Below are 57,671 nucleotides of genomic sequence, written 5' to 3' on the forward strand. Positions count from 1 at the left end.
TAAGGCCCGTTGGTCAAGCGGTTAAGACACCTCCCTTTCACGGAGGTAACAGGGGTTCGATTCCCCTACGGGTCATAGTATGGAGGCTTAGCTCAGCTGGGAGAGCATCTGCCTTACAAGCAGAGGGTCGGGGGTTCGAACCCCTCAGCCTCCACCATTTATGTTATACAAGTATTCCCTTTTAATGTCGCGGGGTGGAGCAGTTCGGTAGCTCGTCGGGCTCATAACCCGAAGGTCACAGGTTCAAATCCTGTCCCCGCAATTGATTTTCCTTAGGATTATCTATGGAACTGTGGTGTAGAGGCCTAACATGCCTGCCTGTCACGCAGGAGATCGCGGGTTCGAATCCCGTCAGTTCCGCCATTTTATAAAATATATAACTGGCATTTTTGTGTATTCTACATATAATGTGGGTTTGTATATTACAGATATAAAACAATATATGGCTCGGTAGCTCAGTCGGTAGAGCAGAGGACTGAAAATCCTCGTGTCGGCGGTTCGATTCCGTCCCGAGCCACCTTTCAAGTGGGAATGAGTAATGTGCCGGTGTAGCTCAACTGGTAGAGCAACTGACTTGTAATCAGTAGGTTGGGGGTTCAAGTCCTCTCGCCGGCACCATTTTTGGAGGATTAGCGAAGTGGCCAAACGCATCAGACTGTAAATCTGCTCCCTTACGGGTTCGGTGGTTCGAATCCATCATCCTCCACCAGTCTTTTCATAATCATTATGGCGGTCGTGGCGAAGTGGTTAACGCACCGGACTGTGACTCCGGCATTCGTGGGTTCAAGCCCCATCGGCCGCCCTTTATTTTCATTTAATGGGGATTAGCCAAGCGGTAAGGCAACGGACTTTGACTCCGTCATGCATAGGTTCAAATCCTATATCCCCAGCCATTAAGAGCCATTAGCTCAGCTGGTAGAGCACCTGACTTTTAATCAGGGTGTCGAAGGTTCGAATCCTTCATGGCTCACCATTTATATTTATTTTGCGGTCGTGGCGGAATTGGCAGACGCGCACGGTTCAGGTCCGTGTGGGCTAACCCCCGTGGAGGTTCGAGTCCTCTCGACCGCACCATATTTTGCGGACGTGGCTCAGCGGTAGAGCATCGCCTTGCCAAGGCGAGGGTCGCGGGTTCGATTCCCGTCGTCCGCTCCATTATCCATTCGGCGCCATAGCCAAGTGGTAAGGTAAAGCTCTGCAAAAGCTTCACTCCCCAGTTCAAATCTGGGTGGCGCCTTTACTGCTTATTATGGATTACATTTTGCGCCCTTAGCTCAGCTGGATAGAGCGTTTGACTACGAATCAAAAGGCCGGGAGTTCGAATCTCTCAGGGCGCGCCATTTTCTTGAAAATGTATAATATCGGGATGTAGCTCAGCTTGGTAGAGCACCTGGTTTGGGACCAGGGGGTCGCATGTTCAAATCGTGTCATCCCGATACTGATTTGCGGGTGTAGTTCAATGGTAGAACTTCAGCCTTCCAAGCTGATAGCGTGGGTTCGATTCCCATCACCCGCTTTTTGCTATAGCGGATTCTTGTTGCCTCAGTGGTGACACCTTATAAATAAAGAGAGCCTGTCTGGGGACAGCGCTCTCTCTTTTTTTTGTTTATTTATGCGGCTATATCTTTACACAGGAAGGGACAGTTGGATGGAGGTCCCATGTTCCGGTGCAGAGGTTACGCTGATCCATCCTCCTACGCCCCTGGCTCGTTCCTCCATGCTGAACAGTCCCACGCCTTTCCCTTGAGATTGCTCAGAGAATCCGATACCCTCATCCCAAATGGTCACTTGTATGACCTCACCCTGATCCTCTACGTCGACATGTGCCTCTGCTACGTCTGCATATTTGGCTACATTCGTTAATGCCTCCTGTACAATCCGATAAATTGCTATTTCCTTGCGAATATCAAGGCGTTTACGTAGAGTGCATTGAAAATGCACCTCAATCCCGTAATGAGAACAGAAGTTTTCAATATAGGTCCGTATGGCTGGTACGATGCCCAAATCATCCAGAACTGAGGGGCGAAGTTCCCATGCCAGTCCGCGGACATCCTTAATAATGTCAGTCACCTGTGAACGCAGCTTTTCCAGAGCAGGGCTAGGCTGTTCGGCAAGCTGACTATCCAGTTGAATAATCAGCGCAAACAAGCTTTGCCCAATTCCATCATGCAGCTCTCTTGAGAAACGCTTGCGCTCTTCCTCCTGTATTTGCATCACTTGCGTCATCATCGTCTGCAGCTCAGCTTCTACTTTTTTAAGTTTGGTTACCTCATTACGGATCGCCAAATACTGATAGGGCTTACCTTCTTCGTCCATGAACGGAACGATGGTGGTATTCACCCAATAGTAGGTGTTGTCTTTGGCTCGATTACGTATTTCTCCCTGCCATACCTCGCCTGAGCGAATTATGGTCCACAGGTTTTTCATAAAGGCAGAAGTATGATAGCCCGAATTAATGAGGCGATGATCCCGACCGATCAGTTCTTCCCGACTGTATTGCGAAATCTCGCAGAACTTGTCGTTAACGTACTGAATAATGCCGCGGTGATCGGTCAAAGCAACGATAGAAGACGTATCCAACGCGAATTTCAGATTGGATAACTGGTGGAGTGAGTTACGCAGTGCATGGAGAAAAGGGGATTCCGGTATATGCGCTTCCAAATCATCCAGCAGCTTATCGGCTGACTCGCCAAAAGCATGCTGGAGCAAAGGATTAGAAGGTTCATTCATAATGCAGCAGCCCCTTTTTTAGTGCAAATTTGACCAGCTCGGGCCGTGTTTTCAGGTTAAGCTTCTCCATCAGATTACTTTTGTGGGACTCCACGGTTTTAACGCTGATCACCAGGCGCTCGGCAATTTCCTTGTTCGCGTATCCCTTGGCTACCCACGAGAGAATTTCCTTTTCCCGTTCAGAAAGGGACTCATACGGGCCGGCTATGCCTTCCTTCTTGATCTTATCCAGATATTCACTCATCAGCCGTTTGGTTGCATTCGGGTACAGATAGGCGCTACCTTCGGCGACAGACTGAATGGCAGCAAGTAATTCCTCGTGAGGTGCGCTTTTTAAAATATATCCGGAGGCTCCGGCCTGAATGGCCCGAAACAGATATTCTTCATCGTCATGCATCGTTAAAATAAGCACTTCTGTATCAGGCAACTGTTTTTTCAATTCAGTGGTTGCCGTAAGACCATCTTTGCCAGGTGGCATACTAAAATCCATGAGTACGACATGGGGCTGTAGCTCGATCGCCTTGCGAATCGCTTCATCCCCATCCGCTGCATCTCCTACCACCTTAATACCGTGTTTGCCGTCCAATAGGGCCATGAGGCCGGAACGTACGACAACATGGTCATCCACTACAAGTATACGAATCAATTTGTCATCCCCTCGAACGGTAGAACCGTACGTTTTGTTATCATCATATCAAATTTAAGGGATTCCAATCAACATAGACAGTTAGGTACAGTTATATGATCTCATAGAATAAGAGTGTGGGCACATAGCTGACCAAGCTGCTCGGCCACTTTTGTGGCCCCTGCGACGTCGGAATCGGTGAACACTTTCACATCACGATTACCGAGAAGCAATACACCGTTCGGCAGATCCCCTGTGCTGGAAAAGGGAATAGCCACAGCAGAGTGAAGCTGTTCCGCCAGCATCAGCGCACATTCCTGACGTAAACGGATGCTGCCGGAGAGCATAGCGCTTACGGTCACGGTACGCCCCAGACGAACAGCCATCCCGGCAATACCATGCCCTACCTTAAAAGAAATACGCCGATAGCGTTCGCTGCGGCTGCCAGAGGCATAATACCATTGCAACACACCGCCCGGCTTGGACATGAGCGCAAGTGCTGTGAGATCACCATAGATACGATCTCTCAACTGATCCAGTGTTTTGCGCATTTCATCCGTTATTTCTAGCATAGAAGACACATCCTTTTTCGTAACAAAACTGTAGCTCTAACTTATTGTAGTTCCAGCAGTTACAAAAGTAAGTCAGGGAACCCCCTGATCTATAGGTACAGGAAACACTGACTTTTGAACAGGCGGGGCAAGGAGTTGGAGGGAAGCCGATAAATTAGGCTCTGCTTGATGGCGGGAGTGATATTTATCACAGCGAATCAGGGAGTAGGGAGGTATAAAATCAGGTGTTCTCCTGATAACAACTGATGCGTCAAAACATTATGATATAGATATCAGGTAAACACGAGGAGGACGCTAACATGCAAGCCACTTGTACGGAACGGTTTGGGGATAAGGTGGAACGCACGGGAATTCAGCTTTTTTTGACGGAGGAACATTTTGGGCTGCTGAAGGATATCATGTCCTGGAAAAAGGTAAAGGCGGGTATTAAGCTTTTTAGAGAGGGAGAAGAATCGGAGCAGCTTTATTATATACATTCGGGCCATGTTAAGCTTCGCAAGTCGACAGAAGACGGAAAAGAATTGATTTTGACCATTCAGCATCAAGGCGACTTAATCGGGGAGTTCAGCGGGATAGATGGAGAAGAGTATAGCTGCACCGCAGAAACAGCCGATGCCTGTGAGCTGGGCGTGGTGCGTGTTCAGGATCTGGAATCGCTTCTGTCCAAAAATGGAGCAATGGGGCTCCAATTCATTCAGTGGATGGCTATGAAGCAACGGATTATGCAATCGCGGTTTCGGGATTTGCTGCTGTATGGTAAAGCAGGAGCATTGGCCTCTACGCTGATCCGGGCGAGCAATACATGCGGTGTAGCGGTGAAGGATGGCATTTTACTGAATATGAAGCTGAGTCACTCCGAGTTGGGTGAAATGATTGGAGCGACACGGGAGAGTGTGAATCGGATGCTAAGCTCGTTGAAGGAGCAGGGGACGCTTGATACGCGGGATGGAAAAATAGTCATTCACGATCTTAAGGTGCTGCGTATGATGTGCTGCTGCCCTTCGTACGGCCAATGTGCGCATGAAATCTGCCGACTCTAAAAAATATGAACATAAATAAGGCGGAGTCCCTGAGGACCCGCCTTGATTTACGTCTTCTGACGCACCTGTACTTATACATCAGCATTTTGCATAATTCGATTCCGAACGCTTAAAAGTACAATATATAGACGAACTAAACCATTTCGATCTTTATATTGCTGATTTGAAGAGACGATTATTGATCTATTTCAACCTGTTCTGTCTGGAGGACACTTAAGGCTTGAAGTTTACGTGTAATTTCCTTTTGCCACTTTATATCTCCGACTTGTACCGCAAGATTGAGAAGATCCAAATAATCATCAATATGCAGGGATGTTCTACTAAAAGCTTCTTTCACTGCGGTTCTGCCTCCTTTGGGGTACATGTATATTTGTTTTTTTAATAATGAGAATCATTATCAAAGAATGAGCTTATTCATATTATGCCTGTGTTCGAGATAAATTGCAAGTTATGATATGAATGAATTTTGAAGTGCACGAATGAGGGCTTGAAAAAGCAAACCCTTCTCCTTAAGTTCACACATTGTTCACTTCTTTTCTATAGAACATAATGAAAAGAACAAGCGGGCATTGAGTGTTCACCGACAGGGACAATTCGCGCAATGCTTCAACAAGAGGAGGAAAAGGATAATGGGCAGAACAAAAATGAAAGCGTTCTCTATTTTGGTGGCGAGCGCCTTGGCATTGACGCTGACAGCTTGTAATAACGGACAGAGCGAAAGTCCGGGAAACTCAGGAAGCAAGGGTGGAGACGCTGCAAGTAAAGAAGTGACGATCACCTTCCAGAACATTAATCCTGATCCTAGCACTCCTTCATACAAAATGATAAAGCAAATTGTAAGTCAATATGAGCAGAATCATCCGAATGTCAAAATTGAGCTGGATTCGCTGAATACAGATCAACAAAAGCTAAAGCTCAAAACACAGGCGGCGGCGAAGGAAGTTCCGGATATTACGATTGTAAACCCGGCCGCACAAATGAAGCCCTTCGTGGATGCCGGGTTACTGGCTCCCCTGAACGATGTGGCAGATAAAGATGGCTTAAAAGATACATTTCAGGATGGACTGCTCGATTATTATAGCTTCGATGATAAGTTGTACGCTTTTCCGGACGGTAACAATATAGAAGTGGTGTTTTACAATAAGGAGCTGTTCGAGCAGGCGGGAATTCAAAAGCTGCCGACCACCTTTGATGAGCTGATTACGGCGGTCAAGGCGCTGAAGGCAAAGGGGATTACCCCGATTGCGATTGGGGAAAAGGATTCGTGGACCGGATCACTCCTTTTCATGAATATTTTGCTGCGTACGAATGAAGGGCCGAATTTCCTCAAAGATGTGCTGGACGGCAAAAAGACGTTTAATGATCCAGCCTTTGTGGAAGCAGTTGATGCATTTCAGGAACTGGTGCAGGCAGGGGCTTTCCCTGATGGAGCTACATCCATTGACTATAATGCGGGCGGTAATATTTTTAAAACAGGAAAAGCTGCGATGTATATCATGGGCACATGGGAAACAGGGTCTATTGATGCTTCTTCGGTAGCAGGCAAGGTGGGTGCGTTCCAATTCCCTACGGTGAATGGCAAGGGAGATGTGAATGAGTATGTGATTGCGCCGGGCAGTGCGTTTGCAGTATCGGCGAACAGTGAGCATTTGCAGGAGACGAAGGATTTTCTGCACTATTTTATTACAGAGATGCCCAAGATCCAGTTTGATCTGAAAAATGCGATTGGCAGCGGTCAGAAAATGAAAGGCGATCTGAAGGAGGCGGGCTACTCCGAGCTGGCCATTAACCTTAATGAGCTATTCAAAAATGTGAAGGGCGGCGACCTCGCTTTTGATAATACGATGAATCCGGCTATTGCGCAGGCGCATCTGAGCAGTATTCAAAATCTATTCGTGCAGAAAGAAGACTCTGCACAAGTTGCCAAGGAGCACCAGAGCGCTTTTGAAGCGAACAAATAGTTGCAGCTCAACAGGAGAGGGGCGCATTAGTTCCTTCCCTGATTTGAGATAAACATGAGCTGCGCATCCTTAGAAGAAGTTCAGAAAAAACACAAAGGAGATTGGAGCATGAATGTACTGAAGGTGCCGGCACGCACCATTGCCGTTTTCGTGCTGCCCTGCCTGCTGCTGTACACCTGTATGGTGTTTGTTCCGATTCTGGTGTCGGTGTACTGTGGACTGCTGGATTGGAACGGGATATCTGAGGCGAAGTTTGTGGGGCTGGCGAATTTCGAGCGAATTTTTACAGCCGATCCGGTGTTCTGGCCGTCTGTGAAGCGGACGATGATGTTCGCTGTGTTTTCCATGCTGGAAATTCCGTTCTGTCTGCTGCTGGCTATTTTGCTCAATCGCTATGTGCGTAAGGCGAATACGCTGGTTACGATGTATTTTCTGCCGGTCATTTTGTCAGTAGTTATTATCGGGCAACTGTGGAAAACGATCTATAATCCGGCCTCAATGGGTGGGATGCTGAACGGTATTTTGATGTCGGTCGGGCTGGAAAGCTGGACACGCTCATGGCTGACAGAACCGCAGATTGCCATGTACGCGCTCTATTTTGTGTCGTTGTGGCAGTATTTTGGCTATCATTTGCTGATTCAGTTTACCGGGGTGCAAAATATTCCGAATGAGTTGTACGAGGCAGCCAAAATGGATGGAGCTGAGGGTTTTAAAGCAGACCGTTATATTACGCTGCCGCTCATTGTGCCTATTTTCAAAATATCAATGGTATTGGCCTTTATTGGTTCTCTGCAATCGTTTGATCTGATCTGGGTGATGACGGGTGGAGGGCCTGCTCATGCAACGGATACGGTATCCACATATATGTACAACATGTCCTTTTTGTCTATGAAATATGGATATGGCAGCGCATTGGCTTCGTTTCTCGTCATTATCTGTTTGTCATTTACAATTGTGATAAATTTTGTTTTCAAACGAATCGAAAATAAGGTAAGCTAAAGGGGATGAAGCTGTGAACACCATGAAGAAAACAATGGTCTTTTCCTTGCTGGCGGTTTTGATCGTCACGCAGCTGTATCCACTCTTCTGGCTGCTGACCTATTCGTTGAAGACGAATGAAGAGATTTTGAGCGCAAGCTTCTTTGCACTCCCTCAAGTGCCCCAGTGGCACAACTATCAGGAAGCTTATGAATCAGGGAGCTACTTGCGTTATTTAGGAAACAGTGTGCTGGTGACCGGGGTTACGATGATTTTCGTCATTTTATTAAGCTCGATGACTGCTTATGCGATTACACGTTTTCGTTGGCGCTTCGGGGCTGTTGTGCTGACCTTGTTTCTGATTGGGATGATGATCCCGATGCAAGCTACACTGTTGCCGCTGATGGTGATGTTCAAAAACATCAACATTCTCAATACGTATTTCTCGCTAATTTTACCCTACATTGCTTTTCAGACACCGATTGCGGTTTTCATCCTGTCCGGCTTTATGCGGTCCATTCCCCACGAGATTGAAGAATCCGCTTACATTGATGGAGCGAGCATTTATCGTATTTTCCGCAGTGTGATCTTACCCATCTCGATTCCGCCGATGATGACGGTGTGTATTTTGACCTTTATTAATATCTGGAATGAATACATTATGGCTGCCACCTTTATCTCGTCAGAGAAGCTCAAAACACTCCCTTTCGGCGTCTATACATTCGTCAGTCAGTATTCTGTGAACTACGGCAATATTGGCGCTTTTCTGGTCATGGGGGCCTTACCGGTCATTATTATTTATTTTGTCCTGTCCGAAAAGATTACCAAGGGCATGGTAGCGGGGGCGGTTAAAGGGTAGGCGAGCGATTCGAAAGGAGCGCACGGAGGTATGATGCGCCGTTTTCAGTCTATTCACCACCGCTTGTTTATTCTATTCCTGTTGAGCATGTCTGGTATTGTGCTGGCGATCAGTTTGTTATTTTATAACCGTACTACAGTGCAGTTCCATGATAAGGTCAGTGAGCTGGCTCGTAAAAATGTTTCCCAAACGGCAGGACTGTTCGAATTGCTGCTCAGCAGCTATAACAGTCTGTCCAAATCGATCAGCAACAATATGGATTTGGTTCGTCTGCTAACGACGGATACCAGTGATTTACCCGCCGTCAATTACATCAATGAACGTACAATTACCAATATTCTGGGAGCTATCTATTATTCGCGGGAGGACCTGATTGGCATTCATGTCATCACAGACACAGGCAAGGTATACAACTACGGTAATTATATGAATGTTATTGATACCGATTACGAACACACTGAATGGTATAAGGAAATTCGAAAGTCAGCGGGCAAAATTGCATGGCTGGGCGTTTATCCTCACTCTGTCATTGACCAGGTGGAAACCAGACCGGTGTTTGCGTTCGGGCGCCAGCTCTATGATCTGGATGAGCATAAGCCGATTGGTATCGTCCTGTTTGAAGCTGAACCGCGCTCGGTTCTGTCCGCCCTCCACAATTTGCGGCTGGGTACCAATAGTCAGGTATATCTGGTAGGCAATGAAAATCGGATTGTGTCGGCTACTTCCTCTGAACCGCCACCAGATCTGCAAAGTCTGGAGCAGCAGGTACCGGAGGATGATGTCATTGTAAATCGGAGTAATGAGAAGGTTGTAATCGCTTCCAAGTTGCCGTTTGCCGATTGGTCGGTCATTAGTGTGACACCCAGCGGGGATTTGAACGTGGAACTGGTGCAAAATCAAAGGTATTTGCTCATCGTGGTGCCTGTGCTCATTATTTTATCCGCGCTGATTGCGTCCATCGTCTCCAGACGTATTTCGCTTCCGCTGAAGCGGGTCATTCGGGAAATGAAACGGGTAGAGACGGGGAATTTCCGCCATACGTTGGAGATTGAATCGTATGAGGAAATCAACCAATTGGCGACATCCTTCAACCATATGGTAAGACGGATTGCCGAACTGATCGAACTGGTTCGCATATCATCGGTCAGTGAAAAAAATGCCGAGCTGCACGCGCTCCAGACGCAGGTCAATCCGCATTTTCTGTATAATACGCTGGATATGATCTATTGGATGCTGGATGAAAAGGGGCAGGATCAGCTCGGGGAAGTGGTGCTTTCCTTATCCCATATGTTCCGCTACAGCAGTCATTGGGAGGAAGGGACCGATGTCAGCCTGCGCGAAGAAGTGGAGCAGATCGGGCATTACCTTACGATTATTCAGGCACGACTGGAAGGCAGGGTATCCGTAGACATCAGTATTGATGAGCGCTGGATGGATATCCGCTTGCCGAAAATGACCTTACAGCCGTTAATTGAAAATGCAGTGAAGCACGGATTGGAGCCTCTTCATGCGGATACAGGTGGCAAGCTGTTCGTCAGAGCGGAGGAATATGAGGGTGTATTGAGCCTGCACATCATCGACAACGGTGCAGGGATGGAGTACGAACGATGGGAGGTGGTTCAGGTTGCTTTGGCAGAACCCGGCAAGCAGGCGGGCAGCGGGCAGGCGGGAGGCATCGGCCTGCAAAACCTAAATTTACGGCTACGGCACATGTTCGGAGAAGAGTACGGCCTACGGATTTCCAGCGCACCTGGGGCCGGAACGACAGCCACTGTAAGTGTGCCTCTGCCACTGAAGGAGGAGAAACATGAATATTCTGATAGCTGACGATGAAAGTATGATTCGGCAGGGGATTCGGCGCACCATTGGCCAGGCACTGCCAACCTGCGGCATTCATCTCGCTGCTTCCACCGAGGAAGCAGCAGGCATTCTGGCGGAGCATCCCGTGGATATTGTATTAACTGATATCCTAATGCCCGGTATGGATGGTCTGGAATTCATGCGCATTTCCAAGCGAAAGCATCCTCATCTACAGTGGGTCGTCATCTCGGCCCATTCCGACTTCCAATACGCGCAAAGAGCAGTGAAGCTGGGTGCCAAAGACTATTTGTTAAAGCCAATCGGCAAAAGAAAGCTGCTGGAATGCATTGAAGTGCTGGCAGCCGAAGCGCTTGTCGCTTCGCAGCAGGCCAACGAGGGCAGGCTTCTCAAATCCAATATGGTCTATTTGCGTGAGGCTGTTTTTCAACGCTATGCACTTGGACTGGACACGGGAAAACTGGATATACAGCCTTTTATCGAAAATTACCCGGAGTTTTACCTCTTCATGGTTCGCATGGAACCTGATCATAAGCAGACGCATCTGGAGCATTTTATGATTGAAAACGTACTGTCCGAGCTTGTTGAGGCGGGGGGCAGCGGTTTTGTCGTCAGTCTCGACCGCCACAGCCTGCTGGGCATTGCACGACTGCGGGATGAAGCAGAGGCCGCACGGCTGGAGACGTTACTCGAATCCCACTTGAAGCGTTATGTGAGGGTACCGTTACAAATTACGCGTTCGGGGGTTCACCACAATTTTGCATCCATTCCCGAAGAAGTGGCACGGCTAAGACGAACGCCCGAGGAGATTGCGGCGGCGGCAGTGGACGCGGGAGAATGTCTGCGAAAAGGCATGCATACGGTGGATGTGGCGCTGCAATATATCCGGGCCCATTTTACCGAGGAATTGTCGCTGGAGAAGGTAGCTTCGGTTGTCTTTTTGAATCCGGTGTATTTCAGCCAGTTGTTCAAGCAAAAAACCGGACAAGGCTATAAGGATTACGTTATTTGCTTACGAATGGAGGAAGCGAAGCGGCTGCTCGGTGATCCTCATCTTCGGCTGGCTGATATATCCGAGCGGATTGGTTATCAGGACATGCGGCATTTTACACAGGTATTCCGGCGCAAATGCGGTATGACTCCAACCGAGTATCGGCATCAGGGAGTCAAATAAGGCGGTATCAACGAAGGAATGATGGAAGTTCCTCCAGCATAAGGCTGCTTCATGAGTAGAGCCGTAGAGCATCTACTCGGGAGCAGTCTTTTTCGTGTCTCCAGCCTGTAGCTGTTCAACCAATTTGCGAGCCGCATTGGATAAATAACGATCCTTGCGCCATACGACGGCAGGCCGGGTAAAGGGAAACGGCTCCTTAATGGAGAGCGTGCGAAATCTGTCCCCATATTCTTGTCCCAAGCCAGCGTCTGGAATGATGGTAATCCCCATGCCTGTGGATACGAGCGAGAGAATAGTCGATATTTCAGGACAGTCCAGTACGACGCGCGGAGTAAGATGGTGCTCCTGAAATTTGCGGATGACGGTTTCGTATAATCCGTGACCTTCTGTTCGACGTGCCAACAGGAGGTCATAGCTGGCTGCTTCCTGTAGCGTAATTTCTCCACTCGAATGACGATCTGCCCATTCACATGGAAGTACCGCAACAAAAGAAACGCCCTCCAGTTCAATCGTATGGTACGAGTTGTCGTCTACCGGAAGCAGCAGCAGAGCCAGATCGACTTTATTTTGATGCAGCAGTTCTTCCAGATGATGTGTGTCCCCGTGTCCTATCTTAACGTATACCTCCGGGTAATCCCGATGAAAGCGGCTGAGTTGTTCGGTAATTAGAGACATGCAGGCGGATGAAGTGCCTATGGACAGGGTGCCGGTTACGTTGTTTTCAAACTCCCCAATTTCTCTACAGGTATCCTCCATTTCAGCCAGTAATCGTTTGGCGCGGGTGTACAGTGCATATCCGGCCTCGGTGACCTCCCACTTCTTTCCTTCCCGGTAAATCAGCTTTACCCCAAGCTCGTCCTCCATATTTTTGAGCTGCTGACTCAGCGGAGGCTGGGCCATGTTGAGCGTGCGTGCGGCTTTGGTGATTTGCCCTTCCTCCACGATGACGCAAAAGTAATGCAGATGCTTCATATCCATTGGGGGTTTCCTCCTCATTTCTGAACAACGCTTCGATTTGAATACTTTTAAAGTATGCATTACATATATTATATATATTTTTCGTGTGCAAGGAACAGGCGTATAATTTTTGACAGTGATGCATTGGTGAACATACAACGATGGGGTGGAAGGAGGGGACATATGAAGAAAATCATTGTAGGAATATCGGGAGCGACAGGGTCGATCTTCGGTATCCGTATATTGCAACAATTACGGGAGGCTGGAGTGGAGAGCCATCTGGTGCTATCCCCGTGGGCTATTGCGAACATTCCCTATGAGACAGGCTACACGGTGAAGGAAGTGGAGGCCATGGCGGATGCAGTTTATTCGTATAAGGATCAGGCTGCGCGTATTTCCAGCGGCTCCTTCCGGGTAGATGGCATGATCGTTGCTCCTTGCAGTATGAAGACGCTCGCCTCTATTCGTATCGGTATGGCGGACAACCTGCTCACCCGATCAGCGGATGTGATGCTGAAGGAGCGAAAGAAGCTGCTGCTCATGACCAGGGAAACACCATTAAGCAGTATTCATCTGGAAAATATGCTGGAGCTGTCACGTATGGGCGTGATGATCCTGCCGCCGATGCCTGCCTTTTATAATCATCCTACAAGTATTGAGGAATTGGTGGACCATATTGTTTTTCGCGCATTGGATCAGTTCGGTATTGTCACAACCGCAGCCAAACGCTGGGATGGAATGAAGCAGACTGACTCCAGACTGCACCAGAATTGAGAAAACGGAAGACAAAGGAGAATGAATGATGGCTTATAAAGACTTTCGCGATTTTCTGCATACTTTGGAGAAGGAGGGGCAATTGCTTACGATCAGCGATGAGGTAAAGCCGGAGCCGGACCTCGCAGCAGCTAACAGAGCATTAAACAATCTTGGAGACAAGACGCCTGCTCTCCTTTTCAACAATATCTATGGATATACGGATGCTCGTATTGCAATGAATGTGATGGGCTCCTGGCCCAATCATGCCCTCATGATGGGAATGCCAAAAAACACGCCGCTCAAGGAGCAGTTTTTTGAATTTGCCAGACGCTATGAACAATTTCCGGTGCCCGTGAAGCGGGAAGAAACCGCTCCTTTTCATGAAGTCGAGATTACAGAGGATATTAATTTGTTTGATATTTTGCCGTTGTTTCGTTTGAACCAGGGAGACGGAGGATTTTATCTGGATAAAGCGATTTTAGTTTCACGCGATCTGGATGACCCGGACACCTATGGCAAGCAAAACGTCGGCTTGTACCGGATGCAGGTCAAGGGCAAAAACCGTTTGGGTATCCAACCTGTACCGCAGCATGATATTGCGATCCATATCCGTCAGGCTGAGGAACGCGGTGAAAATCTGAAGGTCGCTATTGCTCTCGGATGTGAGCCTGTGATTACCACGGCTGCTTCTACGCCGCTGCTGTACGATCAATCGGAATATGAGATGGCGGGCGCCATTCAGGGTGAGCCTTACCGTGTGGTCAAAGCCAAGGATGCGGATCTCGATCTGCCTTGGGGAGCCGAGGTTATTCTGGAAGGTGAAGTGTTAGCGGGTGAGCGTGAGTATGAAGGTCCTTTCGGTGAATTTACAGGTCACTATTCCGGCGGCCGCGCAATGCCAGTCATTCAGATTAATCGTATATATCACCGCAAACAGCCTATCTTTGAGCATTTGTACATCGGGATGCCTTGGACGGAAACGGATTATATGATCGGTGTGAATACAAGTGTACCGTTGTTTCAACAGCTCAAGGATGCATTTCCTAATGAAATTGTAGCCGTTAATGCTATGTATACGCATGGGCTGGTCGCTATTATTTCCACAAAAACCCGTTATGGCGGCTTTGCGAAGGCTGTGGGGATGCGTGCGCTAACGACTCCGCATGGATTGGGGTATTGCAAGCTGGTGATTGTGGTGAATGAGGATGTCGATCCGTTCAATCTGCCGCAGGTCATGTGGGCCTTATCCACCAAGCTGCATCCGAAGCATGATGCTGTCATTGTGCCGGGCCTGTCAATTTTACCGCTTGACCCCGGCTCTGATCCGGCAGGCATGACGCACAAAATGATATTGGATGCGACGACACCCATAGCACCGGATATTAGAGGCCATTATTCGCAGCCGCTCGATTCTCCGCTGGGTGTAGCGGAATGGGAAAAAAAGCTGAGCCAAATGCTTCGTTAAATATTTTTAAAAATAAAGAAAGATTAAAGGAGTGCTGACAGATGCATATTTGTCCCCGTTGTGAATCTAATCGTTCGGAGGTTGTTACCCGTTCGCCAGTGAAAGGCGCCTGGGAGGTCTTGCTGTGTCCTGTATGTATGTTCACATGGCGCACCTCGGAACCGGATAGCATTACTGATCCGGCAAAGTATAAATCGGCGTTCAAGGTGAACCCCCAAGATATTCCGAATGCCGCCCATGTCCCTCCTATTCCGGAGCGGGTACAGGGTCGTTCGTAAGCAGCCGTAAATTATGGTATTTTGAAGATATAGGCCAAATGTAAAGGGGATTATACTTCATGCAGACACCAAGGATTGGTAAGGAGCTGTTCTCGCTGCTGGATGGCAAGGGGCTGGAAAACAAGCAGCATGAAGCAATGATGCTGCTGACGGTCACGGAGGACCAGTGGCCGCATATTGCAATGGTTAGCGTGGGCGAGGTTGTAGCGCTGGACGAGGGAAATTTACGTCTGGCACTATGGCCGGGTACGACCACGACGGGCAACATGATCCGTACTGGGAAGGCGACGCTTGCGGTGTTCACCGGGGGGAAGGCACATTATGTGCGGTTGTCGCTGGAACATCTGCCTGCTTTGCCCGGGGCCAAGCATGTACGCGAGCGTTTTACGGCACGGGTTTTCGCAGCCAGAGAGGATTCTGCTCAATATGCGGATATCTTGACAGGTGTCACGGTTCGCCTCAAGGAGCCGGAATCGGTGATCAAACGCTGGAAAGAAACGGTGGCCGAGCTGTTAATGTAAAATTTAGTAGTTAATAAGGACCAAATTTTCTTTAAAGCCTAAACTATTCTTTTCCACATGTCGACATAAAACGTAGGTATAAGGATTTTGCGAAATCCTTAATTTTAAAGTTTCGAAATGGGAGGGAATTAGATTTTGAAGAATAGATGGTCCGGTTTCTTGGCGTTGGTCATCCTGATCTCAAGTTTTACATCATACGCAGGGTTTGCATCCGCAGCTGATCCGGTGCTTTCCAAGATTGTCCTTTCCTCTAACGAGGTAACTGTGCAGCAGGGAGATACGGCTGCGTTGACGGCTACGGCTATTTATGCCGATGGGACGACTTCAAATGTAACTGTAAGCACGGATTGGAAAAGTGATAATACTGCTATTGCTACGGTATATAACGGTACGGTTTCAGGTAAGGGCGAAGGGGAAGCAACTGTGGTTGCGACCTATAAAGATAAGATACAATCGGTTCAGGTACATGTAACGAAAAAGGTTAAGGCGCTCACATCCAGTGTGCAAAGCCTGAGCTTGCGTTCAAGCGGCACAGGACAGATCAATCTGACAGCGACTTACAGTGATAACACAACAGCTCAGGTATCGGGTGATGCTACCTGGACCTCGGATAACCAGAAGGTAGCAACCGTAGTTAACGGATTGGTGACCGCTCAGGGAGCAGGTACAGCCAACATTAAGGCCGTATACGGTCAACAGACGGTAACGATTGCTGTACAGGTAGAACAGGTTAAACGTCTGGATGTCAGTTCATCAGAAGTTTCCCTTTTGTTGAAGGATACCGAGAAGGTTAAACTGACGGCGACCTTCCCCGATGGAACGGTGCAGGATGTTACAGAGTCCGCCGATTGGAGCTCAAGCAATGCAGCCGTGGCGGATGTACTGAAAGGCACGATTACGGGCTATAGCGCGGGTAAGGCGACGATTACCGGTAAATACGGTACGATGTCTGCTACCATTTCGGTGGATGTGGATCAAACGAATAAGCTGAAAGCCAGCGAATCCAATATTTTTCTCCGTTTGGATGAATCCAAAAAAGTACAGGTTTCTGCGGTGTACCCGGATGGAACGGTAACGGATGTCACGGATAAAGCCACATGGTCCACAAGCGACGAAAAAATTGCGACGGTGACCAAAGGAACGATTATGGCGATTGGAGCGGGTTCGGCTACGGTGACCGCGAAGTATGGCGATAAGACGGTTTCGATTAAGGCAGACGTGGAAACGTCCAGATATCTGAATTTGAGCGAGGACAAGCTGAGCCTGAATGCCAAGGAATCCAAGAAGCTCAAGCTAACCGCGACGTACGTAACAGGTACGGAAGAAGATATCACGGATACGGCAGAATGGAAATCCAGCAATGAAGATATTGCTTTTGTCAGCAAGGGTGAAGTGACGGGCTATAAAACAGGTGAGGCTACGATCACTGCTTCTTATGGCGGCAAAACAGTCACAGCGACGGTATCTGTGAATGTGCCTGGTGATCTGGCATTGTCCTCCAAAACGGCAACGATTGATATTAATGAGGACTATGTTGCGACTCTGACTGCTACCTATGCAGATGGTCGTAAGGAAGATGTTACACAGGATGCAGAATGGACTTCAAGTGCGGAAGATGTTGCTTCGGTATCCAAAGGTACAATTACAGGTAAAGCAGCGGGTAAGGCGGTTGTTACAGCCACTTATAATGGCAAAAAGCTGACCATTAATGTACAAGTCGGTCTCGTAGACCGTTTGGAAACAGACACACGCGTGATTGCGCTTGGTGCCCAGGAAACGAAGCAGTTGAAAGTAACAGGCGTCAAGAGTGGCGGTACAAAAACAGATGTAACCAAGGATGCCACCTGGACTACCAGCAATGTGAAAGTGGTCGAGGTTAGCGAGGGCTTGATCAAAGCGAATGGCAGTGGTAAGGCTACTGTTACAGCTTCTTATGGCAAGCAAAGCATTACATTTACAGTAGAAGTGGATGTGGCGCAACATATTGAGGCGGATGCTATCGCGTTATCGCTTAAATCCGGAGATCAAAAAACCATCGCAATTGTGGTCAAATCCAGTGACGGCAAAGAAAAAGACGTTACGGCCCAAGCCGAATGGAAAACGTTAAATTATAAGGTAGCTACAGTCAAAAAGGGCCAGGTTACCGCAGTAAGCTACGGTAAAACCAATATTCAGGCGAAGTTCGGCGGGAAATATATCACCGTACCGGTGGATGTCGATACGCTTAAATATTTGCAAACTGACGAAGTCTCGCTGAATTTGAAAGTAGGACAGGTAGCTAAAGTTACGGCTACAGCTACGTATAAGGATGAGTCGGAGAAGGATGTATCCAAGCCGGCTGTCTGGTCCTCTTCCCGAATTATTGTTGCCACGGTCAAAGACGGCAGCATTAAGGCACAGGGTAAAGGTAAAGCTGTCATTACGGTGAAATATGCAGGTAAAACGACGAAGGTACAGGTGAACGTTCAGTAAGAAAAAAGGGGTGTCCCAAAAGCCATGGAAATGGCAATGGGGCGCCCCTTTGCTTTAGAGAAGGATATTCGTTGGCACTCAGATGGACGCTTCGCGAACGGACCGTTGTTCCAATCGCTGTTGTGACCAGCGAAAAAAGCTTCTGCAATCCTTCTAAAATCAAAAAAAACCGTTCTTTGATAAAATGGAAGTGTCGAGCAACCTTTTCACCTTTATGTGGCTGGACAGACGGCAGCTTCTCTCCCGATTTACATGCGGGAGGAGGTTTACCGCTTAGAAGCTACGACTTATCCTTCTTGGCTGGTATGTTGCGCGTAAGCGATTCCGTCAGACGCTTGCCGGTCGGCGTTTGGGCCAGGCCGCCTTTGGCGGTCTCGCGGTGCTTGGACGGCATCGCGCTGCCTACTTCGAGCATCACGTCGATGACTTCGTCAGACGGGATGGCGCTGCGCACACCCGCCAGAGCCATATCCGCAGCGGCAAGCGCGGTCACGGCTCCCAGCCCGTTGCGTACGATGCACGGAATCTCCACGAGCCCGGCGACGGGGTCGCAAATCAGGCCGAGCGTGTTCTTGAGCGCGAGGCCCACTGCATGAATGGCCTGTTCTGGCGTACCGCCGCGCAGTTCGACCATAGCGCCTGCGGCCATCCCGATGGCTGAGCCAATCTCGGCCTGACAGCCTCCCTCCGCACCGGAGATAAAGGAATTGTTGGCGATAACGTAGCCAATCGCTCCAGCGGCGAACAGTCCGCGCACCATATGCTCGTCATCCCAGCCAAACCGCTCCTGCGCGCTGATGAACACGCCGGGAATGACCCCGCATGAACCCGCGGTAGGCGTGGCAACAATGCGACCCATGGACGCATTGACCTCCGACACGGAAAGGGCGTACGCCATGGCGAGTGCCGAGGCATCGCCGGAGCAGGTTTCCCCTGCGCGCAAATATTCTGCCAGGCGCTTGCCGTCGCCGCCCGTCAATCCGCTGCGGGATACGGTGTCCTGTGTTTGCCCGCGATGAACGGCTTCCTTCATGACTTCATAATAATCAGCCATTTGTCGGAAGATTTCTTCCTCCGATGTGTTCGTTTCTTGTACCTGTTCCTTGATCATCAGGCGCCCAATCGTAGTGGATTCCTCGGCGCACAAGGCACCTAATTCATGCAGATGGCTAAACCGCATCGGATTCAGCTCCTTTTTTCAAATTAATCATTTTGATTTCATACATATGAGGCAAAGCCCGCAGCTCGGCAATTAATTTAGCCGGAGCGGGGCTATCGGTTTCAATAGCAGTGAGCGCTTCGCCATCCCGGCCTTTGCGATCCACGTGCATGTAGGCAATGTTAATGTCAGCTGCACCCAGCGCCGAAGTCACCGCGCCCAATGTTCCGGGCTTATCCGAGTGAAGAAGCACCAGCGTAGGCAGATCTCCGGTCAGATTGACCCGGAACTCGTTAAGCTGCTGGACATGAATGTTTCCGCCGCCGATGGAGGAGCCTAGCAGCGTGCGCTGGTCTTCACCTTTCCATAGCTCGAAGCGGACTGTGTTCGGATGGGGGGCGGGCAGTCCGCTGACAGCGAACTCTACTTCCATCCCGGCTTGCTCTGCACATTGCTCCGCATCCGGAATCCGGTGGTCGTCTGTATCGTAATTCAGCAATCCGGCGATGAGTGCTAGGTCTGTGCCGTGTCCCTTGTACGTATCGGCAAATGAGCCGTACAGCGTCAGGCGGGCACGGTCAGGTTGCGCACCGAGCCAGTGCCGGGCAACGCGTGCGAGCCGCACTGCGCCTGCGGTATGCGAGCTGGAGGGTCCGGTCATAGCCGGACCAATAATGGAAAATACGTCTTTGAAACGCATGGTGTGGCCCCCTGTATGTTTGAATACCATAGTATATGGTGCTGCCGCGCCTTGCGCGGGTGCGACGGTTTCTAATGCTGACGCAGCATGTAAGCACAAAAAAAGGACAGGATAAGGAAATTTCCCTTATCTCTGTCCTCGTTACCTGAGAGTTTCGTGCGGGTGTATACCGCCTTACCCCTTGGGTGGCTTGCGCTCTCTCCAGAGTTGCGTCAGATGGCGATTCATGGACCTGAGAGATTATCCGCCAGCCGGGTGCTGGCGTCTTGCTCCTTCGGTGCCGCCGGGATGTGCTTCCCGGACAGACTCTCCCGTCATCTTCATTCGCGTATACCGTTCAACATTTCCTCCTAAGCGTAATGTATGCCATGCCCGGTGTCAATCACAGGTTGAGATTTTACAGAATCAGGAATCTTCTCAATAAAAAGATTAAATTTTACATAATTATGGATGAAAACAGGAAGGAATTAGAAGGTTGATAGCTAATCTGATAGAGGACAAGCTAATTTATGGAATATGGGAGGGACATTTACGTATGGTAAAAGGTTTCCGGTTCACAGGTTCACGCTTAAAAAGAATGCTGCATCTGGCGGCAATCGTATCACTGCTGGTAGGACTCTTCGTTCCATTCGGCCAGGTCAAGGCAGAGGGCTCGTTGACGGTAGCGGAAGCGCTTCAGCGTCAAAGCAGCGGAGGTACGGTGACGGTAGAAGGCTACGTCGTCGGACATGCCACCGGATCGAAAACGGCTAATTTCTCTGCCCCGTTTGCAAACGATTTTAACGTACTGATTGCGGATCAGGCGAGTGAACGCAATACGTCTAATCTGTTAAATGTACAACTGACATCCGCGTATAGAGGAGCATTTGGGCTGTCAGGCCATCCTGAGCTGATCGGCAGTAAAATTCGCGTGACGGGTGCGCTCGGTGCCTATAACAATTTTGGTGGAGTGAAAAGCCCAAGCGCTCTGGAACTGGTAAGCGGAAGCGAGCCTGGAAATCCTGGTGATCCGGGCGAACCTGATCCTGGTACACCGGGTCAACCCGGTACGACATTACCGGATGGAAAAGGCAAAAAAGTACTGTTTGATAATACGCACGCACAGACAGCCGGAGCAGCAGATTGGGTTATTGATGGAGCCTTTTCCGATTTTGCGGGCGGACTGCGTAATGCAGGTTTTACCGTGGACCCGTTGAACCGTTCCATTCCTTTTACCTATGGAGAGCAGGCTATAACGTACGACAAGCTGCGTCCATACGATGTGTTCATCATTGGTGAAGCCAATGTTGCCTTTAAGGCATCCGAGCAGGCCGCACTGGTGCAATATGTGAAGAATGGAGGCAGCATTTTCTTCATTTCTGACCACTATAACGCTGACCGGAACAAAAACCGTTGGGATTCCTCCGAGGTTATGAACGGCTACCGCCGTGGAGCCTATTCCAATCCGGCCAAAGGCATGACTACAGAAGAAGCTGCATCACCAGCTATGCAGGGATTAACCAGTTCCGACTGGCTGGCGACGAACTTTGGCGTTCGTTTCCGCTACAATGCACTTGGTGACGTGAACGCTACGGATATCGTAGCGGCAGATCAATCCTTTGGCATTACGAAGGGTGTACGTTCGATAGCAATGCATGCTGGTTCTACACTGGCGATTATTGACCCGACCAAGGCGAAAGGAATCGCTTATATTCCTACAGGCACGAAAAAATGGGGCAATGCCGTGGACCAGGGTGTCTATAACGGCGGGGGTCGTGCTGAAGGACCTTATGCTGCTGTAGCCAAGGTAGGTCAGGGCAAGGCAGCGTTTATCGGTGATTCTTCGCCAGTTGAGGATGCCACGCCGAAATATGTACGTGAGGAAAACGGACAGTCGAAGAAGACGTACGATGGATTCAAGGAAGTGGACGATTCCACCTTCCTGGTACAGATGGTCCAATGGCTCGCATGGAAGCAGGATTATACGAAGCTGTCCGATGTGGCGGGCCTGACGCTGGACCAGCCAACACAGTTGCTACCGTTCGAGGAGCCTGCGGCTTCCACGGAACCGCAGCCTGAGCCTTGGGCTGCTCCGGCAGCGGGCTACAAATGGTACGATCCAAGAACGTTCAAATCCGGCTCCTATGGAGCGGCTTCGTAACTAACGAAGAGAGCACAATTTGAGATGGACCAGCCAGTCGCTTGATCCCTTTAAGGGGGTCAGGCGGCTTTTTTTGCGCTGAAAATTAACCTGTGGTTGGTTATTTCATTACATTTTGTGCCAGAAAGGTCGTGCTGCTGCTGAATCATTGGTTTTATCAATGATGATGATAGTCTAATCTTAATTGATATATCCATATACTGGTGGTAGGATGAATTCAAATTATTCCGACTAAATCGGTATGTAATGTTTATGAGAGGTTTAACATCAAGCGTGGCGTGCATAAGCAGGACAAGGCCATGGAGAACGGAGGAAGCACACACATTGAGTATCGAGCCGGTGTTGGAGATCAAAGGGTTAACGGTATCTTTTCGCATTAAGGATGAATATTACCCCGCAGTCGACCATCTGGATCTGACGGTCAATCCCAATGAAGTGCTGGCTGTGGTCGGGGAATCCGGCTGCGGCAAAAGCGCGCTGGCGCTTTCGATAGCACAGCTGCACGATCTGGAGCGTACCCGCGTGGAGGGACAGATTCTTTTTAAAGGCACGGATCTGAATCGTCTCTCCACAGGGCAAATAAACAAAATCCGTGGAGCAGGCATCGGCATGATTTTTCAGGACCCGCTGACCGCGCTGAATCCGCTAATGAGCATTGGTAAGCAAATTGAGGAAAATCTTGATTATCATACGACCCTCTCTACGAAGCAGAAAAAGGCACGTGTGCTGGAATTGCTGGAGAGTGTGGATATTCCGAATCCCGTACGTGTATACGACCAGTATCCGCATGAGCTGTCAGGGGGGATGCGGCAGCGTGTGATGATCGCGATTGCCATCGCTTGTCGTCCTGCCCTCATTATTGCAGACGAGCCGACTACAGCGCTCGATGTAACCATTCAATCTCAAATTCTCGACTTGCTCAAGCAGCTTCAACAGGAGACTGGAAGCGGCATTATCCTGATTACGCACGATCTTGGCGTTGTGGCAGAGGTGGCGGACCGCGTGGTGGTCATGTATGCCGGAGAAATCGTGGAAAGCGCCAATGTTTTTGAATTATTCCGACATCCGCAGCATCCGTATACGCGCTCTTTGCTTGCATCCATGCCGGGATCGCATACCAAGGGAGAACCGTTGCACGTCATCGGAGGAATCGTCCCTTCCTTGCAGGATATTCCCCGCAATAGCTGCCGCTTTGCTCCACGTATCCCCTGGATTCAGCATGAGGTGCATGAGAATCATCCCCATTTAAGTGAGGTTTCTCCCGGGCATTGGGTCCGCTGTACATGTTATCAGCATTTTCATTTTGAAGACGAGGCAAAGGGGGAAGCTGCTCATGGCACTGCTGGAGCTAAATGATCTGAGAGTCCATTATCCGGTGCGCGGTGGTTTCTTCCAGCGTGTGGTCGATCAGGTAAAAGCGGTGGATGGTGTGTCCATCAGCATTGAGGCGGGTCAGACGTATGGGCTGGTAGGAGAATCCGGCTGTGGCAAAACGACAACGGGCAGAACGATTATCGGGCTGAACAAGCTGACGAGCGGGCAAATTCTTTTTAACGGAAATGACCTAACGGCCTTGAGCCGTAACAACCGCCATCCGCTGCGGAGAGACATTCAGATGATCTTTCAGGACCCGTATTCCTCGCTTAATCCGCGTAAGCGTGTGCTGGATGTCATCGCTGAGCCGTTGCGGAATTTTGAAAGGCTGAGTAGTGAGGAAGAACGACGAAAAGTTCAGACGCTGCTGGAAAAGGTCGGCTTGAACGCTGATGCGGCCTACAAATATCCGCATGAATTTTCCGGGGGACAGCGACAGCGGATCGGCATTGCGCGTGCGCTCACATTGAATCCAAAGCTGATCATTGCCGATGAGCCGGTATCAGCGCTGGATGTGTCCGTTCAGGCACAGGTGCTTAATTTTATGAAGGATGTGCAGCGGGAATTTAATTTGACGTATTTGTTCATCAGCCACGATCTCGGTATCATCCGCCATATGTGCGACCAAATCGGGATTATGTACCGGGGGCGTCTGGTGGAGCAGGGAAGCGAGCAGGATATTTATGAGCATCCACAGCACTTGTATACCCAAAGGCTCATTGCGACCATTCCGAATATAGATCCTGCCAAACGACTGGAAAATGCTCAAAAAAGGCGAACGCTGTTGTCCTCCTACAAAACAGAGCTGCCCAAACATCTGGACGAGAACGGCAAGCCGTTTGTGCTAAAAGCGGTAAGCCCGTCCCATCAAGTCGCTTTACCATAAAGGGGGGACAAAATATGTGGAAATTTACACTGCGTCGGCTGCTGATTATGATCCCTCAGCTGTTTGCTTTGAGCATACTTATCTTTTTTCTGGCGAAGGCCATGCCGGGGGATGCCCTGACAGGACTCATAACCTCGACACCCAATTTGAATCCGGCGGCGTTGGAGGAGCAACGGCAAAAATTAGGGCTGAATGATCCGGTGTGGATACAATATGGCAACTGGCTTGCCCGATTGGTTCACGGGGATTTGGGAAAATCTTATGTACATAAAATCGGCGTCACCGATCTGATCGGTAGCCGTCTGGGGAACACGTTCTTTTTGGGCGTAGTGATCCTGATCTTGACGTATCTAATCGCGATTCCGCTCGGTGTACTTAGCGGTCGTTATCAGCATAGCCCGCTGGACAAAACCGTGGTGGGTTATACCTATCTCAGCTTTGCGACCCCCTTATTCATACTCGCGTTGCTGCTGCTGTACGTGTTCGGATTCAGGCTTGGCTGGTTTCCGACCAGCGGCAGTGTGGATGTGGGCGTGGAGCCGGGAACCTCGGCATATTACATCAACAAGGCTTACCATCTCATATTGCCAGCGGCTACAGGAGCATTGCTCAGTACGACAGCCACGATTCAGTATTTGCGCAATGAGGTCATTGACACACGGTTAAAGGATTTTGTGAAAACGGCGCGTTCCAAAGGGGTACCCGAGGGGAAAATCTATTCCCGCCATATTTTCAAAAATTCGCTGCTACCGATTGCCGCCTTTTTGGGCTATGACCTGACGGGAGTGATTGCGGGCAACATTTTCCTTGAATCCATCTTTGGGTATCCGGGGCTGGGTCAGCTATTTCTCCAGTCCATCACCCAACGTGATTTTTCAGTCGTGACCGCGCTGGTGATGATTTCCGGTTTTCTGGCATTATTGGGAACCCTTTTGTCTGATGTCATCCTGAGCAAGGTCGATCCCCGCATTCGGATCGAATAACGAACAACTTCAGAGGAAGGGGAGGGGTGTAAGGTGTCCATACAGGTGGAGGAGGTTTTCACGCCGGAGATCATTCGTAAATCACCATCGAGCTGGTCTGTACTGCGCCGCGAGTTGGTGCGTGACAAAACGGCGCTGGTGTCCATCGCGTTTGTGGTCTTGTTTTTGATCTTTATTTATTCATCTGTTCTGTTTGTGAATCAGGATGTTGTCACGACGGTGGATTTGGGCGCGATCCGTGAGGCTCCAAGCTCGGCGCATTGGCTGGGCACGGACCGGGCGGGCAGAGATATTTTCGGTCAGCTGGTCATTGGAGCCCGCAATTCCTTCACCATCGGCTTTACGATTACATTGCTATCCGCCGCTATCGGCTTAACGTTAGGTTTGCTGGCTGGTTTTTATGGGGGACTGGTCGATAACATCATCATGCGGATCATTGATTTTATTCTGGTACTTCCGTTTTTGATGCTGGTCATCGTATTCGTCAGTATTGTGCCCAAGAGCGGCATAGGGTCTTTTATTTTCATCATGACCGCTTTTTTGTGGATTGGAAAAGCACGCCTGATTCGAGCCAAGGTACTGTCGGAGCGGGAGCTGGACTATGTGCAGGCCTCCAAAACGCTCGGCACACCCAATTGGAAAATCATCTGGTTTGGCGTGCTGCCCAATCTCAGCTCGGTCGTGATCGTCAATCTGACGCTCAGCCTCGCGGGAAATATCGGGATTGAAACCGGACTTTCCTATCTCGGCTTTGGGTTGCCAGAATCCACGCCAAGCTTGGGTACACTGGTGAGTTATGCGAATGATCCCGATGTATTGCAGAACAGCTGGTGGATGTGGTTGCCTGCATCTTTACTTATTTTGGTGCTAATGCTGGCGATCAACTTTATCGGCCAGGCGCTCAAACGCGCCACGGATGCCAGACAACGATTGGGTTAACCGAAGTTCCATAATAAGGACAATGACAAGGAGGGGCTTACAATGGTTAAACGCTGGAAAAAAGGAATTCTGCCTGTTCTATCTGCAATTTTGGTGCTTTCTCTGGCCGCATGCAGCGGCGCGCCATCCGCTTCAAATGGAGGAAAATCGTCTGATGGTACAGGCGGCTCAGGATCAGACAGCAAGCAGGTGAATGCGACAGCGCTGGCGAAGGCGGTCAAGAATGATAAGGCACCGATTAAGGGCGGTGTCATCAATTATGCACTTGTGTCCGATACCCCTTTTGAAGGAATTTTGAATCCTGTATTTTATGATGGCAACCCGGATTTTGAAGTCTTCCAATTTTTCTATCCTTCTTTGTTTTCGATTGACTCCAATCTGAATATTGACGATAAAGGGGCGGCGACGATTTCCTTTTCCGCAGATAATAAGGCCGTGACTGTCAAAATTGATCCCAAGCTAAACTGGACGGATGGTAATCCGGTAACGGCGGAGGACTATGCCTTTTCCTATGAAGTGATCGGTCATAAAGACTACGAAGGTCCGCGTTATGATAGCTTTATGACCAACATTGTAGGTATGGAGGAATATCACGCGGGCAAGGCCAAAACGATTTCCGGCATCAAGATACTGAATGAGAAAGAGGTTACCATTCAGTTCAAGGAGCCTAATCCTTCGGTGAAATCGGGACTTTGGTCTACGCCACTGGAGAAAAAGGTGTTTCAAAACATCCCGGTGAAGGATATGGCTGGATCTGATCCTGTCCGCAAAAATCCGATTGGCTACGGACCGTTCAAAATTAAATCGATGGTCACAGGTGAATCTGTGGAATTTGTCAAAAACAAGGATTATTTTCACGGTGAGCCCAAGCTGGATGGCATTCATTTGAAGGTTGTGAACCCGAATGTCATTACAGAAGCGCTGAAAAGCGGAGAAATTGACTGGGCCAGCTATCCAACCACCCGTTACAATGAGGCCAGCAATCCGAAAAATGTACAGTTTCTCGGTCAGGAGGAATTGTCTTATAGCTATGTAGGCTTTAAACTGGGCAAATTCGATCAGGCCAAGAGTCTAAATATCATGGACCCGAACGCCAAGCTGGCGAACAAGTCATTGCGTCAGGCCCTTGGCTATGCGCTGAATAATGAGCAGGTCGGCAAGCAGCTCTTTCACGGGCTTCGGGTTCCGGCAACGTCTCTGATTCCGCCTGCCTTTAAGGGATATCATGACGTGAACGCGAAGGGCATCACCCATGACCCGGACAAGGCAAAAAAGCTGCTGGACGAGGCAGGATATGTGGACACCAATGGAGATGGCTACCGTGAGGACCCTAAGGGTAAGGAACTGGTGCTTCATTATGCAGCGATGAGCGGGGATGCGACAGCCGAATCGCTGGCGAAGTTCTATTTGCAAAACTGGAAGGATGTCGGGCTACATGTCGAGCTGGTGGATGGTCGTCTGCTTGAGTTCAATTCTTTCTATGATCGTGTGCAAAAGGATGACGCCGGCATTGATATTTTTGGCGGCGCATGGGGAACAGGTTCAGATGTAAACCCTGGTGGGCTGTATGGACGCGGAGCCAGCTTTAACTATTCCCGTTTTACGAGTGAAGAGAATGATAAGCTGCTGCAGGAAGGGGTGTCTGTGAAAGCCTTTGACGACAATTATCGTAAAGATATATACAATCAGTGGCAGGCGTATATGAGCGAGGAGGCACCCATCGTACCGACGTTATTCCGTTACTCGTTGGAGGCAGTGAATAATCGGGTAGCCAATTATGATATTACCCGTGGCAAGGAGTATGATGCAGACACGTTTGCGAATATTAGGTTGACTGCGGAAAAAGCCGAAGTAGCCCAATAATCTAAAAAAGCGCAATAACCTGAAGAAGAAGCGCGAACCGGATTGATCCGATCTTGCGCTTCTTTTGACCTTTTAATGCAATCATTCTGGGGATTCTCGAAAGGAGAGAAAGAAGACGGAGATACGCCAGCTTCAATACTTCATAGCCGTATGCGAGGAACTGCATTTTACGAAAGCTTCTGAAAAGATCGGAATCTCCCAGCCTACGCTCAGTTTGCAAATTAAGGCGTTGGAGGAAGAACTGGGGATGACTCTCTTTAATCGTGCAGGCAAAAAGATCAAAATGACAGAGGCTGGAAAACTGTTGCTACAGCACAGCGCTCATGCGCTCAAGGATCTACAGCAGGCGAAAGCTTCCATTGAGGAGCTTCGCACCGAGCAACGGGGAAGCTTACGGATCGGTATCGCTTTGCCGGAGCTGGAGGAACCATTGCAAGAGATGTTTATGGATTTTCATCGTTTGTTTCCTAAAATCAGTCTGCACATCCACCCATCATTTGAATTGCTGGAGCAGGTGTTGGATAACCGGATGGACCTTGGCATTACGCTGCACTCAGGTATAGATGAAAGGCTCGTCCAGCTACCGCTTCGGACGGAGAGCTACTGTCTTATTGTCCCCGCAGGACATGCGTTTGCCAACCGTTCTTCGATTGCACTGGACGAATTGAGGCACATGCCTTGGGCTATGCAGCCAGGGGATCATCCGGGTAGAAGGCACATTGAAAAATACTTCTGTGATCGCGGGTATTCTTTTACCACGGTTATGGAGACCCATTCCATTCCTGCGATCCTGCGCTGGGTACAGGAGGGACTTGCAGTGACTATCCAGACCAAATCCCTCGCAGTATCCCTGGACCGTTCATCCCTTTGTGCAGTACCTATTTCACGGGGAGTACCCGAGGTTCGGCTGGAGCTGATTCATCGGTCAGACCGTTACACGGGAGAAGCCATTAAACGGCTGATTGAAAAAATACATGCTGTGCTGACAGAACGTTCAGGCTAGCGGCAGCCCTGATCAAGCTATGTGTAATGAATGCTAATGAGTACGAACTTCCAGCCTGCGTGCAAGCAGCGACATGCTGTAATTGACAGCGAAGTACAGGAAAGCGGCGAACAGCAGAGCCGGAATGACGAACGACTGATTTTGACCACCGACAATCTGAATGTTATGCGTCAGCTCCGGCAGACTGATAATGACCGCGAGAGAAGTATCCTTGAGCAGGGAAATGAACTGACTGACGATAGGTGGCACCATGCGGCGGAGCGCTTGCGGCAGAATGATATGCCATAACGTTCTGGAATAGCTCAGCCCGGAGGACCGTGCGGCTTCAATCTGTCCTTTATGAACGGAGTTCAAACCGCTACGGACAATCTCGGCGATCATGGCCCCCTCAAAGATCGACAGGCCCGTAATGGCTGCCCATTTAAGTGAAATGGAAAGACCAATGGACGGTAAGACCATACCGATGAAGAAAATAATGAGCAATAACGGAAGATTGCGGATCAGATCAATCAAAAAGGCCGCTACTTGCGAAATGACAGGTAAGCGCGTATAGCGCAGGATGCCGAACACGATACCGAGCGCGAAGCTGAACACGATGGAGTACACGGCCACCTCCAGCGTCAGCAGGAAGCCCTCCAGTATAAAACGCACATTAGGCCATACAAACAAGCCACTGAAATCCATACGGGCTTCCCTCCTTAGGATGTTTTGGACAGACGACGCTCCATGTACAGAACAAGAAAGCTGAGCGGAACCGTCAATGTAAGGTATAACAACGCTGTAATGGCATAGACGGTGATGGGCATAAAGGTATCCGAGTTAATCAGATCCGAATAATACATCAGGTCCAGTCCGGCTACTATGGCCAGTACGGAAGAGTTTTTGACCAGATTGATGAATTGGTTGCCAATCGCAGGCAGTACAATTTTAATCGCTTGCGGCAAAATAATGCTGATCATCGTCTGGTTGTAACTCAGCCCGGAGGAGCGCGCGGCTTCAAATTGCCCCTTCGGTACGGACTGGATGCCGGCACGTATCGCTTCTGCAATAAAGGAGGCGGTGTACACGGTCAAGCCAAGCGTTCCAGACACAAAACCATCCAAAGGAACACCCAAAGTAGGAAGTCCCAGATAAAAGAACAATACAACGATCAGTAACGGGATATTACGAATGACCTCTACATAGACAGTCCCAATCCAGTTAAGCCATTGAAAGGGCGCAATTCGGAGGATAGCGATGATCGCGCCCAGAATAAAGCTTCCGATCAAGGCAATGACACTGGCTTGAACGGTATGAAGCAAGCCTTCTCTAAAGCGGTCACCGTGGTCGAAAAGTACGTTGATATCAAAAGTAAGCATCTGCGGATTTACCTCCTTATCCAGAGTGATGGGCTTTTCTAAAGAAAGGAAGGAGCACGCAACTGCGGCTCCTTCACAAGAATATTATTCGGGTTTAACCCCAAGCCATTGCTCGTGGAGCTTATCGTATTGACCGTTGCTTTTCAGTTCCTTGAGCGTATCGTTAATGGCTTGCAGCAATTCGGTTTGTCCCTTCTTCACCGCAATGCCGTAAGGTTCCTCAGTGAAGTTTCCGCCTACGATGGTGTAATTCGGATCTTGCTGTTGCATGCCGAGCAAAATAGAGTTATCGGTGGTCAACGCTTGCCCTTGACCTGCCTTGAGTGCATTAAATGCATCCTGGTAGTTCTCAAACTCCAGTACAGTCGCTTTGGGTGCTTTTTCGCGGATATTTTTGGCGGAGGTGGAGCCTTTAACTGCGAGTACCTTGGTATCAGGAGTCAGGGACTCCAGACCGGTAATCGGGCTTCCTTTTTTCACGAGCAGGGATTGCCCGGCGTTAAAGTAGACGTCGCTGAAATCGACCTGCTTTTTACGTTCGTCCGAAATGGTCATGGTCGCGATAATGGCGTCGATGTCCCCGTTTTGCAGCAAGGTGATTCGTGTCTTGGACGTGACTTCCTTCAATTCAAGCTTGGTTTCGTCTCCAAAAATATGTTTGGCTACCGCCTTGGCAATGTCGATATCAAAGCCTTCTACTTTCCCGCTAGCCGGGTCTTTCAGACCGAACAGCTTGGTGTCGTATTTCACACCAACAACCAGCTTGCCACGCTGCTTGATGGCTTCCAGCCCATTGGCTACCGCCGCCTCATTCCCCGACGTTGCCGTTCCTTGCTTGCCTCCACAGCCAGCCAAAACGAGTAGACAGGACAGCATAAGCAGCATAAGGGCACTCCATGAATATCTTTTTCTCATTTGAACAATCCCCTTTCGATTTACATTCTGAATTTACACTCCAGAGGAGTTTGCAAAAATCCTGAATCCATTCAAGGTCTGTTTAATGATGAATCAGACGGCTTAGGAACAGGCGCGCCCGCTCTTCACCCGGATTCTGAAAAAACTCGGCAGGCTGACTGTCTTCTAAAATCTGTCCTTTGTCCATGAAAATGACGCGATCCGCTACTTCACGGGCAAAGCCCATTTCATGAGTCACAATGACCATGGTGATGCCCTGATGGGCGAGCGAACGCATAACATCCAGTACCTCCCCGATGGTTTCAGGATCAAGAGCGGAGGTAGGTTCGTCAAACAGCATAATTTTCGGATTCATCGCGAGGCCACGGGCGATAGCAACCCGTTGCTGCTGTCCGCCCGACAATTGAGCGGGGTAGCTCTGTGCCTTTTCCTCGATTCCAACACGCTTCAAATAGGTGAAGGCTGTTTGGGTAGCCTCTTCCTTCGAGATGCCCAGCACCTTCATGGGTGCGAGTACAATATTCTCGATTACCTTTTTATGGGGATACAAATTGAAGTGCTGGAATACCATACCGATATTGCGCCGGAAGGCGTTAATATCAATCTTTTTGTCATGTACAGGTATCTCGTTGACGATCAGTTCCCCGTCCGATATGGTTTCCAGACGATTGATGCAGCGTAGCAGGGTGCTTTTACCCGAGCCGGAGGGTCCAATGATCACGACGACCTCGCCCTCCTTAATCTGAAGATTGATGTCTTTAAGTACATGGAAGTGACCAAAATGCTTGTTAACGTTACGAAACTGGATCAGAAGGCTCACCCCTTTCAGGCTTGGATACATAGCTTGGTAGATTGGCTGACATGATCAAGCTCTATCAAAATTTCAAAATTTCTCTCATGATACTATAAGCTTACAATAAAAAACAAGATTTTATGTCACAAAACTTAACTTGCAATATATTTTTATGTAATTATTCATGAGTAAATCGCTATTTTTATATGGAAATGAGTAAATACACACAATTCAATGTTACTAAATATGACACAAAATAACGACCTTCGACATTCCAAGGGAGAAACGTGACAAAAGCAACGGTATGTTTTACAGTAGGGGAGAAGGAATTTAGGGTAAAGGAAGGTTAGTGCAATGACGAAAGCTATTTCACCGCTGGTAACCGCATTGGGCATGGAGCCCCATCCGGAAGGCGGCTGGTACAAAGAAATGTGGAAGTCCCATTTTCAAATTCCGAAGCCTGTACTGCCGGATGTGTATTCCGGTCCGCGCTTTGCAGCTTCATCGACGTATTTTTTGCTGCATCCGGGCGAGTTCTCCGAGTGGCATGTCGTGCATTCGGATGAGCTGTGGCTGTATCATAGCGGCAGCCCAGTGGAGTTGAAATTGGGTGGAAGCGGAGAACAACCGGGTGAAGAAACCGTGATTATCGTCGGTGCTGATGTGGAGGCAGGACAGCATCCACAAGCGCTGGTGCCGGGCACAGTATGGCAAACGGCACGTCCGCTTGGGGATGAGCCTGTGCTGGTAACCTGTGTCGTTGCTCCGGGATTCCACTTTGACGATTTCAAGCTGATTGCAAAGGGTAAAACTGAATAAGGAAGTTTTTATTGGCGGGCGTGTTCCTTAAATCAACAGGAATGGCCCGCCTGATTTATATTCTCAACTGGGTTTGGATTGTTTCCTAGCTTATAGAGGTGCAGGTTGTTTTTTGGCATGGACATTATGGCGCTTTCGAATATCTTTTGCGAGGTTTTTGATCCGTGTAGTGTTGTATGAACTGCTCTGTTTCCGGTTAATCTTGGAATACACGGCATAACGATTTCTTCCCATTCGTTTGGCATGGTACATGGCGATATCCGCCTCTTTGAGCAATGTCTGCAGATTCTCCTTCTGGGATGAGTTCAAACTAATGCCAATACTTCCCGTGACAGATAGTCTGTGTCCATGAATGCTGTAGGCGCTACTGATTTTTCTTAGGAGGAGCTCCGCCAAAATTTTTACCTGGTCGGAATCAAAATTTTTTATTATGAGTAAAAATTCATCCCCTCCAATTCGAAAAGCCTTTTGGTTCGCATTCATGACTTGTAGCAGATGAAGGCTGACTTCATGTAGCAGCATATCGCCCACCTTGTGCCCATAAGCATCATTAATGGCTTTGAAGCCGTCCAGGTCAATGTATAAAATAGCGGTGCTTTCTTTGCCTTTATATTGCTGCCAAAAGTGGTTGAGCGCATTCCGATTGAACAAACCTGTTACAGGGTCTTGGTAAGCGAGTTTCCTTAGCGTAGTTCTTTCCACAAATACGGACCTTAAAAAAATCCCAAGGCATGTCCATACGATCAGGTTTAAGATCAATAAGCATAAGAGCATATAGGAGTTTTGAGCTAAATTCAAGTTCATGTCACCACCCATATCATGATAGTACCCCTTCCTCGCTTTGTATAAGCCGAGAAAGGGGAGTATTTGATTATTTAATTCTTTTATTTTTATGCATCCGTCTGTATTTCAAATAGGCACCCAGAAGAATGAAAGACATTCCGCTCAAATAGAAGGGAGCAGGACTGTTTTCTCCTGTCTGCGGTAATTTATTTACCTGCGGAGTACGACCTGGATCACTTGGGTCCTCGGGGTCCTCAACAGGGAACTTGATGCCTCCTTTAGGTATGGGTTCATCTTCAATCTCTACAGGTGGAGACGATTCCTGAGGAGGATCAATTTCTGGCGATTTCGGTAGCGCATCGGGTTCTACAGGAGGCTGCTCAATCACTGGAACACCCAATGGCACATCTTCATCTTCAACGATCTGTGGTTCATTGGTTACTGGCTTAACGGGTACAATCGGTGTTTCTGTGGGTTCAGGATCTTTATCGCGCTTTTTACCTGAACCCGGATTCGTAGGCGTTCCTGGATTGGTAGGTTTACCCGGATCGACAGGGGTCTCTTTTTCATTGGTTACCACAATCTGCTTAATACCTGAGCTTTGTTTAACCGTAGCGTCTATTTTGACCGCTGTCTTCGAGGTTGTTATTTTATAGCCTGCTGGAGCCGCAAGTTCCTCCAGAATATAATCATCATACAGCAATGAATTGAACAAAATTTTCCCGTCTGCATTGGTAGTTTGAATGAGCGGGGCTCTTTTTTGGCTCTTATCATAGAGTGCAAAGCGTGCTCCAGATAACACCTTGTCAGGATGATCCTGGTCGACCTTGGTCACTTCCAGGCTTCCTGTTATGCCTCCCCCTGAACCTGAACCGGAGGATGTCCGCACGATGATTTCTTTACTGGTTTCTCTCAGCTCCGTAGTTAAGCGGTCGCCCTCAAAATAGACGCTGTTACTCACTTTCGCTTTATCATCGGCTTGAATAAAGGATTGATATTCCAAAATATAGCCGGATGAAATGCCCTGTGTGAAGACGAGCTCAAAAGATTGCTGACCTTGATCGTTTGTCGTAATTTTCAGCTTATAATCCTGATCTTTGACTAATTCAGTATCTTTGGCAGCTTCTCCGTTGGCTGATACTTTGGTGGAATACAAATGAAAGGAATCTTCAATCAGGATTTGATTGCTGCTGGGTGTATCCACGATTTTGGCGTTGGAGACATAAGATTGCCCTTCGTTGATCCGGATCTGCCAGTCGATCTTATTACCATTCTGGCTACCGGATTTTGTAACGTATTCTCCGCCATGAGGCACAGTTACTTTGGCTGCCCACTCGGAGATCATGTTATTTCCATCCATCAGCAGAGCCTTATTGTTGATTTCTTTATCAATAAGCTCTCCCTCCAATGTGGTCTGGAAAGTGATCCAGTAGGGAGTGTTGATCTGTTCATTAAAACGGATACGCAGCTCATTGCCGTTATCAGTGGTGGGAAGAACAAGGGTATATTGGTCTGCTGACAGTTCAGCTCCCTTTTCCACACCATTCCACCATCCGAGCAGTGTCATGTCATACACTTTGACAGAGCCGGGAACCAGCTTCTGCCCTTGCTGTAGCGTATCCTTTATTTCAGCCTGATTCAGGGTTTTACGGTTATAGTTCGTCAAGATGTCCCATGTGATGTGCTTGGATGTAGCGTTATAGCTTCCTTGCTTGGCGCCGTTCTGCTGTGTCAGATTGTCAGGCCATAGCCGGGCTTCGGCTGCAGCAGAGTAGGGGGTTCCATTTTGTACCCATGAGATGGAAGCTTTATTCCAGAAATCCGGCTTGCTCGTATCTTTTTTCCATTCATTATTAAACGTTGTTGAATAGCTGATGGTATACGCGTCCTGGATCGTTTTATGGAAACGTATCGTGAATCCTTGCTTATAGTCTTGCGATAAAGGAATCAGCTCATAATCTGCTGGTGATGTTAGTGTTGATTTTCCGTCTGCGCTTTGGATCTTTAATGTATCTGGTAAGAGAGCCAGACCGCCATTCGGAAACGTATCGTTGATCACAACCTGATTCATCGTGTATTTATCCGTATTGATGGCAATAACCCAGGGAATCGTTTTTGTGTTGTAGTTCGGTTCCTTGAAGCCTTTAACAATGACCCCGCTTTTTAGCTCGGTAGTAGTATCTTTGGTTACTCCATCAGACGTTACGGTATTCGTTATCCGTTCATTTTTAAGTACACGATCTATGGCCTTGGTTTGATAGCGTATCGTGTATGCTGCCTCCACATCGGAGTTGAAGCGTAAATCGAAGCCGTTGGCCGTTTCATTGTTAACCAGTGAGACGGTATATTCGGAGGATGAAAGTTCCTCAGAAGTAGCTCCTTTGTACACTTTAAGCGAACCGGCCATGAGCTGCTGGCTTTTGTTGAAGCGGTCAGCTAACACGGCTTTCCCGGCGGGAATTTTCTTTTCGCCAAAATTATACTTGATCGCCCAGGATACCGTTTGAGTAACCGGGTCGTATTGCTCCATTTTTTTGGACAAAAATTCGCCGCGTTGAACGGTTACTGTAGCTGTTGCAGAAGCGTCTTTCGTATTGTTGCCTGAAAAAGTGGCTGTGTTGGAAAAACGGGATTCTTCGCTGGTGATGTTAGTGGAGTATTGGATTCGGTATGCGCTGCTGATGTTTTCATCTTTAAAACGGATGATGAAGCCGGTACCAGCCGAATCGGCTTCCAGCGTATACGTATCCTTATCCACCGGATCACGCAGCAAGGTTGAACCATCCACGTTGATTTGTAAATGGTATAACCGAATAGAATCCCTTACCAGCTCCAATCCTTGGGGAGTCGGGTCGGTGACTACAGCATGTTGAACCGTATCCAATTGTTTATTTACGTCAATCGTCCAATCAATCTGATGGGTTCCATTGGCCTTCCCTTGCTTATCCAAGGAAGAGCCTGCCGCAGGCTTGATATTTACGACTGCTGTTTGTACGCCACCCTTGATCGGGATGGCGATAATGACCTCTGTACTGCCTTTTTCTATTTGCTTGCTGAACTCGGTCTTAACCTCCAGCTTTCCGCTGACATTGGAATGGCTCTCCACGTAATCGTTGAAAGTCATGACCACTTTGCCTTGGCGGTCTACCGTGAAATGGCCAACATTTCCATCTGCCGTAACCAAAGGAGAGGAGATATCTGTGTAGATTTCAAATTGCTCGGGCAATTGAAAGGTAAAAGTGTCTCCGGCTTTGTACGTATTGTTGGGAAGCTCCCAGTCATAAATGAGATGGACTGCATCATCAATGTCCAAGCGACTATCGGGATTGTATACCGCATCAATCACTTGACCGGTCGCATCGGTCAGGGTAAGTTTCGTTAAAATACTCGCTTGAGCAGCTTCTTCAGAATTTGTGGTGGCCGCTGCTTGAACAACAGGAGCTGGTAGGGAAGGAGGCATCTGTTGTTCTGGTGCTATGACTGGTTCTGTTTCGGGTACTACGATATCATATACATCTTTTGTAACGGTTTGCCCTGACTCGCTTCCAGCAATCTCCGGCTGATCCGGGGCAGGAATTTGAGCATAAGCTTGTGTGATGCCAAAAAAGCTTTGTAAAATGAGTAATAATGCAATAATCATTACATTCCATTTTTTTCTCATACTCTATTTAAGTCTCCTTGTCTAAAGATTACTGTATAAAGATTACTGTATATTGTATTCATGTCGGGGCGTTTATAGCATCCCTCCTTCTTTCCCGGAAGTAATATATTCAACGGACTAAGAGTCTGTCCAATGAAATAGAGATAACCCCTAACGCTGCAAATTAAGTAAATCTGAGCAGCAAGGGTGTTCGGATATGGCGAACAGATCCAGCTTTAGGTGCTTTGTCGGGCCTGAACAATGAGGCGATGTGTCGGATTTACAAGAGGGTCACATGTAATTAATGTGAGCAGCTTTTGACTTTCAAAGCTTTTTAGAACGGAGACGTCTGTAGGATCGACAATCGAAATTTTATAGACTGTATAACTATATTGTTCACCCTTGGTATTAATAATGATTTTATCTCCAATCTTTACCTCGTTCAGCCGATTAAATAAACGTCCTGCTGTACGCGCACGGTGGGCTGCTATGGCGGCGTTTCCTGTCTGACCCAGAGCTGTCGTTTCCGACATATGTACAGATGCGTGCTTCATATTATCCCGAGTTGCACCCTCCAGCACAGGAAGCTTCAAATCAATACGATTAATCCTAATGGTGGCAATGGGGAGTTGCTTAGGGTCTGGTTCATTTGCGGGTACCGAAGGACCTCGTGTGGTTTCGATGCCCGTGTTATCTCCAAGCTTGCTGGACAAGCGCTTATAGCCGTCGATAATGCTAGGGTTCAGTACGGCTGCCTCTTTCAAAAGCTCGCTCTGCTTCCGATCTTCGCTCCATTCATTGGCTTTAGGAAACAAAATAATGAGTATTCCCAAGGCGATGAACAAGTATGATAGCTTACGCAATCTAAAAAACCTCCCTAACTTATGTAAGGTGTATCACATACTGATTTTAAAAATCCTCCCTTTCCCATTTAGTGTAGTCTGAGAAAGGATGCAGGTGTAGATTCAGGCACAATGCTATCTAATACCGGGTTTACATCATCCACAGCCTTCACATTAATGGCCCAGTCATCTTGTTTTTGCCGTTAGCTTTTCCTTGTTTACTTATTGGGGGCCCAGACACGGGTTTGATGTTGACGATGGATATTTGTTCTTGTCCCGGAATTAGTATATTCAACACGATAGGTTTTAAATGACTGACTAGGTATACAATACCTTCCGTATCTCAACAATTTCTCAACAAGAATAGAAAAAAGCCCTGATCGCAGTGATCAGGGCTTTCTAAAAAAAAAATTAATACTGCTTTGTTTTTGTGTATTTGGAGGGTTCTTTGACCATTGCAAACTTCTGTTTTCCGCTTTTTAGAGCGGCATCTACTGTAGTGTCGATGATAACCCATTGATTGTTGATATTGACTTCATTCCAGGCGTGGTAAGTATTCACATAGGAGGATTCGCCCATAACCAACTTCGTTGGAACATCCACACTTCGAAGCATGGCGGCGAACAGTGAAGCGTATCCATAGCAAATATCTTTTTGCGAAACTAGTGTACGATCAATTTGTGGAAGATAGTCGGGTGATAAGGAAAAGGGCTGGTTGGAATCGTATTTAATATGACTAATGACATACTCGTAAATACGTTTCACCTTTTCATCATCTGTCGTTGCACCCTTGGTTAATTCCTTGGCTTTCCGAATCGCCTGATTCGTATCGTTCCAGTCAATATTTTGAATAGAACTGAGGTATATGGTTTTACTGTCATTCAAATTTAACTGGACCGTTTCTTCACCTATCACTTTATACTGATTGCCAGTTAGCTGTTCCAATAAACGAATGTTATAATTGCCATTGCCCATTTGAAGAGCGAATGCTTCCTCAGGTTTGCTCGAATTCAGATAATAAGAGTATTTCTCCGCATCCTTGGTAATTACGATCTTGGTTTTGACATTGGACTTGACAGGATAACGTATATTAACAATACCGTGGTTTACGTTGTTTTGATTCAGCCATACCTGACTTTCGGCAGCAAATGCTGTCGTATGTAGGGGGATGGATAATAAAAATACTAAAATTAGTAAAAAAGACGATCTTTTCCTCATAGAAAAACTTCCTTTCGGCGGCCAGGCTGCCATCTTAAAAAGAAGGCCCTATAGCTTTGCGTCCCTGCCTTTCGACAGGTTTGCTATTATCGTATAAAGTTTTTCAGGAAAAAAAGAAACGACAAAAAGCCTCTCCAACCGGTAGCTGGCTGCCATCTTAAAAAGAAGGCCCTGTAGCTTTGCGTCCCCGCCTTTCGACAGGTTTGCCATTTATCCTGAACAGTCTATATCTATCATTCTATCAGTTGGGCTTCCGATCAGGCAAGCACAATCTCAGATTTTTCTCTGTTTTTCGACAAAGTCGCGATAGATGAGTTTATAGTTTAGTTCGATTCCCCCATTTTTTGCGGAAGGAATGCGGTGTTTCTCCTATATGTTCCTTGAATAGGTTGATAAAATGGCTGGTGTTAGGAATACCTACAAACCTTGCGATATCCACAATGGATTCGTCACTGGTTTTAAGCCAGCCTTGAGCCGCTGTGATGCGGACATTAATGAGATAATCGATAGGAGAAAATCCGATCTGTTTCTTGAAGTTTTTAGCGAGATTGAATTTGTTTAACTCAAACATGTCTGCCAGCGAATCCAGCGTAATTCGTTCACTGTAGGAGCAATCCAAATATTGCTGAACCTTGCGTACCTCGGTGATCGTATCCGGGTTTACATACGGATGATCGTAGGGGTGCTGCAAAATATTTGTCAGCAACTCACCGATGAGTCTGGATGTAAACAGCTCTGCAGTAAGAGTTCTATCAGATTGTACGCATAGCAGGGAACGCAGCTTGTCCAATATGGTGCATGGATCGTTGAGTGATATTACAGGCTTGTTGTGCTTGGCAAATTGATCATAGAAATTGTCGATCAGATTACCGTACACATTTACACTGATAAACTCCCATGCTTCATGACCAGCGGTGCTGTACTGTACGTATTCCTCACAATTCACGAAAAACATATCATGAGGCTTCAATATGTATTTTTTCTCCCGGTATAGCAATTCCCCTTGTCCTGATATCGTAAAAACGAGCAGAAACGAGGTGAGTTCCTTCCGTTCCATGGCATAAGCAGATGTTTTTTTGAAATAACCTATTTCCTGTATATAAAAAAGGGATCGCTTAGCAAAAGCGGAGGGAGTACGTGCAATGACGACTGGATCGCTGCTCCAAAAGGTCCCATTCACGTTGTTTTTTTGGTCTGTTGTCATATCCAATTCCTTTACAAAAGATCAAATTTATCGAGCTAATCGCTGTTTGTTTAACAAATAAAATGGTGGTTTACACATGATTTCCTATTTATACGGTTTTATTTTATCACATCACATATATGCATGTAGCAAATTATATTTTGGATTATTTTCCATTCGAATTCAGGTGTACTATTATGGTGAAAACAGCCTTGTTCCCTCTATTTTTTTAACTCATTCCTCCAAACGAAAAAGTTAAATTATGTTGAAAAAATTCGAAGATTCCATGGGTTCAATTCATTTCTGGAATAAAATCCAGTAAAGGATGCTAAAGGTATTCTATGCCCATTCCACCTTCCAACACGCATATCCTTTCGTTTTGAAAAAAATGGGTCTTTGTTCTAGCGAAATAGTTCATTAGGCTTATCATGGAGAAAATTAGATTGGGTCCAATGTTGTGATTTTGTTCACAAATATGTAGACGCATAAGGGGGATCTATGAACTCTTTTTATGCTGATTAGTGTACTGTAAATATATTCAATAATATGATAAATGAAATAGAGTGCCTTTAGCTTTGGAATTCATACGGGCAATGATATGATGGGTAATACAGATATAGGGCTTTACTTACTCGACAGTCAGTTTGGAGGATTATAGGATGGGAAAACCAAAAAATACGAAAACCGCAGCGGCTTGGTCGCTGGTTGTTCTGGGAGCGGGCTTTGCAGCTACGTTGCCTTTTCAGCAATATGGCTGGGTTCGTTTGTTAGCAGGTGCTTTTGAGGCCGGACTTGTCGGAGGATTGGCGGACTGGTTCGCCGTCACCGCATTGTTCCGTCATCCGTTGGGCATTCCGATTCCGCATACGGCACTTCTCTCCAAAAACAGGGACAAGCTCACGAATGCACTGGTGAGTACGGTGGAAAATAACTTGCTGGGCAAAGACAGTATCGCATCTAAAATTTCCGATATTCGGCTGGCTGATCTGATGCTGGGCGGTGTGGAAAAGGGCTTGCGCACGCCGGAAGCGGCCGCATCCATAGATGTTCTCGCCAAACGGCTGGTCCGGTCGCTTCCGCTTGCAGAACTGGCCCCGGTGATCGCGGCCGAAATCAAGCGGCAGGCGACAGACTTCGACGCCGGACCGCTGCTAGAGGCGCTTGCCCGTCAAACCAGTGAGAAGGGCTATGACCGTCGTGCGCTGGATTACACGCTGGAGCAGGCCGAATCCTGGCTTTTGAAGCCGGAAACGGGCTACACGCTGGGTACCTTGGGGATGCAGGCTATCAGCGGTTTGCAGGTGAGCGGGCTGATGCAATTTGCCCTCAACGCGTTCCTTGGCTATCTGAACGAAGAGCGCATGGGTGAAATGATTCGCCATTTTCTGCTGGATCAGGTTGCAGAGCTGCAAAGGGAAGAACATCCGCGCCGCCATGCCATACTGGATGGACTGAAAACACAGCTAATCCGTCTGGCGACGAAAGATACGGTTCAGGAAGGACTGAACGGCTGGAAGAACGGCCTTGTGGATGCCTGGGAAGGCGATGCGTCGGTGCTCCATAAGATGGAAGAGCTGCGCGTACGCTTATTGGACTATATGGAAGACGGCAGCTATGTACCGATTTATATTTTGCCGCTACTGGATCGGATGCTGGCTGATTTGAAAGGAAATACCGAGCTGCTGGACAAGATCAATTCGCGAATTGTGGAAGGTATTACGGGACTGGTGGAAGCCAACCACAGTCGGATTGGTAATCTGGTACGCGAAAATGTAGATAAAATGGATAACGATTCCCTGATTGCTCTGATGGAGGACAAGCTTGGGCAGGACTTGCAGTGGATACGTATTAACGGCGCGGTTACAGGCTTCCTGATTGGTATTGTCCTGACAGGTATCCGTATGCTGATCGGTTGATTCATTAAAGAAGAAAACGCTACAGATAAGGTTGTGGAAGCATGAGAATTGAGGCTCAAGCGTTGATGGGTAAGCCGCACGCCACAGTAAATTATGTGTTGAATCACCATCCAATGCTGCTGGTTCGAATGAGAGCCCGGCAGAGATACGTTGATGTATGGTACCGGATGACAAGTGGATGAGTAAGCGAAGATTTTTTTTAATTACGCTGTCATTCCTGATCGTAATTATCGGCCTGCGTATGCTGTGGTTTGATTATTACCACAATCAGGATTATCCACGGGCCAAGGCGGGAATTCTGGATCTGAGGGGCCTGAATTTGCAGGAGATGAAGACCATACCATTAAATGGTGAGTGGGAGTTTTATCCGGGAATATTATCTTCCCCTGCTGAACTGAAGTCCTTATCTATGAAGAAGCAGCGTCAGACCATTCAGGTACCGGGAATATGGAGTGAGTCGGTATCTCCTGTGGATCATAAGGCATATGGGGTTGGAACCTATCGGCTGCTTATTTTGAGTGGCAGGTCGGAGGACACTTTATACGGTCTTCGGATCGGGAGGATTAGTACGGCATCCAACATATTTGTCAACGGCCGTTTAGTTAGTCATAGCGGCCAGGTCTCTAACAAGGTCGAACAGCATACAGGATCGACCGTTCCGTTCTCTGCTATGTTTGATACGAACAGGCAGGCCATGGAGATTGTTATCCAAGTATCCAATTTTGATTTTCCTTCCAGTGGAGGGATTGTGAAGCCTGTCATTTTCGGAAGCGCAGAGGCTGTGAATAGCCGAACCAACTTCGCGATCTTGATGCAAATCATGGTATGTATTATTTTACTGCTTCACGGGTTATATGTAGTCGTTATATTTTTTATGAATCCACAAAAGAAGGCGCTTCTGTATTTCGCGGGAATTGTAGTCTGCACGGTAATATCCATCCTGACAGACGATGACAAGCTTTTAATAGACTGGTTCCCTATCAGTTTGAGTCTTTCGATAAAGATAACCATACTTTCCTATATTGGGATAGGCATGTGTGTACTGAAGCTGGCGCAGTCTCTGTTGGCTCGATCCCGCATCATTCAGATTGTTTTTATAGCCCACTGTTGTTTTGCGGTCATGGTTTTATTTGCATCTACATCCAACCTTTATGCATTTTTGTTGGCTCTTATCGCATTCTCAGGCATTACCCTATGTGCTACGGTTCCCACGGTTGCTTTTCTTAGAACATTCAGAGGGCAAAGAGAGGCTGTTTTTCTGTTGCTGGCATCCCTTAGCATCGCGTCCAGCATACTGTGGGGTGTGTTCAAAACGAATGACCTCCCTTATTACCCTTGGGATATTGTGCTGGCCTTTGTGGCGTTTGCGTCCTATTGGTTCAAACGGTTTTTTAATACGAACGCCGAGCTGAGAAGGCTGACGGAGAGACTGCAGCGCGCTGATCAGGTAAAAAATGAATTTTTGGCCAACACCTCTCATGAGCTGCGAAATCCTCTGCATGGGATGATCAATATAGCACAGACCGTGCTGGAGAATCAGAATGGTGCCCTGGACGAGCCCAACAAGAGAAACATGCAATTGCTCGTTACGGTCGGTCGCCGTATGTCCTTATTATTGAATGATTTGCTGGATGTTACACGTCTGCGTGAAAAGGATATTTTTCTGGAAAAAGGAAGCTTGAAGCCCCAGGCTGTAGCCTCGGGTGTGTTGGATATGCTCCAATTCATGACAGATGGTAAACCTCTAAACATGGTAGTAAACATCCCTGCTGATTTTCCGAATGTATTAGCGGATGAAAACCGGGTAATCCAAATCCTGTTCAATCTCCTTCACAATGCGGTTAAACATACTGCTGAGGGGACCATTTCCGTTCACGCACACATCCAGGGCGAAATGGCCAGTATTGAGGTTCGTGACACTGGCGTTGGGATGGATAAGGAGACGCAAAAGCGAATATTTCATCCATATGAACAAGGAGATTCTCATTTGACGGTTATTGGGGATGGGCTTGGACTAGGGTTGAGCATCAGCAAGCAATTGGTGGAGCTTCATGGGGGATCTCTGAGTGTACGCTCTGAACTTGGGCAAGGCTCAACCTTTTCTTTCACGCTACCACTTGACCTCTCACCTGTACCCGACGAATTACGAGATAACGAGCAGGTGCGTATGGATGAAGCGGCAGATACCGATTTTATAGCTTTGCTGAATGAAGCAGTGATGCAGGTTGCGGCAGGCTCTGCACGGTCGGCCATACTCGCGGTAGATGATGATCCGGTTAATTTAAGGGTGTTAGAGGGCATTCTCGCCTCGGAATCGGAGTCTTATGATCTTGTCACTGTAACCAGTGCCCAGGAGGCCCTGCATAGGTTGGATCACCGGGAATGGGATTTAATTATAGCCGATGTCATGATGCCCCAAATGTCGGGTTATGAGTTAACTCGGCGTGTGAGGGAATATTTTAGCATTTCCGAGCTGCCTGTGTTGCTGTTGACGGCACGTAGTCAGCAGGAGGACTTATATACGGGATTTCATGCTGGGGCCAACGATTATATTATGAAGCCTGTGGATTCCATGGAATTGAAATCCAGGGTCCGTGCCTTGACTGATGTTAAAAAGTCAGCAAGGGAGCGGCTGTGGATGGAAGCTGCATGGTTACAGGCGCAAATCAAACCTCATTTTTTGTTTAACACCTTGAATACCATTGCATCCTTAAGTCATGTGGATCACGCCAGAATGGTGAATCTTATTGAGGAGTTCGGTAAATATTTAAGATCAAGCTTCAATCCTCAAAATCTTGATAGAGTCGTATCACTGGAATACGAGCTTGCACTCCTGAAATCTTATCTTTATATAGAGAAGGAGCGTTTTGGGAATAGACTAGATATTGTATGGGAAGTAGACGAACAGGTGTCCTTGCTTCTGCCGCCGTTGTCCATTCAGCCACTTGCGGAAAATGCGATTAGGCATGGTATCATGAATCGGATAGATGGAGGAACATTGTGCATTCGAATTCAGCAGCAGGAGGATGGCACAGAAATAGCTATTATGGATGACGGTGTGGGCATGAGTCAGGAGGAGCTGGATCGTCTGCTGGATCCTCAGCAAGAACAGTATAGCGGGATTGGATTACGGAATACGGACCGACGTCTGAAGCAAGTATTCGGTAAGGGGCTGTATATTAGTAGTCATTCCAATCAGGGTACAACGGTGAGCTTCCATGTTCCCCGGGCACAAAGGCAAGAAACTTAATATCTCTGTCCCGTAGGACCTCATACAGAACGAGGCGAAAAGCGTCGGTCTGATGGGGTTCTACGGGTTCCGGAGAATGACTTCAGCCGTGAGACTAGGCATGTGCCATTTGCCACTCTATAAACCAATTCGTAATTTGTTCATTGGGCTTCTCATGAAGTTCTTCCCATAAGACGGATGATAACAAATCATACCACTTGTTAACTAAGTTTTTTTTGTTCATATCAGCATAGGTTTTCATTAGTCCCCAGTAGGCTTCCTCTGCTTGGGGGTGACGACTACAGATGCCCTCATAAATAGAAACCGCCTCTTCAGGCTGGGAGCTCCCTCTATACCACTCTGCCATTTTTAATGATGTGGTTAACCATATCTTATGCAGTCTTTGGCGTTCACTTTCAACCCACCAAAAATCATATTCCTGTAAATAGTCCCCTTTGTATAATTCCATTATTTTAACATAATAGTGAATGGATTCCTTGTTCATCGGTGGAGCGGATGCCAGGAGGGACTCCCATCTTTCTGTATCTAGCACTACGTTTTGCGTATGCAAAATATAACCGCCATTGGTGTTGGAAATCTCTAAAAAGGAATGATACGGCGCTATCGTTTTTCTAATGTAATAAGCGGCAGTATATAAAAGAGAGTAGGCCTTATCTTCTTCATATTCCGGCCATAGTAATTCAATCAAGGCTGATTTGCGAACCCATTGGTCATGATTTTGGAGCAGGTACAAAAACAACTCCTGAGCCTTTTTGGTCCTCCACTGAAGAACAGTGGGCTGTTGGTCCGGTAATGTGAAGACGACATGTTGAAAAACCTGTAAATGAAGAAGGGGAGGCTGATCCTCAGGTATGGAGGCAGCTTGATCGTTACGCTTCAGAATGCGATTCATGGTTTTGATGAGACGTTCTGTCGTGACCGGTTTGAGCAGATAATCCAGCGCATTAAGCTCGAAGGCCTGGATAGCGTACTTATCGTAAGCCGTTACAAATACAATCTGAATATGGGGTTTGTGCTCCAAAATTTGACTTGCTAATTCAATTCCACTGATCTCTGGAAGCCTTACATCCAAAAAGGCTATGTCTATATTATCAAGTAGAATATAGTCCTTAGCCACGAGCGGATTCGTAAAAGCTCCTGCAATATGTATGCCTTGTAACTTGCCAAGCAGACGCTTCATATAATCCAAAGCTAACTCTTCATCATCGACAATAACAATCCTTGTCAATTTCTCTGATCTATCCACGTGTGCTTTACCCCTTTTTAGGCAGATACATCTTATTATATAGGATAACTTGGCCGCGGCTATAAACAAAAGGTTGTAGAAGAAAAAAATTTTAAATAAAAAGGCGGGCTGCGATGGACCATCGTTAAGATGGATGATCGCAAGCCCGCCTGTTAGGATGTTTACTATACTTAAGCTTGACTGACAGTATTGGAGGTATATTTACAGAATCCAGCGTGTGACCTGTTCCAACGGCAGTCTGGATTTTTCCCGCTTGGGCTCATGGGCCCGATAACCAAAGGCAGCGATGACCGAGATATCCAGCAGCCCATTCTCCAGCAGTCCTTCTTCCTCCAGAATGGCATGCACCTGATCGTAGTTAAAGCCCTCAATCGGGCAGGAATCAATGCCGATCTGAGCCGCCGCTGTCATCATATTGCCCAAGGCGATATAAGTCTGCTTGGAAGCCCAGTCGAATAACGTACGTTCGTTTTCCAGCAGGCGCTGATTTTCACCCTGAAAAATTTTATATCGGCCCGGCAGTGAGGCAAAGTCTTCCTCAGACATCCCTTTAACCTCTTTATACATATACTCCACATAAGGAGAGTCATAACGGACATCCTTGCGTGCTAAAATCAAGACGACATGGCTGGCCGCAGGAATCTGTTTTTGGCCCCCGCTTGAAACCGCAGCCAGCTTTTCTCTCAATGCCTGATTTTGTACAATCACAAATCGCCACGGCTCAAAGCCGACGGAGCTTGGGGAAAGTCGCCCGGTTTCGAGAATAAATTGAAAATCTTCCTCCGGTATGATGCGATCAGGATCGAATTCCTTGGTAGCATGTCTGAACAGAAAGGCATCCAGAATTTCCTGTTTTTTAGCTGATGTATTAGACATGAAGTGTACTCCTTCCGGTTTGGGTTGAGTTGGTGCTCCATTTATTTTCTGCTACTATAATGAGAGCTGATATCGAATGTATAGTCATCATATAAAAAGTTTTTCGCAGGAACAAGTACGCACATATTTGTTCCTTGTCATAAGTCTGGAGACTTCGGTCTACAATCGGCAGAAAGAAGGGGAAACCATGACGCAAGAGATGGAAAATACAGTTAGCGTGAACATTGGATGTCCGGTAGCGAAAACCGTAGGGGTTATCGGCGGCAAATGGAAAGGGGTCATTTTATATCATTTGACCACAGGACCGCGCCGGTATAACGAAATTCGACGGACCTTGCCCAATATTACGCAGCGTATGCTGACCTTGCAGCTGCGTGAGCTGGAACGTGATGGTATCGTACACCGCGAAATCTATAACGAGAATCCGCCGCGTGTGGAATACTCGCTTACCCCGTTGGGCGATACGTTGAGGCCGTTGCTGGATTTTATGAGAGACTGGGGTGTCTTCTATGGGGAACAGACCTGTGAGCCCGCAGCGGCCAATTCCAAGTGCGGGAAGCCTTCTGGTTGAGGTGTGAAATGAGGAAAGCCCGCTGATGAACTCATGGAGCTTCGCATGGAAGACGCATGAAATTCATCAGCAGGCGGAATAAGGGCGAGACGTTCTTGTGAAAATTTATTTATTTGAACTCGATGGATTGGTTCATTTGCGTCCAGGCGGTTTCTCCAATGATGCCCAGTCGCCAGATGGCGATGCCTTTCAGGTCATAACGTTTGGCTAGACCGATCTTGGCGTTGACGGTGCTGTCTTTTTCGCTACCCATAGAGATGCCTAAAATCAACTTGTCCCGCGAGGTTTCCTTCAAAGCCAGTCGAATGGCTTCGTCCACTTTATCGAGTGGCTCAGGCGTTGCTTTTTGTCCGTAATCATAGGCCATGATGATCAGATCGTCCGCCAGATTACCCAGCGTCTTGTAGTCGTAACCTGAGTAAGAGCTGTTCAGCGGATGCAGGACGACGGTGAGCTTGAGTCCAGCCTGATGCGCTTTGACCGACAGCTTTTGAATGAAGGCGTTGTAGTCTGAACGCGCTTTGGCTTTATCTCCGCTCCAGCCCAGTCCCTCCAGATCCAGCGTGATGCCCTTGAACTGCTTGTCGGTGGCGGTGCTAACGATTTGGGAAATAGTTTGCTCCTGAAGCTGTGCATTTTCCAAAACTTTAGTCAGCTCGTGATTGCCATCTCCAGAATAGACCATCAGGTAAGGGGAAGTCCCCTGACTGTCTGCCTCCTGTACAATGGACTCTGGTGTCACGGTGTCGGCGGCTTGAGGCCATTTGTATTCCTTGCCGCTGGTCGTAAATTGTCCGTTCGCATCAATTCGGCTCCAGCCGAAGGCTACCGCGTTAAAATCTGGTATTTTGGATTTTTGGTCGAAGGAAGATAGCGCGTAAAATCCCACCGTATACATAGGCTCACGCGGCGATGTAATGGATACCGTCCGCGTTCCCTGATTCCAGTTGACCGTGGCTCCAAACTGCTGTCCGAAGAAGCCTAACGGAATCATCGTGCTGCCGCGCACGGTTTGCGGTGCGGCTGTTAGTTGCACTGACTGTCCGTCTATCGTAGCATTGCGGCTACCCATTTTCAGAACCACCTGCTTGGCCGCAGAGCCTTGTGCTTTGGTGGCAGTAATGCTTTGGCTGGCCTGATCCCATTTCACAGTAATGCCGAGAGCTTCGGAAATGGCACGGAAGGGAACCATTGTCGTGCCGCTCATCACTGCGGGCTGTACTGGGAAAGGCAGCGGATATCCGTCCAGCACAATGCTGACCTGTCCCGCATCCGCCTGCGCCGACGGGCTATAGATACCTGCTGCGGCACTTAGAAAGATAGCGCTGGATAACAGAGCCTTATTTACGATTTTCATCTTATACTCTCCTATGCATCATAGATTGCAAAGCTATCATGTTAGAATCGTGAGGTTTCTACCATTTTACCAAAAAAAATGATAGATAGGTGAATGTTAAAATGATATACACTGCTTCGAATTCTATGTAGAATCTTTTTCTCCGGGATATCATACTAATCAAATCAGTATGATCAATTCGGCCGTTGGCCTTCTGTGTATATATTTCATCATTTTTAATACCTAATTTTCTACATGGAGCAACTAAAAGGGCTCCTTTTCTTTCAACCAAAACAGTTGAGGAGAAATATAATAGAATAAATTTCAATTTTCTAGTCGATGGGTAATTGCTGTATAAATATTTCAAGTTTAATAAGGAATAGAACAAAAAAGCTGACACCATCTATATAGGTGCCAGCTTTTGCTTTTTATATCGCTCATATAATTCATACATTCATATAACTAACTTCTATACACTTGCAAACAAAGATTACTTGCGGCGCTTGAGCGCAATGCCGACGGCTACTGCACCAAGCACGACTGCGATGATCGAGAGAACGAGTGCTGTCGTTTGTGCGCCAGAGCTGGCGGGAGCAGCGGCGGCAGGTGCGGCTTCGGTAGCATTGTTTGAAGTGGATGCAGGGTTGCTGCTATCCTTAGCCGTGTCTGTGCTCGCATGGCCTGCTGCGGTGCCAGCCGAATCGTGTCCGCTGTCTGCGGCAGGCGCAGGAGCCTCGGATGTGGCATCAGCCGTGATTTTTGTAATGGAATGAGGATTGTTACTTCCTTCATCGCCTGTCCATTCCACGATACTTCCGTCGCTGTAATATTGGAAAGCGTTCCATGCGGCTTCCGTATTCTGGTCTGCATTTTGTGCGACGAAGCTGAAACGCTGATACTGCCCCGCCTGGATGCCATCTTTGTCGGTCGTCCAGGTAACAGTGGTTACTTTGCCGGAGCTGTCTTTTTCGGTTGCTACTTTCCAATCCGGTACAGGCTCATACTGCTTGAAAACGACTTCTTTCGGGATTTTCAAAGCGACTTTGGTGGTTGGAATGTTTTTTTCGACAGGCACTTTCAGCGTGTACGTTTCCCAAGCGTTAGGCTGTGAAACGGAGGGCTTGACCGTCACGTGGGCACTGGCCATACCTGCAAAAAGTAAAGCACCTGCTGCAATCAGACCCATAGAGGTCGCAAGTCTGGAAAATCTGGATTTTACCGTTTGAATCGTTGTATTCATATCATTTGCTCCTTTAAACAATATAATGATTATCTTTTTCCACCTACGTGCAGAGTAAATTCAGCGTCAACTGCATCCAATGATGCGGTCAGAGCATGTACCTGTACAGTCCATGTTCCTTCGGCGGTCAGGAGCTCTTGAGTTAGGAATGGCTGCTGTTGTTGTGCAGGGAGAACAAATTCCTGCCGGGCTTTGTCAGGGTCTGCCGGGACGAGTGTCAGTGTGACCTGTTGGATGCCCTGAACGGTAGCTCCCTTGGCATCCCTTACGGTTACCTTAAATTCATTGCTGCCCACAGTATTCGGGCTAACCGCCAGCGAGATGCTGTATTCGCCTGCGGTGCGGGTTTCCTCAAACGGTACCGCAGGTGCCTGACCAGGCGAAAGGTGGGTAAGCACCGCCGCCAACAGCATCACGAGCAGGCCGACGGACAGCTCGATGCGCAAGCCCCCGGTGGCACGCTTGGCTGCCGCCGCTTGCCGGGCGCTGCGGAATTGGCTGGCCGCGAAGGCCAGCATGACCAGCAGCAGCGCTGCTTTTCCGAGCAGAACGAGTCCGTAGGACGTGTTCAGCAGCATGGAGGGAGCCGGGACGTACAGCACGGCTCCATAAATCCCGGTGGCGAGCAGCGCCGCCACCATGGCAATGCCCCAGCCGGCAAAGCGGCGCAGGGCCGCTTGCCGCAGAACTGCCCGCTCAGACTCGGGCAGTTCTCGCCCGGCAACAGGCAGGCACACTGCCATGACGGCAAGTGAGCCAACCCAAAAGGCTGCCGCCGCCAGATGGACGAAGTCCGCCGCGATGGCTGGAGCCGGATGGGCCGCCGCCGCCGGATGGCCTGTGAAGGCCTTGGACAGCATAAGGCTCAACGTCATGACGACGGAGCCATAACCCCAGAGACGGCGCTGGCAGTCAGAGATGCTGTGATCCAGCGCGTAAATCAGCGCAACGCTCAGGAGCAGCACGAGAATCATCTGGATGAACCAGATTTGCCCTGCGCCCGTGAACTGGAGGGCTTCTCCAAGAATTGGAAGTGAAAAGCCCTCCCCCATGGAAACTCCTGCATCCCAAGATGCCTGAAGCGGCAGGCTAATCAGGATGGCGACAGACGTTATGCCATAGCCACTCCACAGCAGCGTGGTCCAGCGGGATAATGGGATTGAGGCCCGTTTATCAAGCTCCTGCTGTTCACTCGCTTCTCGACTTCGATTCACACCCGGTAGGATGAACAGTCGGAAACAGAGTGCTCCCAAAAGCAGCGACTGTCCAATATACAGCAACCAGCGGGTAGCGATTAAGTCAGGCCGCGATGCTCCCGAGCTATCGGAGGCGGCAACGGGGTCCTTATACGCACTGGAACCATTGCCGACTTGAAATGGAATCACTCCATTGACCGGATGTCCGTCCGCCGATAAGGCTCTCCAATTGACGGTGTAAATTCCACTTTTCATCCCCGGAATCAGCTTGATTTCCATCGTGTCTTCATGTTCAGGATTAAGCCGCGCTTTACCTGTATCGACCCGTTTTCCTGTTTCATCGGTCACTTTCATCGACATAAAAGCAGACTGCAAATTCTCATTGAAGGTGATTTTTACCTGGGAAGGCGGCTTGTCCAAAACCTGATTTTCAGTCGGACTGGATTCAACGATAAATGCATGAGCCCATGATAAGTGAGGAAACAGTAAAAGTAACGGTAGACACAGCAGCAGAAGACAAGCCGCGCGGGCTGGTCTTAACAGGTGCAACATGCCCGTGAATTCACCTTCTCTCGATTACTTGAAGCGAGGATGTCCCAAAGTGTGACATCTCATACGGTCAAACCTACATTCATACCTTTAATCATAGTACATTTGGCAGGAATAGATGAAGCGAATTATGACACTTATATGAAATTTGAAATAATATGAAAACCCCTGCCGTTGTTGAAATCTGGACGATTTTAACGGTAGGGGTAAAGGGACAAGCATAGGGGAATTAGTGGTCTGCTTCTATGGAATCCAGGAAAGCGGGCTGCTTATGCTGGACATAGTGGATAAAAATAGCCGTTAGCTCCGGATCGAATTGGCTACCAGAGCAGTCACGCAGTTCCTTAATGGCCTCAACAAACGTTTTGGTGGGTTGGTAGGGACGTTCGGTGGTCATGGCATCGAAGGAGTCAATAATCGTCAGCATCCGGCACAGCCGGGGAATTTGCTCGCCCTTGAAGCCGAATGGATAGCCGCCTCCGTCATAGCGTTCATGATGAAGCTCCACAAAAGGAACCAGATCCATGAACCGCTCGTTGGCCTCTACAATTCTTCTGCCCCAAGTGACATGCGCTTTCACCATACACCATTCCTCGTCGGTCAGCTTCTCTTTTTTATTCAGAATATTCCAGGGGATTTCCAGCTTTCCGATGTCATGAATGAGGGCACCTAGTATAAAGCACCGCTTGTCTTCCTGTCCGAGCTGAAGCGCTTCGCTCATGTCTACTGCGTACTTGAACACTCGCTTGGAATGCTTGAAGGTATTAATATCCTTGTACAAAAACAAATTAAGTTGCTGCTCAATATCACGAATATCCTGTCCGAGATCGACTTCGCGTTCCACCTCATTCAGGCTGCCGTGTGTATGAACGATATTTTTCCCCTGCTTTTTGGCGTAATACAAGGCTTTATCTGCCAGATCGACCAATTGTGATCTGTCATAGATGTCGACGCGGCTCTGCACAATACCTGCGGAGAAGGACAAGCAGCCATGCGGAAAGATTTCGACGCCCTCGTAGCGGGAATCATTCAGCCTTTTTCGGATGGCATTGACTATTTCGTAAGCTTGCTCCGCGGTATAGTCGGGCATAAGCAGAGTGAACTCCTCTCCGCCATAGCGGGATACGATAATATTGGAGCCGGAAGTTTCCTTTTTGAGAGTCTCTCCGAGGAATCCCAACAGTTGATCGCCTCTCAGGTGACCGAAGTGATCGTTGTATTTTTTAAAATCATCAATATCAATAAGGGCAAGGCTGAGGGGGGTATTCTGGGTTCTGGCTATATTCAGCTCGGTTTCGAGTGCATTTTCAAAATAACTGTGATTGTACAGCCCTGTTCTGCGGTCCATGTTGGCTTTTTCTTCAATTTCCCGATACATCGTAAACAACTGCTTGAACGCGTGGGATAGAAGCATACTTAGCGCAAGGAACAACAGAAGCCCCAAAATACCGTTATGATAAATCAGTGTGGTCAGTACGAGAGACAGGATGAGTGTGCATAAGTAAACAAGCAGGGATTCAGCGAGAAAAGCCTTTTTTAGCTCATTGAGAGAGCCTTTGTAAGCAATATAAAAGTAGAGACCCAGTGTAACGGTATTCACCGCAAAGTAGCAGAACAGCGCCAGCAGGTAGGAAGTAAAATGCTCTTCGTTCAAGCCCCCCTGCGTTCCGCCGCTTAGCCCAAAGACGGTAGAAGACAGGAAAATTGAAAGCGCATAGATGGAAAAATTGGCGGCATGCTTCCACCAGGACAGTTCTCTATACCGGATTGCGGCAATGAGTACATTGAGCCATAAAATGAGAATAGCGATTTCAGTGCCATGTACAAAAATACAAGCGAGATACACGGAGGAATCCATCGATTGCTTGTTACTGGCTGGCGGCAGCTGGAAGGTAAAATGCTCCAAAATCAGAACTGCTCCCAACAGGGAGTAGATCGTGACCCACTCTGTAGGCGAATAATGCATAAAGGACCAATGGTTCGTATACAAGAGGACGGCCAAGCCTGCCATACATATGAGAAAAACGTATAATCCCGTCGCGCTAACCCGTTCTTGCAGCTTTTTTATTATACTCATCATTTCATTCTCCTGCCTTGTCGTATCTTGATGTCAAAGCTACCAGGGGGTAAATGGGATAATTTACAATTTTGTAATCGAAAATTTCACATGAAAAAACAGGCCGGAATCCAGCCTGTTTTGTTGAGCCTGTGCTTCCCTTTTCCTTATCGGTAATTAGCCTCCGATTTTGTAACCGGAAGTCAAAGCGATTACGACAGAAGCGACGATAATAGCGTTGATAATCACACGGGAATATTTCAAATTTTTCATAGGGTTCACTCCCTTCCTTGGAATAAGGCGCACACTAGGCGTGGCGGGGATGGGTTTCTTGTTGGGTGGTCTTCTTCTTGTTCACGACCATGACACTTTGAATAAACAGAAACATCCCAAAGTTCATGACGACATCTCCAATACTGATCACCTGCGTACGGGGATAGGGCTTGGAGAGTGGAATAATATCACCCAAAAATGATAAACGCGTAGTCGTATCCATCATGTAATGCTTCGAGATAACGATTCCAGATTTAAGCATATCTGTATAATAGGGGCCTAGTACCTCAGAAGCGCTCAACGAGACCGGCATCCTGCCGCCATTTACCGCCATGACGACAAAATTCAACAGGACTCCGATTAAAATAAGCTTGAATCCCTTGTGGTGCCTGTTCAACCAGAGAAAAATCAATCCAACCGCATAGATGCCCATAAACAGATACCCGTTGATGGACGCGAGCCAAGCCCATTTTTCCTGAGCATAAAAAATAATGAACTGCACCAGCAGCAGCACAGGGAACATCCAGCCAGCTATGAGGTGTATTTGGCTGAAACGGATTAAACCCTGTCGCCAGCCCCCTCTGAACAGACCTACAATGAGACCAAGCAGCACTCCATCATAGACCATAGTTATTCTCCAGCTTTCGCAAATTTTTTTGTTTTGGTTAAGGTATGATTCGACCTTAAATTGGTAAATTCCTGCCTGATATGTAGCAGTTTCGAAAAAAAAATGCGGATTAGCGTGTAAATGATCGAAGCAGCGTAAAATGAATGTTATCATAATATATTGAAGTGATATTTCATATTTTCAGAAAAGGATGATTGTTATTATGAATCGGTTTTCCAATACGGTAATGGTTGCCGCAGATATGACCAAATCCCGGATATTATGGATTGCCTTTGTTCTGGGAGCATTGAGCGCTTTCGGACCCTTGTCCATAGATATGTATTTGCCGTCATTGCCTACATTAGCCGACAATTTGCATACGACGACTTCGCTGGCGCAACTCAGTCTGACCGCCTGTCTGTTGGGTCTGGCAGTCGGGCAGATCGTTGCGGGGCCGCTGAGTGATGTAAGAGGACGTAGAGGGCCGCTGGTCGTATCGCTTGTCCTGTACGCCGCTGCTTCGCTGTTATGCGTGTTTGCGCCGAATATCGGCGTGCTTATCGGGCTACGCTTTATTCAGGGTCTTACTGGGTCTGCGGGGATCGTTATCTCCAGAGCCGTTGCGCGTGATCTATATTCGGGCAGAGAGCTGACGCGCTTCTTTTCACTGCTCATGCTGGTGAACGGTGTGGCTCCGATTGCTGCTCCTGTGCTGGGCGGTGTTCTGTTGAATTTTGTATCCTGGCGTGGTGTGTTCATGGTGCTTTGCGTAGTCGGGGTGGCAATGTTAATTGCCGTTGTGTTGGGGCTACCGGAAACACTGCCTGTCAGCCGCCGTTCATCGGGTGGTTTGAAGCAGACGCTTCGTACACTCGGTCATCTTTTTACGGATCGGCGCTTTATGGGATACGCCTTCTCGCAGGCGCTCATTACAGGAGCCATGTTTGCGTACATCGCTGGCTCGCCGTTCGTGCTTCAGGATATTTTCGGGGTTTCACCTCAGACATACAGTATTATTTTCGCGGTGAATGGTTTGGGGATTGTACTGTTTTCCCAATTGACCGGGAGGCTTGTCGGCCGTTTCAGCGAACGGCAGTTGCTCTTGTCGGGGTTGTTGATTGCGGCTGTAGCGGGAATTAGCCTGCTTACGGTGGCCTTTACCGGTGGTCAACTATTTGCTGTTCTAGTTCCGCTGTTCTTTGTTGTATCCTGTGTCGGGATCGTGAGTACAACCACCACCTCACTCGCGATGCAAAGCCAGCAGCGCTCCGCAGGGAGTGCGTCCGCCATGCTCGGCTTGCTGCCTCTGTTGCTTGGCTCTATCGCTTCGCCGCTGGTGGGTCTGGGCAGTGGAACAACGCCTATACCAATGGCTATCGTCATCGCTATAGCGGAAGTTGGTGCGTTGTTAAGTTTTATGGTACTTGCCAAGGAAGCGCGCGTGAAAGCTTGAAATAAGGCGAACAGGTGACATTTATCCGGAAGGTTGACATACCCCATGGGGGTATATTATGCTAGGAGTATATTAACAATGCATGAATGCATAACACAACACAGGAGGCTGATGTATGGCTGAAGAGCAACCTGTTTCCAACGCTGAAGTCCATGAGGCTCATTGCGGAGCAGAAGGGGAAAAGACCGTTAGAAAAAGTCATCACTCGGCAGAATTCAAGAACAGTCTTACATCCCGATTGAACCGTATTGAAGGTCAGGTTCGGGGAATCAAGGGCTTGATCGAGAAGGATACCTAT

At 48.0% G+C, this 57,671-nt stretch carries 48 protein-coding genes, 16 tRNA genes and 3 riboswitches (1 of these 67 running past the window's edge); of the genes, 41 read left to right on the forward strand and 23 right to left on the reverse strand.

The genetic code is table 11. The features are described from left to right. Positions 1-3: 3 nt before the first annotated feature. From E0698_RS16095 to E0698_RS16170, 16 genes are all read left to right on the forward strand, one after another. Positions 4-75, forward strand: a tRNA-Glu gene (locus tag E0698_RS16095). Positions 76-81: 6 nt separating this feature from the next. After that, positions 82-157 (forward strand) — tRNA-Val (locus E0698_RS16100). A gap of 31 nt (positions 158-188) precedes the next feature. Next, a tRNA-Met gene (locus E0698_RS16105) sits at positions 189-262 on the forward strand. A 24-nt stretch (positions 263-286) separates the two neighbouring features. Next, positions 287-363, forward strand: a tRNA-Asp gene (locus E0698_RS16110). A gap of 81 nt (positions 364-444) precedes the next feature. Then, positions 445-517: transfer RNA gene (locus tag E0698_RS16115), tRNA-Phe, on the forward strand. A 25-nt stretch (positions 518-542) separates the two neighbouring features. Beyond that, positions 543-618, forward strand: a tRNA-Thr gene (locus E0698_RS16120). A 5-nt stretch (positions 619-623) separates the two neighbouring features. Continuing rightward, positions 624-709, forward strand: a tRNA-Tyr gene (locus E0698_RS16125). A gap of 20 nt (positions 710-729) precedes the next feature. Then, positions 730-802, forward strand: a tRNA-His gene (locus tag E0698_RS16130). Positions 803-818: 16 nt separating this feature from the next. Beyond that, a tRNA-Gln gene (locus tag E0698_RS16135) sits at positions 819-893 on the forward strand. Positions 894-897: 4 nt separating this feature from the next. Continuing rightward, positions 898-973 (forward strand) — tRNA-Lys (locus tag E0698_RS16140). Between the two features lie 14 nt (positions 974-987). After that, positions 988-1,074, forward strand: a tRNA-Leu gene (locus E0698_RS16145). A gap of 6 nt (positions 1,075-1,080) precedes the next feature. Beyond that, positions 1,081-1,155: transfer RNA gene (locus E0698_RS16150), tRNA-Gly, on the forward strand. Between the two features lie 10 nt (positions 1,156-1,165). Then, positions 1,166-1,237, forward strand: a tRNA-Cys gene (locus E0698_RS16155). 26 nt (positions 1,238-1,263) lie between these two features. Then, positions 1,264-1,340: transfer RNA gene (locus E0698_RS16160), tRNA-Arg, on the forward strand. Between the two features lie 22 nt (positions 1,341-1,362). Continuing rightward, a tRNA-Pro gene (locus tag E0698_RS16165) sits at positions 1,363-1,436 on the forward strand. A gap of 9 nt (positions 1,437-1,445) precedes the next feature. Then, positions 1,446-1,516 (forward strand) — tRNA-Gly (locus E0698_RS16170). Positions 1,517-1,626: 110 nt separating this feature from the next. Here E0698_RS16170 and E0698_RS16175 read toward each other — a convergent pair. The 3 genes from E0698_RS16175 to E0698_RS16185 form a co-directional block, all read right to left on the reverse strand. Next, positions 1,627-2,730, reverse strand: a complete 1,104-nt coding sequence (locus E0698_RS16175) for a PAS domain-containing sensor histidine kinase (protein ID WP_192512207.1) — start codon at positions 2,728-2,730, stop codon at positions 1,627-1,629. Then, positions 2,723-3,376: a response regulator gene (locus E0698_RS16180; RefSeq protein WP_044647721.1), complete on the reverse strand. Its 654-nt coding sequence runs from the start codon at positions 3,374-3,376 to the stop codon at positions 2,723-2,725. The genes E0698_RS16175 and E0698_RS16180 overlap by 8 nt, the downstream gene beginning before the upstream one ends. Positions 3,377-3,477: 101 nt before the next feature. After that, positions 3,478-3,927, reverse strand: coding sequence for a GAF domain-containing protein (locus E0698_RS16185; RefSeq protein ID WP_134911498.1), 450 nt, complete (start codon positions 3,925-3,927; stop codon positions 3,478-3,480). 299 nt (positions 3,928-4,226) lie between these two features. On the opposite strand from E0698_RS16185, the gene E0698_RS16190 reads away from it, so the two are divergent. Beyond that, on the forward strand, positions 4,227-4,967 hold the full coding sequence (locus E0698_RS16190; RefSeq protein ID WP_134911497.1) for a Crp/Fnr family transcriptional regulator: 741 nt from the start codon (positions 4,227-4,229) through the stop codon (positions 4,965-4,967). Positions 4,968-5,142: 175 nt separating this feature from the next. Here E0698_RS16190 and E0698_RS16195 read toward each other — a convergent pair whose 3' ends face one another. Further along, positions 5,143-5,304: a lysine-specific demethylase gene (locus E0698_RS16195; RefSeq protein WP_014279404.1), complete on the reverse strand. Its 162-nt coding sequence runs from the start codon at positions 5,302-5,304 to the stop codon at positions 5,143-5,145. 292 nt (positions 5,305-5,596) lie between these two features. Here E0698_RS16195 and E0698_RS16200 point away from each other — a divergent pair, with 292 nt between their 5' ends. The 5 genes from E0698_RS16200 to E0698_RS16220 all read left to right on the forward strand — a co-directional run bounded on the left by E0698_RS16200 (position 5,597) and on the right by E0698_RS16220 (position 11,757). After that, on the forward strand, positions 5,597-6,928 hold the full coding sequence (locus E0698_RS16200; protein WP_025685911.1) for an extracellular solute-binding protein: 1,332 nt from the start codon (positions 5,597-5,599) through the stop codon (positions 6,926-6,928). Positions 6,929-7,036: 108 nt separating this feature from the next. Further along, complete coding sequence (locus tag E0698_RS16205) at positions 7,037-7,927, forward strand: carbohydrate ABC transporter permease (protein WP_149096396.1); 891 nt, start codon at positions 7,037-7,039, stop codon at positions 7,925-7,927. A 13-nt stretch (positions 7,928-7,940) separates the two neighbouring features. Then, positions 7,941-8,765, forward strand: a complete 825-nt coding sequence (locus tag E0698_RS16210; protein ID WP_149096397.1) for a carbohydrate ABC transporter permease — start codon at positions 7,941-7,943, stop codon at positions 8,763-8,765. A 30-nt stretch (positions 8,766-8,795) separates the two neighbouring features. Continuing rightward, the gene (locus E0698_RS16215) at positions 8,796-10,592 is read left to right on the forward strand and encodes a sensor histidine kinase (protein WP_192512208.1); all 1,797 of its coding nucleotides are present in this window, start codon (positions 8,796-8,798) and stop codon (positions 10,590-10,592) included. Further along, entirely contained in the window at positions 10,573-11,757 is a 1,185-nt protein-coding gene (locus E0698_RS16220) for a response regulator (RefSeq protein WP_134911493.1), read from the forward strand. The genes E0698_RS16215 and E0698_RS16220 overlap by 20 nt, the downstream gene beginning before the upstream one ends. A gap of 72 nt (positions 11,758-11,829) precedes the next feature. On the opposite strand, the gene E0698_RS16225 is transcribed toward E0698_RS16220, so the two are convergent. Beyond that, positions 11,830-12,735, reverse strand: a complete 906-nt coding sequence (locus E0698_RS16225; RefSeq protein ID WP_192512209.1) for a LysR family transcriptional regulator — start codon at positions 12,733-12,735, stop codon at positions 11,830-11,832. A gap of 162 nt (positions 12,736-12,897) precedes the next feature. On the opposite strand from E0698_RS16225, the gene E0698_RS16230 reads away from it, so the two are divergent. The 5 genes from E0698_RS16230 to E0698_RS16250 all read left to right on the forward strand — a co-directional run bounded on the left by E0698_RS16230 (position 12,898) and on the right by E0698_RS16250 (position 18,206). Beyond that, a complete protein-coding gene (locus E0698_RS16230; protein ID WP_134911491.1) occupies positions 12,898-13,488 on the forward strand; it encodes a UbiX family flavin prenyltransferase in 591 nt (196 codons plus the stop codon). Between the two features lie 28 nt (positions 13,489-13,516). Continuing rightward, positions 13,517-14,935 carry a non-oxidative hydroxyarylic acid decarboxylases subunit C gene (locus tag E0698_RS16235; RefSeq protein ID WP_192512210.1) on the forward strand — a complete coding sequence of 473 codons (1,419 nt, stop codon included), beginning with the start codon at positions 13,517-13,519 and terminating at the stop codon, positions 14,933-14,935. A gap of 41 nt (positions 14,936-14,976) precedes the next feature. Beyond that, entirely contained in the window at positions 14,977-15,213 is a 237-nt protein-coding gene (locus E0698_RS16240) for a non-oxidative hydroxyarylic acid decarboxylases subunit D (protein WP_025685903.1), read from the forward strand. A gap of 59 nt (positions 15,214-15,272) precedes the next feature. Further along, positions 15,273-15,734, forward strand: a complete 462-nt coding sequence (locus tag E0698_RS16245) for a pyridoxamine 5'-phosphate oxidase family protein (RefSeq protein ID WP_192512211.1) — start codon at positions 15,273-15,275, stop codon at positions 15,732-15,734. 135 nt (positions 15,735-15,869) lie between these two features. Further along, a complete protein-coding gene (locus E0698_RS16250) occupies positions 15,870-18,206 on the forward strand; it encodes an Ig-like domain-containing protein (protein ID WP_192512212.1) in 2,337 nt (778 codons plus the stop codon). A 280-nt stretch (positions 18,207-18,486) separates the two neighbouring features. Here the strand turns inward: E0698_RS16250 and sdaAA are convergent, their stop codons facing one another. Together sdaAA and sdaAB are read right to left on the reverse strand one after the other, a co-directional pair. Next, positions 18,487-19,386, reverse strand: a complete 900-nt coding sequence (gene sdaAA / locus E0698_RS16255; protein WP_192512213.1) for an L-serine ammonia-lyase, iron-sulfur-dependent, subunit alpha — start codon at positions 19,384-19,386, stop codon at positions 18,487-18,489. Beyond that, entirely contained in the window at positions 19,376-20,065 is a 690-nt protein-coding gene (sdaAB, locus tag E0698_RS16260; protein ID WP_192512214.1) for an L-serine ammonia-lyase, iron-sulfur-dependent subunit beta, read from the reverse strand. Before sdaAB ends, sdaAA begins: the two co-directional genes overlap by 11 nt. A 210-nt stretch (positions 20,066-20,275) precedes the next feature. Further along, a riboswitch (glycine riboswitch) is annotated at positions 20,276-20,389 on the reverse strand. Positions 20,390-20,600: 211 nt separating this feature from the next. On the opposite strand from sdaAB, the gene E0698_RS16265 reads away from it, so the two are divergent. From E0698_RS16265 to E0698_RS16295, 7 genes are all read left to right on the forward strand, one after another. Further along, positions 20,601-22,205, forward strand: coding sequence for a DUF6359 domain-containing protein (locus E0698_RS16265; RefSeq protein ID WP_192512215.1), 1,605 nt, complete (start codon positions 20,601-20,603; stop codon positions 22,203-22,205). Positions 22,206-22,529: 324 nt separating this feature from the next. Further along, entirely contained in the window at positions 22,530-23,561 is a 1,032-nt protein-coding gene (locus tag E0698_RS16270) for an ABC transporter ATP-binding protein (RefSeq protein WP_192512216.1), read from the forward strand. Continuing rightward, positions 23,539-24,465 (forward strand): ABC transporter ATP-binding protein, encoded by a 927-nt coding sequence (locus E0698_RS16275; RefSeq protein ID WP_192512217.1) that lies wholly within the window; start codon positions 23,539-23,541, stop codon positions 24,463-24,465. Before E0698_RS16270 ends, E0698_RS16275 begins: the two co-directional genes overlap by 23 nt. Positions 24,466-24,479: 14 nt before the next feature. Continuing rightward, a complete protein-coding gene (gene opp4B / locus E0698_RS16280; RefSeq protein ID WP_134911482.1) occupies positions 24,480-25,448 on the forward strand; it encodes an oligopeptide ABC transporter permease in 969 nt (322 codons plus the stop codon). Positions 25,449-25,487: 39 nt separating this feature from the next. Next, complete coding sequence (locus E0698_RS16285) at positions 25,488-26,387, forward strand: ABC transporter permease (protein WP_192512264.1); 900 nt, start codon at positions 25,488-25,490, stop codon at positions 26,385-26,387. A gap of 42 nt (positions 26,388-26,429) precedes the next feature. Then, entirely contained in the window at positions 26,430-28,250 is a 1,821-nt protein-coding gene (gene opp4A, locus E0698_RS16290) for an oligopeptide ABC transporter substrate-binding protein (protein WP_192512218.1), read from the forward strand. Between the two features lie 160 nt (positions 28,251-28,410). Then, complete coding sequence (locus E0698_RS16295) at positions 28,411-29,253, forward strand: LysR family transcriptional regulator (protein WP_238354034.1); 843 nt, start codon at positions 28,411-28,413, stop codon at positions 29,251-29,253. Positions 29,254-29,286: 33 nt separating this feature from the next. Here the strand turns inward: E0698_RS16295 and E0698_RS16300 are convergent, their stop codons facing one another. The 4 genes from E0698_RS16300 to E0698_RS16315 all read right to left on the reverse strand — a co-directional run bounded on the left by E0698_RS16300 (position 29,287) and on the right by E0698_RS16315 (position 32,367). Continuing rightward, entirely contained in the window at positions 29,287-29,937 is a 651-nt protein-coding gene (locus E0698_RS16300) for an amino acid ABC transporter permease (RefSeq protein WP_134911481.1), read from the reverse strand. A 14-nt stretch (positions 29,938-29,951) separates the two neighbouring features. Next, entirely contained in the window at positions 29,952-30,611 is a 660-nt protein-coding gene (locus tag E0698_RS16305) for an amino acid ABC transporter permease (RefSeq protein WP_134911480.1), read from the reverse strand. A gap of 84 nt (positions 30,612-30,695) precedes the next feature. Further along, complete coding sequence (locus E0698_RS16310; protein ID WP_192512219.1) at positions 30,696-31,526, reverse strand: transporter substrate-binding domain-containing protein; 831 nt, start codon at positions 31,524-31,526, stop codon at positions 30,696-30,698. An 82-nt stretch (positions 31,527-31,608) separates the two neighbouring features. Further along, positions 31,609-32,367, reverse strand: coding sequence for an amino acid ABC transporter ATP-binding protein (locus tag E0698_RS16315; protein ID WP_192512220.1), 759 nt, complete (start codon positions 32,365-32,367; stop codon positions 31,609-31,611). A gap of 306 nt (positions 32,368-32,673) precedes the next feature. Between E0698_RS16315 and E0698_RS16320 the strand changes: the two genes are divergently transcribed. Continuing rightward, a complete protein-coding gene (locus E0698_RS16320; protein WP_014279425.1) occupies positions 32,674-33,138 on the forward strand; it encodes a cupin domain-containing protein in 465 nt (154 codons plus the stop codon). A gap of 90 nt (positions 33,139-33,228) precedes the next feature. Here E0698_RS16320 and E0698_RS16325 read toward each other — a convergent pair whose 3' ends face one another. The 5 genes from E0698_RS16325 to E0698_RS16345 form a co-directional block, all read right to left on the reverse strand. Further along, positions 33,229-33,840, reverse strand: a complete 612-nt coding sequence (locus tag E0698_RS16325; protein ID WP_337916301.1) for a GGDEF domain-containing protein — start codon at positions 33,838-33,840, stop codon at positions 33,229-33,231. Between the two features lie 169 nt (positions 33,841-34,009). Next, positions 34,010-37,582, reverse strand: coding sequence for an LPXTG cell wall anchor domain-containing protein (locus E0698_RS16330; protein WP_192512221.1), 3,573 nt, complete (start codon positions 37,580-37,582; stop codon positions 34,010-34,012). A 215-nt stretch (positions 37,583-37,797) separates the two neighbouring features. Next, a complete protein-coding gene (locus E0698_RS16335) occupies positions 37,798-38,424 on the reverse strand; it encodes a class D sortase (RefSeq protein ID WP_192512222.1) in 627 nt (208 codons plus the stop codon). Positions 38,425-38,814: 390 nt separating this feature from the next. Beyond that, on the reverse strand, positions 38,815-39,621 hold the full coding sequence (locus E0698_RS16340; protein WP_192512223.1) for a transglutaminase domain-containing protein: 807 nt from the start codon (positions 39,619-39,621) through the stop codon (positions 38,815-38,817). A gap of 13 nt (positions 39,622-39,634) precedes the next feature. Further along, positions 39,635-39,716, reverse strand: a riboswitch (cyclic di-GMP riboswitch). Between the two features lie 42 nt (positions 39,717-39,758). Continuing rightward, positions 39,759-39,839: riboswitch (cyclic di-GMP riboswitch) on the reverse strand. 98 nt (positions 39,840-39,937) lie between these two features. Beyond that, the gene (locus E0698_RS16345; RefSeq protein ID WP_134911474.1) at positions 39,938-40,825 is read right to left on the reverse strand and encodes an AraC family transcriptional regulator; all 888 of its coding nucleotides are present in this window, start codon (positions 40,823-40,825) and stop codon (positions 39,938-39,940) included. Between the two features lie 638 nt (positions 40,826-41,463). Here E0698_RS16345 and E0698_RS16350 point away from each other — a divergent pair. Genes E0698_RS16350 through E0698_RS16360 form a run of 3 tightly spaced genes read left to right on the forward strand, consistent with a single transcriptional unit; the run spans position 41,464 to position 45,970 of the window. Continuing rightward, positions 41,464-42,720: a DUF445 domain-containing protein gene (locus tag E0698_RS16350; protein WP_192512224.1), complete on the forward strand. Its 1,257-nt coding sequence runs from the start codon at positions 41,464-41,466 to the stop codon at positions 42,718-42,720. A gap of 41 nt (positions 42,721-42,761) precedes the next feature. Then, on the forward strand, positions 42,762-42,902 hold the full coding sequence (locus E0698_RS16355; protein WP_187644977.1) for a hypothetical protein: 141 nt from the start codon (positions 42,762-42,764) through the stop codon (positions 42,900-42,902). Further along, the gene (locus E0698_RS16360; RefSeq protein ID WP_192512225.1) at positions 42,899-45,970 is read left to right on the forward strand and encodes a hybrid sensor histidine kinase/response regulator; all 3,072 of its coding nucleotides are present in this window, start codon (positions 42,899-42,901) and stop codon (positions 45,968-45,970) included. Before E0698_RS16355 ends, E0698_RS16360 begins: the two co-directional genes overlap by 4 nt. 94 nt (positions 45,971-46,064) lie before the next feature. Here E0698_RS16360 and E0698_RS16365 read toward each other — a convergent pair whose 3' ends face one another. Both E0698_RS16365 and E0698_RS16370 read right to left on the reverse strand, forming a co-directional pair. Continuing rightward, complete coding sequence (locus E0698_RS16365; RefSeq protein WP_192512226.1) at positions 46,065-47,216, reverse strand: response regulator; 1,152 nt, start codon at positions 47,214-47,216, stop codon at positions 46,065-46,067. Between the two features lie 201 nt (positions 47,217-47,417). Beyond that, complete coding sequence (locus E0698_RS16370) at positions 47,418-48,092, reverse strand: NAD(P)H-dependent oxidoreductase (RefSeq protein WP_134911471.1); 675 nt, start codon at positions 48,090-48,092, stop codon at positions 47,418-47,420. Between the two features lie 187 nt (positions 48,093-48,279). On the opposite strand from E0698_RS16370, the gene E0698_RS16375 reads away from it, so the two are divergent. Beyond that, positions 48,280-48,663 carry a winged helix-turn-helix transcriptional regulator gene (locus tag E0698_RS16375; protein ID WP_192512227.1) on the forward strand — a complete coding sequence of 128 codons (384 nt, stop codon included), beginning with the start codon at positions 48,280-48,282 and terminating at the stop codon, positions 48,661-48,663. Positions 48,664-48,772: 109 nt separating this feature from the next. Here the strand turns inward: E0698_RS16375 and E0698_RS16380 are convergent, their stop codons facing one another. The 5 genes from E0698_RS16380 to E0698_RS16400 all read right to left on the reverse strand — a co-directional run bounded on the left by E0698_RS16380 (position 48,773) and on the right by E0698_RS16400 (position 55,941). Continuing rightward, a complete protein-coding gene (locus E0698_RS16380) occupies positions 48,773-50,020 on the reverse strand; it encodes a stalk domain-containing protein (RefSeq protein WP_192512228.1) in 1,248 nt (415 codons plus the stop codon). Positions 50,021-50,489: 469 nt separating this feature from the next. Then, positions 50,490-51,239 carry a YcnI family copper-binding membrane protein gene (locus tag E0698_RS16385; protein WP_192512229.1) on the reverse strand — a complete coding sequence of 250 codons (750 nt, stop codon included), beginning with the start codon at positions 51,237-51,239 and terminating at the stop codon, positions 50,490-50,492. Between the two features lie 29 nt (positions 51,240-51,268). After that, positions 51,269-52,987 (reverse strand): copper resistance CopC/CopD family protein, encoded by a 1,719-nt coding sequence (locus E0698_RS16390; RefSeq protein ID WP_192512230.1) that lies wholly within the window; start codon positions 52,985-52,987, stop codon positions 51,269-51,271. Positions 52,988-53,213: 226 nt separating this feature from the next. Next, positions 53,214-55,064 carry a bifunctional diguanylate cyclase/phosphohydrolase gene (locus tag E0698_RS16395; protein WP_192512231.1) on the reverse strand — a complete coding sequence of 617 codons (1,851 nt, stop codon included), beginning with the start codon at positions 55,062-55,064 and terminating at the stop codon, positions 53,214-53,216. Between the two features lie 283 nt (positions 55,065-55,347). Beyond that, positions 55,348-55,941 carry a DUF5317 domain-containing protein gene (locus E0698_RS16400; RefSeq protein ID WP_192512232.1) on the reverse strand — a complete coding sequence of 198 codons (594 nt, stop codon included), beginning with the start codon at positions 55,939-55,941 and terminating at the stop codon, positions 55,348-55,350. A gap of 202 nt (positions 55,942-56,143) precedes the next feature. Between E0698_RS16400 and E0698_RS16405 the strand changes: the two genes are divergently transcribed. After that, a complete protein-coding gene (locus E0698_RS16405) occupies positions 56,144-57,373 on the forward strand; it encodes a multidrug effflux MFS transporter (RefSeq protein ID WP_192512233.1) in 1,230 nt (409 codons plus the stop codon). A gap of 115 nt (positions 57,374-57,488) precedes the next feature. Beyond that, positions 57,489-57,671 carry the 5' portion of a metal-sensitive transcriptional regulator gene (locus E0698_RS16410; RefSeq protein ID WP_025683235.1) on the forward strand. The gene runs 168 nt beyond the window's last position, so 183 of the gene's 351 nt are visible here — the first part of the coding sequence; its start codon is at positions 57,489-57,491; the stop codon falls past the right edge of the window.

The organism is Paenibacillus sp. 23TSA30-6 (assembly GCF_014858585.1).
In the GTDB taxonomy this organism is placed as follows: domain Bacteria; phylum Bacillota; class Bacilli; order Paenibacillales; family Paenibacillaceae; genus Paenibacillus.

What these genes read in the sequence shown, in the direction of transcription:
- E0698_RS16175 (WP_192512207.1), bottom strand. Translation starts at nt 2,730, where the DNA reads ATGAATGAACCTTCTAATCCTTTGCTCCAGCATGCTTTTGGCGAGTCA.
- E0698_RS16185 (WP_134911498.1), bottom strand. Translation starts at nt 3,927, where the DNA reads ATGCTAGAAATAACGGATGAAATGCGCAAAACACTGGATCAGTTGAGA.
- sdaAB (WP_192512214.1), bottom strand. Translation starts at nt 20,065, where the DNA reads ATGCGTTTCAAAGACGTATTTTCCATTATTGGTCCGGCTATGACCGGA.
- E0698_RS16275 (WP_192512217.1), top strand. Translation starts at nt 23,539, where the DNA reads ATGGCACTGCTGGAGCTAAATGATCTGAGAGTCCATTATCCGGTGCGC.
- E0698_RS16395 (WP_192512231.1), bottom strand. Translation starts at nt 55,064, where the DNA reads ATGATGAGTATAATAAAAAAGCTGCAAGAACGGGTTAGCGCGACGGGA.
- E0698_RS16370 (WP_134911471.1), bottom strand. Translation starts at nt 48,092, where the DNA reads ATGTCTAATACATCAGCTAAAAAACAGGAAATTCTGGATGCCTTTCTG.
- E0698_RS16200 (WP_025685911.1), top strand. Translation starts at nt 5,597, where the DNA reads ATGGGCAGAACAAAAATGAAAGCGTTCTCTATTTTGGTGGCGAGCGCC.
- E0698_RS16380 (WP_192512228.1), bottom strand. Translation starts at nt 50,020, where the DNA reads ATGAAAATCGTAAATAAGGCTCTGTTATCCAGCGCTATCTTTCTAAGT.
- E0698_RS16385 (WP_192512229.1), bottom strand. Translation starts at nt 51,239, where the DNA reads ATGAATACAACGATTCAAACGGTAAAATCCAGATTTTCCAGACTTGCG.
- sdaAA (WP_192512213.1), bottom strand. Translation starts at nt 19,386, where the DNA reads ATGCGGTTTAGCCATCTGCATGAATTAGGTGCCTTGTGCGCCGAGGAA.
- E0698_RS16360 (WP_192512225.1), top strand. Translation starts at nt 42,899, where the DNA reads ATGAGTAAGCGAAGATTTTTTTTAATTACGCTGTCATTCCTGATCGTA.
- E0698_RS16190 (WP_134911497.1), top strand. Translation starts at nt 4,227, where the DNA reads ATGCAAGCCACTTGTACGGAACGGTTTGGGGATAAGGTGGAACGCACG.
- E0698_RS16375 (WP_192512227.1), top strand. Translation starts at nt 48,280, where the DNA reads ATGACGCAAGAGATGGAAAATACAGTTAGCGTGAACATTGGATGTCCG.
- E0698_RS16315 (WP_192512220.1), bottom strand. Translation starts at nt 32,367, where the DNA reads ATGTATCCAAGCCTGAAAGGGGTGAGCCTTCTGATCCAGTTTCGTAAC.
- E0698_RS16330 (WP_192512221.1), bottom strand. Translation starts at nt 37,582, where the DNA reads ATGAGAAAAAAATGGAATGTAATGATTATTGCATTATTACTCATTTTA.
- E0698_RS16230 (WP_134911491.1), top strand. Translation starts at nt 12,898, where the DNA reads ATGAAGAAAATCATTGTAGGAATATCGGGAGCGACAGGGTCGATCTTC.
- E0698_RS16355 (WP_187644977.1), top strand. Translation starts at nt 42,762, where the DNA reads ATGAGAATTGAGGCTCAAGCGTTGATGGGTAAGCCGCACGCCACAGTA.
- E0698_RS16310 (WP_192512219.1), bottom strand. Translation starts at nt 31,526, where the DNA reads ATGAGAAAAAGATATTCATGGAGTGCCCTTATGCTGCTTATGCTGTCC.
- E0698_RS16405 (WP_192512233.1), top strand. Translation starts at nt 56,144, where the DNA reads ATGAATCGGTTTTCCAATACGGTAATGGTTGCCGCAGATATGACCAAA.
- E0698_RS16225 (WP_192512209.1), bottom strand. Translation starts at nt 12,735, where the DNA reads ATGGATATGAAGCATCTGCATTACTTTTGCGTCATCGTGGAGGAAGGG.
- E0698_RS16320 (WP_014279425.1), top strand. Translation starts at nt 32,674, where the DNA reads ATGACGAAAGCTATTTCACCGCTGGTAACCGCATTGGGCATGGAGCCC.
- E0698_RS16245 (WP_192512211.1), top strand. Translation starts at nt 15,273, where the DNA reads ATGCAGACACCAAGGATTGGTAAGGAGCTGTTCTCGCTGCTGGATGGC.
- opp4B (WP_134911482.1), top strand. Translation starts at nt 24,480, where the DNA reads ATGTGGAAATTTACACTGCGTCGGCTGCTGATTATGATCCCTCAGCTG.
- E0698_RS16265 (WP_192512215.1), top strand. Translation starts at nt 20,601, where the DNA reads ATGGTAAAAGGTTTCCGGTTCACAGGTTCACGCTTAAAAAGAATGCTG.
- E0698_RS16300 (WP_134911481.1), bottom strand. Translation starts at nt 29,937, where the DNA reads ATGGATTTCAGTGGCTTGTTTGTATGGCCTAATGTGCGTTTTATACTG.
- E0698_RS16340 (WP_192512223.1), bottom strand. Translation starts at nt 39,621, where the DNA reads ATGAGGAAAAGATCGTCTTTTTTACTAATTTTAGTATTTTTATTATCC.
- E0698_RS16205 (WP_149096396.1), top strand. Translation starts at nt 7,037, where the DNA reads ATGAATGTACTGAAGGTGCCGGCACGCACCATTGCCGTTTTCGTGCTG.
- E0698_RS16215 (WP_192512208.1), top strand. Translation starts at nt 8,796, where the DNA reads ATGATGCGCCGTTTTCAGTCTATTCACCACCGCTTGTTTATTCTATTC.
- E0698_RS16345 (WP_134911474.1), bottom strand. Translation starts at nt 40,825, where the DNA reads ATGACAACAGACCAAAAAAACAACGTGAATGGGACCTTTTGGAGCAGC.
- E0698_RS16240 (WP_025685903.1), top strand. Translation starts at nt 14,977, where the DNA reads ATGCATATTTGTCCCCGTTGTGAATCTAATCGTTCGGAGGTTGTTACC.
- opp4A (WP_192512218.1), top strand. Translation starts at nt 26,430, where the DNA reads ATGGTTAAACGCTGGAAAAAAGGAATTCTGCCTGTTCTATCTGCAATT.
- E0698_RS16390 (WP_192512230.1), bottom strand. Translation starts at nt 52,987, where the DNA reads ATGTTGCACCTGTTAAGACCAGCCCGCGCGGCTTGTCTTCTGCTGCTG.
- E0698_RS16305 (WP_134911480.1), bottom strand. Translation starts at nt 30,611, where the DNA reads ATGCTTACTTTTGATATCAACGTACTTTTCGACCACGGTGACCGCTTT.
- E0698_RS16235 (WP_192512210.1), top strand. Translation starts at nt 13,517, where the DNA reads ATGGCTTATAAAGACTTTCGCGATTTTCTGCATACTTTGGAGAAGGAG.
- E0698_RS16400 (WP_192512232.1), bottom strand. Translation starts at nt 55,941, where the DNA reads ATGGTCTATGATGGAGTGCTGCTTGGTCTCATTGTAGGTCTGTTCAGA.
- E0698_RS16220 (WP_134911493.1), top strand. Translation starts at nt 10,573, where the DNA reads ATGAATATTCTGATAGCTGACGATGAAAGTATGATTCGGCAGGGGATT.
- E0698_RS16350 (WP_192512224.1), top strand. Translation starts at nt 41,464, where the DNA reads ATGGGAAAACCAAAAAATACGAAAACCGCAGCGGCTTGGTCGCTGGTT.